The sequence below is a fragment of the Aeromonas hydrophila subsp. hydrophila ATCC 7966 genome (genome assembly GCF_000014805.1).
GTDB lineage: Bacteria > Pseudomonadota > Gammaproteobacteria > Enterobacterales > Aeromonadaceae > Aeromonas > Aeromonas hydrophila.
Genome location: NC_008570.1, coordinates 807,501 through 864,654, shown reverse-complemented (window position 1 = coordinate 864,654; position 57,154 = coordinate 807,501). Strand labels below are relative to the sequence as shown.

The following is a 57,154-nucleotide window of genomic DNA, read 5'->3' as shown; positions in this document are numbered from 1 at the left end:
CTGATCTCGTCCCACGAAATGCTTAAAGATGCCCAGCGCCGCGGCTATGCGGTGCCCGCCTTCAACATCCACAACCTGGAGACCGTCGAGGTGGTGGCCCGCACCGCCGCCAAGCTGCACTCCCCGGTGATCCTGGCGGCCACGCCGGGCACCTACCGCCACGCCGGGGTCGAGTACCTGGTCTCCATCTGCGCCTCGGCAGCCCACCAGTACCGCATTCCGCTGGTACTGCATCTGGACCACCACGAGGACGAGCAGGATATCCACTACAAGGTCGAGGCCGGCATCCACTCCGCCATGATCGACGTCTCCCATCTGCCGTTCGAGGAGAACGTCGCCAAGGTGCAGCGGGTCGTCACCTTCTGCCACCGCATGGGGGCAAGCGTGGAGGCCGAGCTGGGCCAGCTCGGCGGACAGGAGGATGACCTGATAGTGGACGCCGCCAACGCCCATCTGACCGACCCGGACAAGGCGGCCGAGTTCGTGGCGCGCACCGGCATCGACTCCCTCGCCGTGGCCATCGGCACGGCCCACGGCCTCTACAAGGAGGAGCCGCGCCTCGACTTCGATCGCCTTGCCGCCATCCGGGCCAGGGTAGCGGTACCGCTGGTGCTGCACGGTGCCTCCGGCATTCCCGACCGGGACGTGCGCCGCTGCATCGAGCTCGGGGTGTGCAAGGTCAACGTGGCCACCGAGCTGAAGATCGCCTTCTCCGACGCCATGAAGGCCTTCCTCGCCGCCCACCCGGATGCCAGCGATCCGCGCCAGTATCTGGTGCCCGCCATGGCCGCCATGGAGGAGGTGGTCGCCGCCAAGATCCGCATGTGCATGAGCGACGGCAAGCTGTAATCCCCGAGCCGGGCCCGCTGCGGCGAGCCCGCCTCCATCCCGGTATCACAGGCGAGGTTCTGCCGACTCACATCTGACTCACATCAACACATGGAGACAACCATGCACGCACGTACCGCCATGACGCTGCTGCTCATGCTGACCCCCTTCGCCCAGGCAGAGACCCTGTCGCTGGAGGGTGACCAGTACCGTATCAAGGTCGAAACCGATGCCGGCAAGTTCCGGGAGCTGACCTTCACCAATACCGCCAACGGCGATCTCATTCGCTCTGACAACCTGTTCGACATCAAGGGGACGGATGATCGGCTGACCCCCTCCGCCGATTTCAAGGTCACTGCATTCACCAAGAGCGACGACCGGATCGAGATGGCGCTGGAAAATGCCGACTTCGTGGTCAAGAGCGCCATCCGGCTGGGCCGGGACAAGCGCTACGCCAGCATCGACTTTGCCCTCGACACCCTCAAGAACGGCAAAAAGATCAACGGCTTCTCCATGCTTCCCTTCCACTCCCAGGCGCCGTTTGTCTATGGCGCCATCAACAGCTCGCCCATCGTCAGCGACAGCTTCTTCATTACCCCCCAGAATCCGCTGGTCAATACCCGGGCCTACGAGGGTGGCGTCAGCCAGCTGATCCCGCTCAAGCTGCCGCTCGCCCAGGGCAAGCCGCTCAGCTATCGCACCTATGTCGGCACCTTTGGCGAGGGTCAGCTCAGGCGCGACTTCAACCGCTTCCTCAACGAGGCCCGCGATCGCCCCTACGCCCCCTACCTGCATTACAACTCCTGGCTCGACATCGGCTTCTTCAATCCCTACACGGAGGCCGAGGCACTCAAGCGCATCGATCAGTTCGGCGAGGCGCTGATCAGCCGGCGCGGCGTGCCCATGAACGGCTTTCTGTTTGACGACGGCTGGGACGATCGACTGGGCAACTGGGGTTTCAGCAAGGATTTCCCCAACGGCTTCAGCAAGCTCAAGCGTGCGGCCGAACGCTACCATGCCCAGCTCGGGATCTGGCTCTCCCCCTGGGGTGGCTACAACAAGCCAAGGGATGAGCGGGTCTCCCATGCCGCCGAGTTCGGCTATGAGCTGAGCGATGGCAAGTTCGCCCTCTCCGGTCCGGTCTACTACCAGAACTTCCACCAGAAGGTGATGTCGCTCATCAAGGATCAGGGAGTCACCCACTTCAAGTTCGACGGGACCGGCAATGCGGACAAGCTGATCGAGGGGAGTCGCTTCACCAGCGACTTCGATGCCGCCATCCACCTGATCGCAGATGCGCGAGCCGCCAATCCGAAGGTGTTCATCAACCTGACCACCGGCACCACCGCCTCCCCCGCCTGGCTGTTCTTTGCCGATTCCATCTGGCGCGGCGGCGATGACATCAACTTCTACGGACCCGGCTCCAGGGTACAGCAGTGGATCACCTACCGGGATGCCGAGACCTATCGCTCCATCGTCAAGAACGGCCCCCTGTTTCCGCTCAACTCCTTGATGCTGCACGGACTGGTCTATGCCAAACAGGCCAAGCATCTGGATCGGCAGTCACCGCAAGACTTCGCCGATCAGGCCTGGAGCTATTTCGCCACCGGCACCCAGTTGCAGGAGCTCTATCTCACGCCGGAACTGTTGAGCGGCCAGAACTGGGACCTGCTGGCCAAGGCGGCGCTCTGGTCGCAGCAGAACCAGGCCGTGCTGTTCGACAGCCACTGGATCGGCGGCGATCCCACCCTGCTGGCGGTGTATGGCTGGGCGGCCTGGAGTCCGAGCCGCGCCTTCATCACCCTGCGCAATCCCTCCAGCCAGCCGCAGACATTCCTGCTGGAGCCTCAACGCCAGCTGGAGATCCCGGCGGGCGAGGCCACCCGCTTCACGGTGCAGTCGCGCTACGGCAGCAATGCCAGCGTACCGGCCACCCTCGATGCCCCCAGCCTCATCACCCTGGCGCCGCTGGAGCTCATCACCCTGGAGCTGACCCCGGCGGGAGCCAAACCCGCGGCTGCGGAAAAATCCTGACCCAGACCAAGTTTGAGCTGACAAAAAGGGACGCCGTGGCGTCCCTTTTCTCTTCGTACCGCGGGGCTCAGCCCCTGCCGACAGCTCAGATCCCCTGACGGGCTTCCTGCATCAGCAGGCGCATGTCGCTGACCGCCTTGGCCAGGCCGTCGAAGGCGGCGCGGCCGATGATGGCGTGGCCGATATTGAGCTCATAGAGCTCGGGGATGGCGGCGATGGCCTTGACGTTGTGGTAGTGCAGGCCGTGGCCGGCATTGACCTTCAAGCCCTTGCCGGCGGCATAGGAGGCACCGGCGGCAATGCGCTTGAACTCGGCGTTGCGCTCCGCATCCGTGGTGGCATCGGCGTAACGACCGGTGTGGATCTCGATGAAGGGGGCGCCGCTCTCGGCGGCGGCATCGATCTGCAGCGGATCCGCATCGATGAAGAGGGATACCTGAGCGCCGACAGCAGAGAGGCGGGCCACGGCGTCAGTCACCTTGTCCAGCTGGCCGGCCACGTCCAGGCCACCCTCGGTGGTCACCTCGGTGCGCTTCTCCGGCACCAGGCAGACGAAGTGGGGCTGGATGCGGCAGGCGATGCCGATCATCTCTTCGGTCACCGCCATCTCCAGGTTCATTCTGGTCTGGATGGTCTGGCGCAGGATCTCCACGTCGCGGTCGGTGATGTGGCGGCGATCTTCGCGCAGGTGCACAGTGATGCCATCGGCACCGGCCTGCTCGGCCACAAAGGCGGCCTGCACCGGATCCGGGTACTGGGTGCCGCGGGCGTTGCGCAGGGTGGCGATGTGATCGATGTTCACACCCAGATAGATTTCACTCATTGAGGACTCCTTGAAACTCTTCGCTGTTAACTGTGCAACTGCCGCCTTGGCGCCAGCGCCGATATCCATATGTCACGTGTGTGGCAGCTCGTAGGTTCGATTAGCGCAGCGTAATCGGACCTAGGTAACATTCTTGCCGTGTTGGGTAACGCCGCAGGGCGGTTAACCCAAGCTATTACGGCGTTTTAAAAACAGCTCCCGGCTCTTCAACTGGCGCCGCCCCAGATAGGGTTGCAGCGCCAGCCGGCTGAAACGCTTGGCCGCCTGCAGCAGGGGCGGACTGTCGAAGTGCCCCTCGGCAAAGGCCAGCAGGTGCGCGCCGAGAAACAGGGTACGGGGATCCGGCGCCCGCTCGCAAGCGACAAAGCCCAATTCACGCTCGAAGCCGTACAGCAGCTCGGGCTGGATCGGCGACTCGTCGTCGGCGGCATATTCGAAGTCCACCGCGTAGCCGAGCGCCTGCAGCAGCAGGAATTCGAAGCGGCGCAGCGGCAGCTCCGGCGTCTCGCCGTCGGCCAGCGCCATGATGGTGCGGGCATAGGCGTCAAACACTTCCGGGAACGGGGTGTGCGCTTCCAGCAGGTAGTAGACCAGCTCGTTGAGATAGAGGCCGTAGAAGAGGCGATCGCCGCCGAGCCGCAGGGAGTGATCGGGGCACTCCACCTGGGTGAGATTCTTGAGATCGCCCTTGCCGCGCCAGGCGATGGTGAGCAGGGTAAAGGGTTGCAACAGCCCCTTCAGAGGCGAGCGTGGCCCGCGAGAACCGCGAGCCACCAGAGTAAAACGGCCACTATCCTGGGTGAAAACCTCGACCAGCTGGCTGGTCTCCCGATAGGGCCGACTGTGGATGACGAAAGCCGGGGTCAGCAATCAGTCGTCACCGTAGCCGAGACTGCGCAGGGCGCGCTCGTCGTCAGCCCAACCGGATTTGACCTTGACCCACAACTCCAGGTGCACCTTGTTCTGGAACAGTCGCTCCATGTCGAGGCGCGCCTCGGTACCGATGGTCTTGATCTTCTCGCCCTTGTTGCCGATGACCATCTTCTTCTGGCCGTCGCGCTCCACCAGAATAAGGCCATGGATATGGTAGAGGCCGTTCTCTTCCACCTTGAAGCGCTCGATCTCCACCGTCACCGAGTAGGGCAGCTCCTCACCGGTGAAGCGCATCAGCTTCTCGCGGATGATCTCGGAGGCCATGAAGCGGGAAGAGCGGTCGGTCACGTAGTCTTCCGGGAAGAAGTGGACGTTCTCCGGCAGCAGATCCTTGGCCCACTCGCGGATCTTCTCCACGTTGGTGCCCTTCTCGGCACTGATGGGCAGGATGTGGGCGAAGTTCATCTGCTGGCCCAGCCACTCGAGGTGCGGCAGCAGATCCTCTTTCTCCTTGACGTTGTCGATCTTGTTGACCGCCAGCACCACCGGGCACTTGAGGTGGCGCAACTTGCCCAGCACCATCTCGTCGTCCTTGGTCCAGTGAGTCCCGTCGACCATGAACACCACCATGGCCACGTCCCCCAGCGAACTGGTGGCGGCGCGGTTCATCAGGCGGTTGATGGCCCGTTTCTCTTCGATGTGCAGACCCGGTGTATCGACATAGATGGTCTGGTAGTTCTCCTCGGTGTCGATCCCCAGAATCCGGTGACGGGTGGTCTGGGGTTTCTTCGAGGTGATGCTGACCTTCTGGCCAAGCAGCTTGTTGAGCAGGGTGGACTTGCCCACGTTGGGGCGGCCCACGATGGCGACAAAGCCGCAATAAGTGGTATCTGTCATGACAGTTTTTCCAATGCTTGCTGCGCTGCGGCCTGTTCGGCCTTGCGACGGCTGGTGCCGACCCCGACCAGCGGACCATCCAGGCCTTCCACGTCACACTGGACGGTGAACTCCTGGTTGTGGGCTTCGCCCTTGACGTTGGTCACTGTGTAGGTCGGCAGGGATTTGCGGCTTCCCTGCAGAATTTCTTGCAGACGGGTCTTGGGATCCTTCTGCTCTATGCCCGGCTTGATCTCGTCCAGGCGGCTGGCGTACCAGCCCAGCAGCAGCGTCCGTACCGTCTCAAGATTGGTATCCAGATAGACGGCACCGATCACCGCCTCGACCGTGTCGGCCAGAATGGATTCACGGCGAAAACCGCCGCTTTTCAGCTCGCCCGGCCCGAGGATCAGGTGATCCCCGAGGTCGAACTCCCGGCCCAGTTCGGCCAGGGTCTTCTCGCGCACCAGGGTGGCGCGCATGCGGCTGAGATCCCCTTCCGCCGCCTGCGGGAAGCGGTGGAAGAGATCATCGGCAATCACCAGACTCAAAATGGAGTCACCCAAGAATTCCAGTCGTTCGTTGTGACGGGAACCGGCGCTGCGGTGAGTCAGCGCCCGGGTCAGCAGTTCTTGATCCTGAAAGACATGCCCGAGACGGGACTGCAGTCTGTTCATCTTGATATTCATTTACTTGATTCCGCCAATGCGGTTGAAGCGCACCCCTGTCGGTACCCAGCCTGGCAGCAGGGAGCCTTCTTCGCGCTCGAATTCAAAACTTATCCAGATAGCGACCGCCTTGCCGACCAGGTTCTGCTCGGGCACGAAGCCCCAGAAACGACTGTCGGTACTGTTGTCACGGTTGTCACCCATCACGAAGTACTGGCCTTCCGGCACCACCCATTCGTCTGGGTAGGTACCGGGCTGGCGGTAGTAACGGCCGACCATATCGGGCATCAGCGGGTTGCGCAGGGTCTCGTGAGACACCTCGCCCAGCTGCTCGGTATAGCGGTCAAGCGGGATCCCCATCTGGGTAAATTCACCCCTTTGTTCAAACTTGACGTCGAGCTTCTGGAAGCCCGGGCACGTTTTCCCTTCCTGCTCATCGCACTTGGGCCGGATCATCAGCTCCTTGTTGCGATAGATGACCCGATCCCCCGGCATGCCGACCACCCGCTTGATGTAGTCCACCCGGGTATCCAGCGGATACTTGAACACCACCACGTCGCCGCGTTTTGGCTCACCGGTCTCGAGGAACTTGGTGTTGGTCACCGGATCCTTGAGGCCATAGGCAAACTTCTCCACCAGGATGAAGTCGCCCACCAGCAGGGTGGGCATCATGGAGCCCGACGGGATCTGGAACGGTTCAAAGATGAACGAACGCAGGATCAATACCAGCGTGATGACCGGGAATACCCCGGCGGTCTGCTCGATCCAGACCGGCACCGGTGCCACCTTGGCCAGGGTTTTCTCGTCCAGATGGGCGCCGCCGTGGGCACGGGCCACGGCAATCTTGGCGGCCCGCTGCTTGGACCAGATCATCTTGTCCAGACACCAGATAACACCGGTGATCGCGCAGACCACCACCAGGATCAGGGAAAACGTGCTTGCCATCTATTAGTCCTTTCCGACGTGGAGAATTGCGAGGAAAGCTTCCTGCGGCACGTCGACACGGCCCAGAGACTTCATCCGCTTCTTACCTTCTTTCTGCTTGTTCAGCAGCTTCTTCTTCCGGCTCACGTCACCACCGTAACACTTGGCGGTCACGTCCTTGCGCAGCGCCTTGACGGTACTGCGAGCGATGATCTGGTTGCCGATGGCAGCCTGGATGGCGATATCGAACATCTGGCGCGGGATCAGCTCGCGCATCTTCTCCACCACCTGGCGACCGCGATACTGGGCGTTCTCCTTGTGGGTGATGATGGCCAGGGCGTCGACCCGCTCACCGTTGATCATGATGTCCAGACGGACCATGTCGGAGGTCTCGAAGCGCTTGAAGCCGTAGTCCAGCGAGGCGTAGCCGCGGCTGGTGGACTTCAGGCGGTCGAAGAAGTCGAGCACCACTTCCGCCATCGGGATCTCGTAGGTCAGCGCCACCTGCTTGCCGTGGTAGACCATGTTGGTCTGCACGCCGCGCTTCTCGATACAGAGGGTGATCACGTTGCCCATGTACTCCTGCGGCAGCAGGATGTGACACTCGGCGATCGGCTCGCGCATCTCCTTGATGCTGGTGATGACGGGCATCTGGGCCGGGCTGTCGATGTGGATGGTGGTACCGTCGGTCAGCTCGATCTCGTAGACCACGGTCGGCGCCGTGGTGATCAGATCCAGATCGTATTCACGCTCCAGCCGCTCCTGGATGATCTCCATGTGCAGCATGCCGAGGAAGCCGCAGCGGAAGCCGAAGCCCAGCGCAGTGGAGCTCTCCGGTTCGAAGAACAGGGAAGCATCGTTCAGGGAGAGCTTGTCGAGGGCGTCGCGGAACGACTCGTAGTCATCGCTGGAGATGGGGAACAGGCCCGCATACACCTGCGGCTTCACCTTCTTGAAGCCAGCCAGCGCCTTCTCGGCACCGTTCTTGGCCTGGGTCAGGGTATCGCCCACCGGCGCGCCGTGGATGTCCTTGATACCGCAGACAACCCAACCTACCTCGCCGCAACCCAGCCCCATGGTGTCCACCTGCTTGGGCGTGAAGATACCGATACGATCGACACCCCACACCTGACCGGTGCTCATCACCTTGATCTTGTCGTTCTTCTTGAGAGAACCGTTCTTGATCCGCACCAGCGACACGACGCCCAGATAGGAGTCGAACCAGGAGTCGATGATCAGCGCCTGCAGCGGCGCATCCGGATCACCTTCCGGCGCCGGGATCCGGGCCACGATCTCTTCCAGCACCAGGTCAACACCCAGGCCGGTCTTGGCGGAGCAGCGCACCGCATCGACCGCGTCGATGCCGACGATGTCTTCGATCTCTTCGGCAACCCGTTCCGGCTCGGCGGCCGGCAGGTCGATCTTGTTCAGCACTGGCACCACTTCCAGATCCATTTCCATGGCGGTATAGCAGTTGGCCAGAGTCTGTGCCTCAACCCCCTGGCCGGCATCCACCACCAGCAGCGCCCCTTCACAGGCCGCCAACGAGCGGGAGACCTCGTAGGAGAAATCCACGTGGCCAGGGGTGTCGATAAAGTTCAGCTGGTAGGTGTTACCGTCTTGTGCCTGGTAGTTCAGGGTCACACTCTGTGCTTTGATGGTAATGCCGCGCTCGCGCTCCAGGTCCATGGAGTCAAGCACCTGAGCCTGCATCTCGCGGTCGGACAGGCCGCCACAAGTCTGGATCAGACGGTCCGACAGGGTCGATTTACCGTGGTCGATGTGCGCAATAATCGAAAAGTTACGAATGTGTTTCATCGAGCAAGAATCACTCAAAATTAGGTTAGGGCCGGATATGGAGGCAGGATTTTACTGGATAACCCGGTCGACGGCCAATCTTTAGTCGACGAAGCACCAGAAATACAGGCCTAGACAGTGTCAGGAGAGGTGGCGGGTGGGCAGGACCACACCCAGCATGCGGGGACCATAAGCCCCCTGATCGAGCCGGTTGGAAAAGTAACGAACCAGTGAAAATCCGATAAGGCCGCCCAGCAGGCAACTGAGGATGGTGACCCCCTCCCCGGCTGACAGCAAGGGAGCCAGCCAGAGTTGCCCCAGCAGGGCTCCCGCCAGCAGACAGAACAGCGGCAGCACGTAGACCAGCGCAGCCCCCTGCAGAATGCTCGCCTGGGGGATACCGAGCCTCACCTGCTGGCCGACGCTCACCTCGATGGTGAGCGCCACCCGCAGCCGCTGCGCCTGCAACGGAAACGCCTTGGCTACCGTGCCGGTGCCGCAGTTGGACTGTTGATGACAACCGCTGCAGGCGGAGCGCCGTTCGCACTCCACCCAGGCATGTTGTCCATCAATGGCCACTACGGTTGCCAGCTCTTCGCTCATTCCACTCACAAGACGGTTCCACATTAACTAGACAGAGATTGACCCAATCTGAACATGACTGCCCGGATTGGGCAAGCAACAGTGCATCGGCAACTACTGGACGGTCTCGTTGCGAGCCAGCGGTTGCACCGACTCGGCGATGCGTTTCGCGGTGTCTGCCGGCACCTCACCCACCACAGTGATCTCGACCCCCACGTCATTGACATAGCTCACCAGCGAGGTGGCCCCCTGGCGGATCAACTGCTGGCGCACCGCCTGCTTGGGGTCGACCCTGGCAACGTAGACCGAGAGATCCACCAGCCCGTCGGAGAGCATCATGTAATCCACCGGCAGGCTGGTGGTGACCAGCTGATGCCGATCCCGCGAGAGCACCTTGAACCCCTCCGGCAACCAGGTCAGGTGCCAGTTCAGCTGTTGCTGCGGTGCCGGGTAGGCGTCTTCCAGTGCCAGTGCCTGAGGCAGCTTGCTGCCAGCCAGCTTCACCAGCCAGGGCGCCGGGGCAGGCAGCCTGTCCAGATCCACCCCCAGCACCTGTTCAACCAGATTGCCCTCCCGATCCACCATGTCCACCCGCACCAGCAGGTGGCTCTGCTCGTCGATCCAGAGCACGAAGCCGTACTTGTCGGCCTCTTTGGGTACCAGCCGCACGACCTGAGCCACCAACCCGGCCGCCCGGCTGCGGCCGGCCAGCACGGGGTCATAGCTCTCCAGCACCCGTGGCAGCGGCATCCTGACCAGGCTCGCCCACACACCGGGGAAGCGAGCGCCCTTGAGGGTGTAAGGTTCGTGGGTATTTTCGAAGAAGGTGTACTCATCCTGGCGCTGCAGATACTCGATGGTCTTGCCATCGAGATAGCTGAGGTGAGCCACCTCCTTGCCATCGATCACGCCGTGGCTGAAGCGGATGGGTTCGAGGCGCCCCTGCCGGGCCTTGACCATGGACAATTCAAAATTCTGTTGCGAGACGGCACTCTGCATCTGCTGCAACAAGGCCTCGGCCGACTTGTCGTCGGCCGAGGCCTTGGCACTGATCAGCAGGAGAGAGGCCAGCAAAATACGGCTGGACTGGCGCACGTTCTGATCCCTAAATCCGTTATTCCTGAATCTGCTTGTCTTGCAGCAGACGCTGTTGCAACTGGTGGTCACGCAGGAAAGCATTGATGCGCTCGCGCTGCTCCTGCATCTGCTGCTCGCTCAGCCCTTGCTGACGGGCAGTGGCCCGGTTGCCATCCTGCGGGTAGTGCACGCTCACCGGTGAGGCACTGCCACCAACGGGGATAGTGTTGAGTACCGGATTGGTCGGCAGACCATCCTGCCCCTGATATTGCTGCACCCCGAAGATGACGGCGGCAGCGACCGAGGCCGCGATGGCGTATTGCCCTACCTGCTGACCGGCACGGCGCAGAAACGGCACGACCTTGGCGGTACCCGGCTGCGGTGCGGCAGGTTTGCTCTCCACCGGCTTGGGCGCCAGGATGGTGGGTTCATCTTCCAGCGCAGCCATGATGCTGTCGCTCAGATCCAGTTGCAGATTGACCGGCAGGTCCCCCCGCATGGCATCACCAATCAGGTGGTAACGAGACCAGGTGTCTTGCAGAGCCGGATCCGTTCCCAGCTCGTTCAGAACCTCAACATCGCTCAAGTCACCGTCCATCAGGGCCGAGAGTTGCTCTTTAGTTGCCATAAGTTAACCTGTCTTTCCCCAGTTAATTCTCGATCAGAGGTTGCAGCTTTTTATCGATTGCTTCCCTCGCCCGGAAGATACGGGATCTCACCGTACCCACCGGACAATCCATGATTTCGGCAATCTCTTCGTAGCTCAGCCCTTCCAGTTCGCGAAGGGTGATAGCTGTCCTCAAGTCTTCCGGCAAAGCTTCTATGGCAGAAAACACGGTGCGCTTGATCTCGTCGGTCAGCGTCAGGTTTTCCGGGGTAGCCACCTCTTGCAAGGCTTCGCCACCACCATAGTATTCTGCCTCTTCCGCCTCTACGTCACTGCTGGGCGGCCTGCGCCCTTGAGAGGTCAGATAATTTTTGGCCGTGTTCACGGCGATTCGGTACAACCAGGTGTAAAACGCGCTCTCGCCACGGAATGTCGGCAGCGCACGGTAGGCCTTGATGAATGCCTCCTGCGCCACATCCGGTACATCGCCCGGGTTGTTGACATACCTGGCCACCAGGTTGACCACCTTGTGCTGGTATTTTTTTACCAACAGGTTGAATGCATTTTTATCGCCACGCTGGACCCGTTCAACCAGCTGTTCGTCCAGTAGATTCTGGTCGCTCATCAGAGCCGTAAAACCCCCATCAGGTTATCGTTTTTCTTTTCCGGCCCTTCCTAAGCGCACAAGTTCAGACAGGAGGAATCAGGGAAAGTTCGCTTGCATTGAAAAAAATGTGACGCAGGCTGCATCACCACCCTCGCTTGGGCTACCATGGTGCCAGTTCTTAATCCAGGCCAATGATACTTATGAAAGCAAGTGTTGAATACCTTTGCGACGTACTGATCATTGGCAGCGGTGCCGCCGGTTTGTCTCTCGCATTGCGATTGGCAGACCAGGCCAAAGTCCTGGTTCTGAGCAAGGGGCCCATCAGTGAAGGGGCCACTTTCTATGCGCAAGGAGGCATCGCTGCCGTGTTCGACGAGACCGACAGCATCGAATCCCACGTGAGCGACACGCTCAACGCCGGGGCCGGGTTGTGTGACCCGGCCGTGGTGGAGTTCACCGCCCGCAACGCCCGCGAGTCCATCCAGTGGCTGATCCAGCAGGGGGTCCCCTTCGATCAGGAGGAGGACGCCGAGGGCGAATCCCACTATCACCTGACCCGCGAAGGGGGCCACAGCCATCGCCGCATCTTCCACGCGGCGGATGCCACCGGCAAGGCAGTGCAGCTCACCCTGATCGATCAGGTGCGCGCTCACCCCAACATCCAGCTGATGGAGCGCTTCAACGCGGTCGACCTCATCACCACCCGCAAGCTGGGTCTGCCGGGCAACCGGGTGCTGGGCGCCTATGTCTGGAACCGCAACGCCGAGCAGGTCGAGGTGATCCGTGCCCGCTTCGTAGCGCTGGCCACCGGTGGCGCCTCCAAGGTGTACCAGTACACCTCCAACCCGGACGTCAGCTCAGGTGACGGCATCGCCATGGCGTGGCGCGCCGGCTGCCGGGTGGCGAACCTGGAGTTCAACCAGTTCCACCCCACCAGCCTGTTCCACCCCGATGACCCCAACTTCCTGCTGACCGAAGCCCTGCGCGGTGAGGGGGCCTACCTGCGCCGTCCCGACGGCAGCCGCTTCATGCCGGAGTTTGACGAGCGGGCTGAGCTGGCGCCGCGGGACATAGTCGCCCGCGCCATCGACCACGAGATGAAGCGGCTCGGCGCCGATTGTATGTATCTGGACATCAGCCACAAGCCGGCCGACTTCATCATCAAGCACTTCCCGACCATCCATGAGCGCTGCCTCGCGGTCGGCATCGACATCACCAAGGAGGCGATGCCCATCGTCCCTGCCGCCCACTACACCTGCGGCGGCGTGATGATCGACAACAACGGCCAGACCGACATTCCCGGTCTCTACGCCATCGGCGAGGTGACCTACACCGGGCTGCATGGCGCCAACCGGATGGCCTCCAACTCCCTGCTCGAATGCGTGGTCTATGCCCATCAGGCGGGGGCCGACATTCTGGCCAAGCTGCCGATGAGCGTGGAGCCGCCCCGTCTGCCGGTGTGGGACGAGAGCAAGGTGGAAGATTCGGACGAACTGGTGGTGATCCAGCACAACTGGCACGAGCTGCGGCTGATGATGTGGGACTATGTGGGGATAGTGCGTACCAACAAACGCCTGGCCCGGGCCAAGCGCCGCATCGACCTGCTCAAGCAGGAGGTGCAGGAGTACTACGCCCACTTCCGGGTCTCCAACAACCTGCTGGAGCTGCGCAACCTGCTGCAGGTGGCCGAACTCATCGTCAACTGCGCCCTGCAACGCAAGGAGTCCCGCGGCCTGCACTACAACCTGGACTACCCGGACATGCAGCCGGACTCCAAGCCAACCGTGCTGACGCCGGAGCGGGACTAACCCTTTCGTTCAGTAATGAGCCAGAGGGTCACGCGGCCTGCACTGCTGCAACCCGGACTACCCGGACATGCAGCCGGACTCCAAGCCGACCGTGCTGACGCCGGACAAGGATTGATCCTGCCCGCCATGAGCCAGCATTGCTGACGATGGATAGGGATTAATCGATCCGCATCCCCCAGATGACCTCGCTCCGGCGGGGTCATCTGTTTTATGGGGAAGAGAGGCTAGCGGGTCGGCTGGGAGAAGTGGATGGCGCGAGCCAGCGTGCGGTAATGAGCCGGTGCCAGCGCATCGCTGAACAGCCAGAGCCGGATGGCGGGACGCTCCGTCGCCACCAGCTGCAGCCAGAGTACCCCGGGCCAAATGCGGCTGCCTGTCCCCAGCTGGTAACGACGCCCCTGCCAGGTGAGCCACTGCCCGTCCCACTCCAGCACGCCGCTCATCCGGCTGGCGCCAAGCCAGGCGCGCCAAAACCCCAGCACCCAGCAGGGCAGCAGCAGAGCCCACTGCCAGCCGTGGATCAGGGCGGCCAGCGGCCACAGGATCAGCAGAAACAGCGACAACAGCAGCAGGCGCTGCTGTCTGGAGGCGGTGATGGGCATCGACACCCGTACGGGCAGATCAGCGCTGGCGATCGTGGCGGGCCTGATTGCGCTCCAGGATCAGCGGGATCATGGCGGCAAACGCGGGATCTTCCGGCACGCCGTGGCCCATGCTCCAGCGGAACAGCTCCGGATCCTCGCACTCCAGCAGGCGGATGAAGGTTTGCTGCTCCGCCTCGCTCAGACCGTCGAACTCGTGTTCGAAGAAAGGCATAAAGATCACATCCAGCTCGAGCATGCCACGGCGGCAGGCCCACTTCAGGCGGGATTTTTCAATTGGGCTCAACATGGAACTCTCCTTACAAAGACCCGGCGATGGTAACAGCTGGATTTTCCGGCTGACAAACATTCCTTACGTCTTTACCATGCAGGTCACATACTTTCTGTCTCTGGAATGCCATCGTGAGCCTGCCAATCCTTCCCGCCGAGCCAACCCTGTTCCCTCTGACCGATCTGGCCATCACCAGCCTGAGCGGCCAGGATCGCGCCAAATACCTGCAGGGTCAGGTCACCTGTGACGTCAACGCCCTGCAGCCAGGCCAGCACACCCTGGGCGGCCACTGTGATCCCAAGGGCAAGCTGTGGAGCGATTTTCGCCTGCTCTGCCTGAGCGATCGCCTGCTGATGCTGACCAAGCCGTCGGTGCTGGCCCGCCAGCTGCCCGAGCTCAAGAAGTTCGCGATCTTTGCCAAGGTCGAGATCAGCGAAAATCACGGCCAGGCGGTCGGCGTGGCCGGTCAGGGAACCGATGGCTGGATCGCAGGGCAATACGGTCTGCAGGAGAGCGGTCTCATCGAGGGTGGCATGGCGGTGCGGGTCGAGGCCGATCGCTGGCTGCTGGTCAGCGAACAGCCGCTGGCATTGTCTCTGCCCAGCGGCCCCGAGTCGCTCTGGTGGGGACTGGAGATCAAGGCAGGCATCCCCCATCTCGAGGCGGTTCATCAGGGTGAGTACATTCCCCAGATGCTCAACCTGCAGGCGCTCGATGGCATCAGCTTCACCAAGGGCTGCTACATGGGGCAGGAGACGGTGGCCCGCGCCAAGTATCGTGGTGCCAACAACCGCGCCCTGTTCGTGCTGAGCGGCACTGCCACTACGCCGGTTGCCAGCGGCGACACCCTGGAGATCCAGCTCGGTGACAACTGGCGCCGCAGCGGCATGGTGCTCAACGCCTGGCAGCAGGATGGCGAGCTGTGGCTCACCGCCGTGCTGCCCAAAGACACCGAAGCCGACGCCCGCTTCCGGCTCAAGCAGGAGGAGGGCTCAAACCTGAGCCTGCAGCCCCTCCCCTATCAGCTGACCGAGTAAGCGAAGAGCCCTGCTAGCGCGCCCGCGCCAGCAGGGCCTCCTTCAGCCAGCGCCCCGCCTGCCCGAGCGGGCGGGCGCGATGCCACTGCAGCTCCAGTGCCAGCTCCGGCTGGGTAATGAAGTCCGGCTTGAGCACCACCACCTCGCCCCGCGCCAGCGGCCGGTGCAGCAGAAAATCGGGCACCGCCGCCCAGCCCAGCCCCAGCTTGACCAGCTCCAGTACCCCCAGATCCCCCTCGACCCACCACACCTGCGCCGACAGCCGGAAGCGATGACGCTCAGTCCCTTCCCGCCGCCCTGTCACCATCAGCTGGCGCGCCCCCTGCAGATCGCTCTCCCGCAGCGGCGCCTTGTGGGCCAGCGGATGCTCGGGGGAGACCACCAGCGGCATGGGCACGCCCCCCAGCGAGCGGGCGACGATCTCCCGCTGCGGGTGCTCCTTCTGATAGCTGATGCCAAGCTGGGCGCGGCCGCTGGTCAGCATCTCGGTGAGATCCTCCATCAACGGAAACAACAGCTCCAGCTCCACCGTCGGATAGCGGGTGGCGAACCCCTCCAGCACAGAGCCGAGCCAGGGCAGATGGGAGTCATCGTCGATGGCCAGCGTCAGACGCGACTCGACGCCGGTGGCCAGCTCGCCGGCGATGGCCTGCAAGCGCTCGCTCTGGGCCAGCAAAATGCCCGCCTCCTGGCTGATGCGCACACCCGCCTCGGTCAGCACCGGATAGCGGCCGCTGCGATCGAACAGCTCGAGCCCCAGATCTATCTCCAGATTGGCGATGGCGGTGCTGACCACCGACTGCGCCTTGCCCAGCTGGCGCGCCGCCGCCGAAAAGGAGCCCGCCTGTGCGGCGGCCAGCAATACCCTCAGTTGTTCCAGCGATGGATTCATCGTCCTGCTCCTGCAAATGCGGTCATCTATCTATTTTAGCGATGGATACCAACGTGAAACTATCAACAAATAGGGATAGATTGCCAACCAGTCAGTCAACATACCTGTTTAAAGAGAGGAATTTATGCGTACCCGCAACGACCGTATCCGCCATGCCATCGGCTTTGAAGTGATAGGTCTGCTCATCGCCGCCCCCCTGGCCAGCTGGGTCACAGGTATCGAGCTCAGCCACATGGGGCCGCTGGCCATCCTGTTCTCGGTGCTGGCTACCGTCTGGAACTATGTCTACAACATCGGCTTCGACAAGCTGCTGCTCAAGTACCAGGGGCACCCGCACAAGACCTTGTGGCAGCGCGTGGTCCATGCGTTCGGCTTTGAAGGGGGCTTCATGGCGCTGACTCTGCCGGTCATCGCCTGGTGGCTGGATCTCGCCCTGCTGGCGGCACTGGCGCTCAACATCGGCTTCGTGACCTTCTATCTGGTCTACGCCTTCATCTACAACTGGAGCTATGACAAGGTGTACCCGATCCCGGGCCAGTGGCAGCAGAACGCACTGGGTTGAACCACGGCAAAAAACGGCAGGAAAAACGAGGCACCATCATGCAAGGGGCATGATGGTGCTGGGGGAGGACAAGCCCGGCGGGCCTGCCGCGGCGTTCAGGCTTGTGCCTTCAGCTCTTCGGTCGGGGCCTCTGCCTCGGCCGACTCCTGCGTCAGCATGGCCTCGATGTCGCTCTGGTACTGGGTCAGCAGTCGCTGGGCCGCGACCATGTCACCCTTGTGCAGGCGCTCGAACAGATGGTGCTGCACCACGCCGTTGAGATACTCCACCGTGACCGGTTGCTCGAGGGTATCCAGCAACTCCTCTTTTTCCAGCTCGGCATTGATTTCATCGGCACTGGTACGCAGCAGACCGGCCAGTTGCACCAACATACGGCGCTCACCTTCGCGCAACAGGCTCAACATGCGGTTTCTCTGCTGCTCATTCTGTTGGGTCATACATTTCCTTACGTCGAATGGGAACAAGCCCGCTCATTCTGCCTTGTCGCTCTGACAGCGTCTATCTCATGCCCCCCACTTATTTTCATGTCGCAGCCGCAAAGTGCGCCAGATGCTATTTGACCCGTCGCTAGGTATAGTAGCCACTGGTTTACGGGCGCCGAGCCGCCCCGATCGGACGAGATATTTCACCATGACCGACACCATTCTGGTGCTTTGCACCTGCCCGGATGAGGCCAGTGCCGACCTCATCTGCGCACAACTGCTGAACCAGCGGCTGGCGGCCTGCATCAACCAGCTGCCCGGCCTCACCTCCGTCTATCGCTGGCAGGGCCAGATCGAACGGGCCACGGAGATCCAGCTCATCATCAAGTCGCACGCCGCCCTGTTCGAGCCGCTGCGCCAGTGCATTCTTGCTCATCACCCTTATGAGGTGCCGGAGATCCTGGCGCTGCCCACAAGCCAGGGCCACCAGCCCTATCTCGACTGGATAAAACAGGAAACCTCATGACACCGTCTCGCCTGCTCTTTCCCCTGCTGTTGCTCTGTGCTCTGCTGGCCGGCCTGGGCTCACTGCCGGCCCGCGCCAGCAGCACGGATCTGCTGAGTGCCCTCGGCATCGAGGCCAGCGCCCAGCCCAAATTTCTGAAAGTGGACGAGGCGTTCGTCCTCGAGAGCGAACAGCAGGGCAATCGGCTGCTGCTGAACCTGCGCATCGCCGACGACTACTACCTCTATCGCCACAGCTTCAGCTTCAAGGGGGAAAACCTCGCCTTCGAGGAGCCGGTGCTGCCCGTTGGCAGCGAGCATGAAGATGACTTCTTCGGCAAGACCCAGGTCTATTACCGGGAGGTGCAGATCCCCGTCACCCTGACCGAGGCCGGCCAGCAGGCCAGTCTCAAGATCAGTTATCAGGGCTGTACCGACGGCCTCTGCTATCCCCCCACCGACAAGCTGATCAGTATCCAGCCGCTCACCGCCCAGCAGAGCGAGCAGCCTGACCAGCCCACACCGGCCAGCAGCCAGCAGGATCAGCTGGCGGCCGCCCTCGGCAACCAGAGCTTCTGGCTCAGCGTCGCCGCCTTCTTCGCACTCGGGCTCGGCCTCGCCTTCACCCCCTGCGTCTTCCCCATGTATCCCATCCTGACCGGGATCATCGCCGGGGCCGGCCATCGCCTCTCCACCCGTCGCGCCTTCCTGCTCTCCTTCGTCTACGTGCAGGGGATGGCGGTCACCTACACCCTGCTCGGGTTGGTGGTGGCCTCGGCCGGCTTGAAATTCCAGGCAGCCCTCCAGCATCCCTACGTGCTGATCGGCCTCTCGGTGATGTTCGTGCTGCTGGCCCTCTCCATGTTCGGGCTCTATACCCTGCAGCTGCCAAGCAGCCTGCAGACCCGGCTGTCAGGCCTATCCAACCGCCAGCAGGGCGGCTCCGTGCTCGGGGTCGCCATTATGGGGATGATCTCCGGTCTGGTCTGCTCCCCTTGCACCACGGCCCCGCTCTCCGGCGCCCTCATCTACGTGGCCCAGAGCGGCGATCTCTGGCTCGGCGGCGCGGCTCTCTACGCCCTGTCGCTCGGCATGGGGCTGCCGCTGCTGCTGCTCGGTACCTCGGGCGGCAAGCTGCTGCCCAAGGCGGGCGCCTGGATGGACGTGATCAAGCAGCTGTTCGGGTTTGCACTGCTGGCGGTGCCCATCCTGCTGCTCTCGAGGCTCTGGAGCGATCAGATCACCACCCTGGCCTGGCTCGGCTGGGGGCTGCTGTTGTGCGGCTACCTCTATCATCACAACCAGCATCAGGGCCATTCGGTGGGGCGCAGCCTGCGCGGCTTCGTGCTGCTGCTGGCCATGATCAGCGCCGTGGTGGTGGGCAAGGATCTGCTGCTGCCACCCCAGGGCGCCAGCGCAGCCGCTCAGGCCGAGACGCCAGCCTTCATTCGCATCAAGACGCTGAACGATCTCAAGACCCAGCTGGCCGCCGCTCGTGGCAAGCCGGTGCTGCTCGATCTCTATGCCGACTGGTGCGTGGCCTGCAAGGAGTTTGAGCACAAGACCTTCAGCGACCCCGCCGTGCGCGAGCGGTTCGGCCAGATGGTGCTGCTGCAGGCGGACGTCACCGCCAACGACGATGCCGATGTGGTGCTGCTCAACGGCCTCAACGTGCTGGGGCTGCCGACCCTGATCTTCTTCGACCGCGCCGGCAACGAGCTGAGTGGCCAGCGGGTCACCGGCTTTATGGGGCCCGCCGAATTTCTCGGCCAGCTGGAGAAGCTGCGCTGAGGCCGGGTGGCCCGTGCAACCGTGCGGGCCCCCGGTTTGACCGCCATTTTTCCGGCAATCCCTTGTATATGATCGACAGCGTGGCAATATTTGCGCTTTCCCGTCTCGTTCGTCCGGAGTTTTGATGAAAAAGTGGTTCATCCCCCTGCTGGCCCTCTGGCTGTATGGCTGTTACGCAGGTCCAGGTGAAGAGGCAATCCGGACCCAGGTCACCGCCAAGTTGCAGGCAGACACCGACGCCAATCTGTTCGAGATCAGTGACTTCGCCATCCTGGACAAGGAAGAGCGCATGGAGGGGGTCTATCTGGTCAAAGTGAGCTACCAGATCCACTTCAAACAGGGGATGGAACAGCTGCAGGTGCTGCACGACGAGGATCTGGTCTATGACAGGGTCGGTCCCTTCCAGCAGGAGATGGGGCTGATGGAGCTGGAACGCAAATACGGCGAGTTCGAGGCGGGCCAGGTGCTGCCGCAGCAGGCTGAAGTGTGGATGATGAAAACCGAGCAGGGCTGGCGTCTGGCCGAACCCGCCCACTGACACGCAACCGGCCAGAATACCCAGGCTGACTCAGGCCTGGGTATCCACCCTATCCCCCTCGCTAGCCGGCGTGCAGCCCATTCAACACACGGGATGGGCGGACGCTGATTGTTTGACTGCTCCAGCTAAATAGCAGTATCAATCCGGCCAACCACCACGCCGTGGCGCACCAGATCAGCCCCCCTTAGAACAGATCCTTGAAGCGGTACCAGAGCATGCCAAGCGCCAGCAGGGGCGAGCGCAGCGCCGGGCCGCCGGGGAAGGTCATGTGGGGTACGCTGCCAAACAGATCGAAACCCCGGCTCTCCCCCTTGATCGCCTCCGCCACCAGCTTACCCGCCATGTGCGTGGCATTGAGACCATGGCCGGAATAGGCCTGGGCATAGAAGACGTTGGGCTGCTCCGGCAGACGGCCAATCTGGGGCAACCGGTTGGCCCCGATGCCTATCATGCCGCCCCACTGGAATTCGATGGCGGTATCCGCCAGCTCGGGAAACACCCGCAGCAGCTTGGGCAGCATGAAGGCCTTGATGTCGCGAGGATCCCTTCCTGAATAATTGCAGGCACCGCCAAACAGCAGCCGGCCGTCGGCGGAGAGGCGGTAGTAGTCGAGCGCCACGTTCTGATCGCACACCGCCATGTTCTGCGGCAGCAGGCGCTGGCGCAGCCGCTTCTCCAGCACCTCGGTGGCGAGGATGTAGGAGCCCGCCGGCAGCACCTTGCCCCCCAGCTCGGGGTTGAGGTCGTTGAGATAGGCGTTGCAGCCGATCACCAGGTAGTCGGCGCTGACCCGACCGTGGGCGGTGGTGACCTGCAACCGATCGCCATAGTCGATGTGCACCACTCTGGACTGCTCAAACAGGGCCACACCCAGGCTGGCCGCCGCGCGCGCCTCACCCAGCGCCAGGTTGAGGGGATGCAGATGGCCGGAGCCCATGTCGATCAGGCCGCCGATGTAGCGATCCGAGCCCACCACGCTATGGATATCTTCCCGCGACACCAGCTTGAGTTCGTGCTTATAGCCGAGGCTCGCCAGGTGCGCCGCCTCCTCTGCAAACCCGGCCAGATGACGCTGACGGGTAGCGAGATCGCAGTAGCCCCAGCGCAGGTCGCAGTCGATATTGAAGCGCTCGATCCGCTCGCGCACCAACTCGACCGCCTCCAACCCCATCAGGTCGAGCTCGCGCACACCCTCTTCACCAATCCAGCGGGCGAACTGGCTGGTGTCGTGACCGATACCGCGAATCAGCTGACCGCCGTTGCGCCCGGAGGCACCCCAGCCGATGCGGTTGGCCTCCAGCAACACCACCTTGTAACCGGCTTCGGCCAGATTGATGGCGGTGTTGAGACCGGTGAAACCGCCGCCTATGATGCAGACCTCGGCATTCAGTTCGCCACTGAGCTCAGGCCACTGCTGATTGTCGTTGCGGGTGGCCGCGTAATAGGAGGCCACGTGCTCCTGATGGGGGTAGTGCTTTCCTGCCTGCATGCTCAGCATCCTGCCTTGATAGCGTTGCGTTTACTAAAATAAACGGCCTGTCATCGATAATACTCAGCCACCCGCCGCCAATCCAGCCCGCAGGGATCACAGAAATGCAAAAGGTGCCTCGAAAGACACCTTGCTCACGTCCGCTGGCGACCCCGCCATGCTGCAATGAAAAAGGCGCCCCGCAGGGCGCCTTTTCATGCAATCAAACTACCGTAACGAATTACAGTACGTCGATGGCGTTCAGGTCGGAGAAAGCCTTCTCCAGACGCGCGATCATGGTAGTCTGGCCGGCACGCAGCCATACACGCGGATCGTAGAACTTCTTGTTCGGCTTGTCGGCGCCTTCCGGGTTGCCCAGCTGACCTTGCAGGTAGGCTTCGTTCTTCTTGTAGAAGCCCAGAATGCCTTCCCAGGTCGCCCACTGGGTGTCGGTGTCGATGTTCATCTTCACCACGCCGTAGGAGATGGATTCGCGGATCTCTTCCAGAGTGGAACCTGAACCACCGTGGAATACGAAGTCCAGAGACTTGGCAGGGATGCCGAACTTCTCGGAAACGTACTTCTGGGAAGCGTCCAGGATGGACGGGGTCAGCTTGACGTTACCCGGCTTGTAAACACCGTGTACGTTGCCGAAGGAGGCAGCGATGGTGAAGCGCGGGCTGATCTTGGACAGACGCTCGTAGGCGTAGGCCACGTCTTCCGGCTGGGTGTACAGGGCGGATTGGTCCATGTGGCTGTTGTCGACGCCGTCTTCTTCGCCACCGGTGCAACCCAGTTCCAGCTCCAGAGTCATGTTCATCTTGGCCATGCGGGTCAGGTACTCGCAGCAGATGTCGATGTTCTCTTCCAGAGACTCTTCGGACAGATCCAGCATGTGGGAGGAGAACAGCGGCTTGCCGGTTTCGGCAAAGTGCTTCTCGCCCGCGTCCAGCAGACCGTCGATCCACGGCAGCAGCTTCTTGGCGGCGTGGTCGGTGTGCAGGATGACCGGTACACCGTAAGCTTCGGCAACGGCGTGAACGTGCTTGGCACCGGAGATGGCACCGATGATGGCAGCTTGCTGGCCTTCCAGTTTCAGACCCTTACCGGCGGTGAACACGGCACCACCGTTGGAGAACTGAACGATAACCGGTGCTTTCACCTTGGCGGCAGCTTCCAGTACGGCGTTGACGGAGTCGGTACCGACGCAGTTGACGGCCGGCAGAGCGAAGCCGTTCTCTTTCGCGATGGCGAACACTTTCTGAACGTCATCACCAGTGATCACGCCGGGTTTTACGAAGTCGAAAATTTTCTTAGACATGTTTAATCGTCCTGTTCTCGTATGCCGTTAATAAAAAATGGGGGGTTCATCATGAACCGGCACAGCGGGCACATGATAAACGAAACGGGAGGCTTTTGCCCCCCGTCTCGGGTCAATTAGGCTTTGGCGCGCTGTTCCAGAATCGCAACAGCCGGCAGTACCTTGCCTTCCACGAACTCCAGGAAGGCGCCGCCGCCGGTGGAGATGTAGGAGACCTTGTCGGCGATGCCGAACTTGTCGATGGCAGCCAGGGTGTCACCACCACCAGCGATGGAGAAGGCCGGAGAAGCAGCAATGGCTTCGGCGATCACCTTGGTACCTTCAGCGAACTGGTCGAACTCGAACACGCCGACCGGGCCGTTCCACAGAATGGTCTTGGCGTTCATGATGATGTCGGCCAGGGCCTTGGCAGAGTCAGGGCCGATGTCGAAGATCATGTCGCCGTCGGTCACGTCAGCGACGGACTTGATGGTGGCCGGGGTGGATTCGGAGAACTCGGCACCGACAACTACATCGGTGGTCACCGGGATGTTGGTTTCGGCAGCCAGCTTCTTGGCGGTGTCGATCAGGTCGTGCTCGCACAGGGACTTGCCGACGTTGTGACCGGCAGCAGCGATGAAGGTGTTGGCGATGCCACCACCGACCACCAGCTGGTCAGCGATCTTGGAGAGGGATTCCAGTACGGTCAGCTTGGTGGAGACCTTGGAGCCGCCAACGATGGCAACCATCGGGCGCTCGGGCTTCAGCATGGCTTTGCCCAGGGCTTCCAGTTCACCCGCCAGCAGCGGACCGGCACAGGCGACCGGTGCGAACTGAGCCACACCGTAGGTGGAGCCTTCGGCGCGGTGAGCAGTACCGAACGCATCCATTACAAAGACGTCACACAGGGCGGCGTATTTTTTGGCCAGCTCTTCGGTGTTCTTCTTCTCGCCTTTGTTGAAGCGGCAGTTTTCCAGCACAACCAGCTCACCGGCGGCGACTTCTACGCCATCCAGGTAGTCTTTGGCCAGACGAACCGGGCAGGACAGTGCGTCTTTCAGATAGTTGACAACCGGAGCCAGGGAGAATTCTTCGTTGTATTCACCCTCGGTCGGACGACCCAGGTGGGAGGTGATCATCAGCTTGGCGCCCTTTTCCAGAGCCAGCTTGATGGTCGGCAGAGTCGCCACGATACGTGCATCGGAGGTGACCTTGCCGTCTTTTACCGGCACGTTCAGGTCAGCACGGATCAGAACGCGTTTGCCCGCCAGATCCAGGTCAGTCATCTTGATAACAGACATATTCAGTCCTCTATATTTTCAGGTAATGTTAAAAACAGTAACCTTGCGCCCGGTGCAAGCTTTCAGCCTGCGGCCATCATGGCCCGGGTGGTATCCAGCATGCGGTTGGCGAAGCCCCATTCGTTATCACACCACATCAACATCTTGACGAGGTTGGCATCGCTGACCCGGGTCTGGGTACCATCAATGATGCAGGAGTGAGCATCATGATTAAAGTCTACGGAGACCAGTGGCTCTTCCGTGTAATCCAGAATACCGCTTAATGTACCTCTGGATGCCCGTTGCAGGGCTTGATTTACGTCAGTAACCGTCACTTTTTTACGAACAGTAATACTGAGATCCATTGCCGTTACATTGATGGTCGGTACCCGTACCGCGATCGCCTCGAACTTGCCGGCGAAGTGGGGGAGGATCCGCTCCAACCCCTTGGCCAGCTTGGTATCCACCGGGATGATGGACTGGCTGGCAGCGCGGGTTCGACGCAAGTCGCTGTGGTAGGCATCGATGACTTGCTGATCATGCATGGCCGAATGAATTGTCGTAATAGTACCACAATTTATCTCGAATTCTCGATGCAATGTTTCGATGACGGGGACCACGCAGTTGGTGGTGCAGGAGGCGTTGGAGACGATCCGCTCGCGCCCCGTCAGCACCTGATGGTTGACCCCGTAGACGATGGTGGCGTCCACGTCCGCCTCGGCCGGATGGGAGAACAACACCTTGCCCGCCCCCGCCGCCAGATGCAGCTCGGCATCGGCCCGCGAGCCGAACACCCCGGTGCAGTCCAGCACCACGTCCACCCCCAGCGCTCGCCACGGCAAGCGCGACGGATCCCGCTCGGCGAACAGGGAGATGAGATCCTCCCCCACCAGCATGCTGTTGCCGGCCAGCTGCACCGGATGGTGGAAGCGACCATGACTGGTGTCGAAGCGGGTCAGGTGCACCATGGCCTCGGGGGCGGCCAGCTCGTTGATGGCCACTATCTTGATGTTCTTGTCGCGGCCGCTCTCGTAGAGGGCCCGCAGCACGTTGCGGCCGATCCGCCCGTACCCGTTGATGGCAATCTTGATCATGAAAACTCTGGGTCCTTAGCTGGGACAAAGGGACAAGCGGATGGCTGACTCACGACAGCAGGGCATCCTGAAATTCACCGCGGGCCAGCAGTGCCGCCCCGAATACCCCGGCGCTGTCCCCCAGGGCTGGAGCAATAATGGGGGTGGCGAAGCGGGGATTAAAGAGGAAGGGCAAAATAGTCTCCCGTCCCACACTGTACAGGCTCTGCACGTTGCCGACCCCGCCACCGATGACGATCACATCCGGATCCAGGATGTTGACCACGTTGGCCAGCGCCTGGCCAAACAGCAGATGCAGCCGGTCGATGGTGAGCTTGGCCAGGTGGTCGTGAGCCGTCGCCGCCGCTATCTTGGCCAGCGAGAGGTGACGCTTGGCCTTGGCCTCATACCAGGCCTCCAGCGCCGGGCCGCTGATGAAGGTCTCGACGCAGCCGCGCTTGCCGCAGTAGCACTCGGGGCCGTCGGGTGAGAGCACGTTGTGGCCCCACTCGCCGGCGATGCCGTGGTGGCCGTTGAGGATGCGGCCGTTGATGACGATGCCGGAGCCCACTCCGGTGCCCATGATGATGCCGAATACCACCTTGGCATCAGGGTGGTGCTGACGCACCGCCCCCAGATGGGTTTCCGCCAGCGCGAAGCAGTTGGCATCGTTGGCGATCAGCACCGGCACGCCGAGCCGGCGTTCCAGATCTTCCTTGAACGGCTTGCCGTTGAGTTCTGTGGTGTTGCAGTTCTTCATCAGGCCGGTTTGCGGATCCCGCGCCCCCGGCGTCCCCATGCCGATGAGGGTCGGCCGCTGACCGATCTTGTCGGCACACTCTGCCACCAGTTTGGCGATCTGGCCGATCATGTGGTCATAACCGCCGGCACGCTCGGTGGGAATGCGATGGCGCAGCAGCACCTCGTCCCCTTCCAGTACCACGCATTCGCACTTGGTACCGCCAAGATCGATCCCCCAATCCAACAACCTGTTGCTCATCCTGCCTCCAGCCATGACTGTGGGGCGTCAGGCCCGGACGCACCTTGCCGTGCCCGCCCGCAGTCGACCGCCCGCTACCGGGTTGCAGTGTAACCCGAGCGGCGGTCAGGATGCAGCCCCCGCCGCAGACAGCAAAACGGGGCCCCCAGGCCCCGTTGTTCACTGTGCTGTCGGCGGCGCTCAGCGGCCGTGGTACTGGGCAGACAGCTCGTGTACTGCGTTGACGAACACGCCGGCATGCTCCGGGTTCACATCCTGATGGATGCCGTGACCCAGGTTGAAGACGTGGCCGTTGCCGTGACCGAAACCGGCCAGGATGGAGGCGACCTCTTCACGGATGCGAGCTGGGTTGGCGTAGAGCATGGAGGGATCCATGTTGCCCTGCAGCGCCACCTTGTCGCCGACCCGACGCTTGGCGTCGGCGATGTCGGTGGTCCAGTCCAGACCCAGCGCATCGCAACCGGTAGCGGCGATCTGCTCCAGCCACTGACCACCATTCTTGGTGAACAGGGTGACCGGCACGCGGCGACCGTCGTGCTCGCGAATGAGGCCGTCGACGATCTTGTGCATGTATTGCAGGGAGAAGTCGCGGTAGTCGCGCGGGGTGAGCACGCCGCCCCAGGTGTCGAACACCATGACCGCCTGGGCACCCGCCTTGATCTGGGCGTTCAGATAGGCAATCACGCTGTCGGCCAGCTTGTCGAGCAGCAGGTGCAGGGTCTGCGGCTCTGCATACATCATCTGCTTGATCTTGGTGAACGCCTTGGAGCTGCCCCCCTCCACCATGTAGGTGGCCAGGGTCCAGGGGCTGCCGGAGAAGCCGATGAGCGGCACTTCGCCCTTGAGCTCACGGCGGATGGTGCGCACCGCATTCATCACGTAGCCGAGTTCATCTTCCGGATCCGGCACCGGCAGCGCCTGCACGTCGGCCATGGAGGTGATCGGACGCTCGAAGCGCGGGCCTTCGCCCTGCTCGAAGTAGAGACCCAGCCCCATGGCATCGGGCACGGTGAGGATGTCTGAGAAGAGGATGGCGGCATCGAGTGGATAGCGGCGCAGCGGCTGCAAGGTGACTTCACAAGCCAGCTCGGCGTTGCGGCACAGGGACATGAAATCCCCCGCCTGGGCGCGCGTGGCCTTGTATTCCGGCAGATAGCGGCCAGCCTGGCGCATCATCCATACCGGGGTCATGTCCACTTCCTGGCGCAGCAGGGCACGCAGGTAACGATCGTTCTTCAGCTCTTTCATCCCAGTTCCTGAGTCATATCCAGCATAAAATGGCGGATATGATACCACTTTGTGCGCGGCGGGGGGCGGCTCAAACGCCTGCCGCCGCCGTTGGAGTGCAAAGATGTGAAGGGGCGCAAACAAGCGCCCCTCTTTGCATCCCTCAGGCTTGGTCGTCGAGGCAGAGCGTGATGAGCCGCCGCGCTATGGTGCCGTGAGGCGGCAACCGTGGCAGCCCGTCGGCCTCGAAGAAATCGGCGGCCACCAGCTCTTCGTCCTGCACCCGGATCTCGCCACTCTCATAATCGGCGGTGAAGCCCATCATCAGGCTGTGAGGAAACGGCCAGGGCTGGCTCGCCACGTAACGCACGTTGCGCACCCGGATGCCGCTCTCCTCGAACACCTCCCGCGCCACGCACTGCTCGAGGTTCTCCCCCGCCTCCACGAAGCCGGCCAGCACGGTATACATGGGATCCTCGGCCTGATAGTGACGGCGGTGGGCCGCCAGCAAGATGGCGGGCCCCTTGCGCACCGCCACGATAATGCAGGGGGAGATGCGCGGATAGACGACGTGGCCATGGCGGCACCCTTGCGCCCACTCCCCCGCCTTCGGGCTCATGGGGGCGCCGCACTCGCCGCAGAAGCGGTGGGTCCGGCGAAAGGTGGCGAGTTGCCAGGCGCGGCCGGCCAGCTGAAAACCCGTTTCATCCCCGGCCACCATCAGCTGGCGCAAGGGGGTCAGGGCCTCGGTGTCAACCTCCCCCCCCAGATCCAGCAGCAGGCAGGGCAGCCCGTCCCACTCGTCAAAGCGCTCAAAGGAAGCATGCTGCAAGTGGCTGGGCAGACAGGCACGGGGGCCTTGTGGAATGCGCCCCTGGTCATCCAGCAGGACGAGGTGATCGCCCCCCAGCACGAACCAGCGGGCCTGTTCGGTTAATGACATAGATGCAGCACTCTTTGTTGTGACGTCGGTCGGGATGCGCGCCCGGGACTGGGCGGCGGTGACGGATGAAAGCGACAACCGGCCACCATATTAAGACGCGGCAAGCCGGGTGGCGACCCCAAGATGGCGGCTTTTCAATGCTCATGAGAACGCCCATGAAAAAGGCCGCCCGCAGGCGGCCTGATGTTGGTCACGGTCGATCAGGCGTCGCCCATCGCCAGCAGGGAGGCGTTGCCGCCCACCGCCGTGGTGTTGATGGTGCGGGTCTTCTCGGTAATGAAACGGCTCAGGTAATGGGGGCCGCCCGCCTTGGGACCGGTGCCGGAGAGGCCCTGCCCGCCGAACGGCTGCACCCCGACCATGGCGCCGATCTGGTTGCGGTTGATGTAGACGTTGCCCACATTGATGCGGCTCGCCAGCTCCTCGGCATGGGATTCGTTGCGGCTGTGGATCCCCAGCGTCAGGCCGTAACCGGTGCCGTTGATGTCGCTGATCACCTTGTCCAGATCCCGGGCGGCGTAGCGCACCACGTGCAGGATGGGGCCGAACTGCTCGCGGGTCAGCTCGCGGATGGAGCCGATCTCCAGCGCGGTCGGCTGCACGAAGTGGCCCCCCAGGGTCACGGCCGGCATCGGTGCCTGGGCGATCAGGCGGGCACGCGGGATCATGTGCACCAGGTGCGCATCCAGCCCGGCCTTGGCCTCGGCGTCGATGACCGGGCCGACGTCGGTGTTGTGCTCGGCCGGGTTGCCCACTTTGAGCTCCTGCAGGGCACCGGTCAGGATCTCCAGCACCCGCGGCGCGATCTCTTCCTGCAGGTAGAGCACCCGCAGGGCGGAGCAGCGCTGGCCGGCGCTCTGGAAAGCGGCGCTCACCACATCGCGCACCACCTGCTCCGGCAGGGCGGTGGAGTCGACGATCATGGCATTCTGGCCGCCGGTCTCGGCGATGAGCGGCAGGATGGCGCCATCGCGCTGGGCCAGAGTCATGTTGATGAGCTTGGCGGTCTCGGTGGAGCCGGTGAAGCAGACGCCGCCGATGCGGGCATCTGCCGTCAGCTTGGCGCCCACGGTGGCGCCGTCACCCGGCAGCAGTTGCAGCACGTCGCCGGGAATGCCGGCCTGATGAGCCAGGGTCACCGCCAGGTGAGCGATGAGACCGGTCTGCTCGGCCGGCTTGGCGATGACGGTGTTGCCGGTGGCCAGCGCTGCGGCGACTTGTCCCAGGAAAATCGCCAGCGGGAAGTTCCACGGGCTGATGCAGACGAACACGCCACGCCCCTGCAGGAACAGCTCGTTCATCTCGCCGGTGTAGCCGGGCAGCAGGGTCGCCTGCCCCATCAGGCCACGGGCCTGCACCGCGTAGTAGCGGCAGAAGTCCACCGCCTCGCGCACCTCGTCGATGCCGTCCTGCAGCAGCTTGCCCGCCTCACGGGTACAGAGGGAGATGAACTGCTCGCGGTTCGCTTCCAGCAGATCCGCCAGTTTCTCAAGGGCGGCGGCACGCTCACTCACCGGAGTCTCGCGCCAGCGCGGGAAGGCGGCATGGGCCGAGGCCAGCGCCTGCTCCACTGCCTGCTCGTCGGCCCAGTGGATCTTGCCGACAGTCAGGCTCACATCCTGCGGGCTCAGCACCACACGGGCCTCATTGCGCTTGAGGGTCTCGCCATCGACGATGGGACCCGCCAACCACTGCTTGCTCTCCACCTCCTTCAGCTTGGCGAAGAAGGGGCGCTGGATGGAGAGGATGTTCATGTTGACTCCGCTGGAGTTCTTGCGGTCGCTGAACAGGTTCACCGGCTGCGGAATGCGATCGTTGGCCAGGCTGGAGTAACGCTTGAGGGTGCGCAGCGGGTGCTCGGCCAGGGAGTCGACCGGGGTGTTGGGATCCACCAGCTTGTGGACGAAGGAGGTGTTGGCCCCGTTCTCCAGCAGACGGCGCACCAGGTAGGGCAGCAGATCCTTGTGGGCACCCACAGGCGCATAGATGCGGCAGTGCAGGCCGGGATATTCGCTGAGCACGGCGTTGTGCAGCTCCTCCCCCATGCCGTGCAGGCGCTGGAACTCGAACTGGCGATCGCCAGCCATCTCCAGAATGCTGACCACGGTGTTGGCGTTGTGGGTGGCAAACTGGGGCGAGATAAAGCCGCGGGTCGGCTCGCTCAGCAGGTAGCGGGCGCAGGCGAGGTAGGAGATGTCGGTGCCCGCCTTGCGGGTAAACAGCGGGTAGCCGGGCAGGCCGGCCTGCTGGGCATATTTGAGCTCGCTGTCCCAGTAGGCGCCCTTCACCAGCCGCACCGGGATCAGGTCCCCCTGCTCGCGAGCCAGCGCGGTGAGCCAGCAGAGCACCGGCAGGGCGCGCTTGGAGTAGGCCTGCACCACCATGCCGAGCTTGCCCCAGCCGCGGTTGGCGTCGGAGCGATAGAGCTGCTCGAACAGATCGAGGGAGAGCTCGAGGCGGTCCATCTCTTCGGCATCGATGCTGATAGCCACGTCCTTGTCGCGGGCGAGGCGCACCAGTCCCACCAGCCGCTCGCACATTTCGCCGAGCACCCGCTCGCGGTTGGCCACGTCATAGCGCGGATGCAGCGCCGACAGCTTGATGGAGATGGAAGGGGCCGGGCCGCCGTCGCTGATGCGCTCGTTGCCCACCGCCTCGATGGCGCGCTGGTAGTCACCGAAATACTTGTCGGCATCGGCCAGGGTCAGGGCGGACTCCCCCAGCATGTCGTAGGTGTGGGTGTAACCCTTCTCGCGGGACTTGCGGCTCGCCTTGAGGGCTTCTTTCATGTCGCGCCCCAGCACGAACTGCTTGCCCATGATCTTCATGGCGGCGTACATGGCGGAGCGCACCACCGGCTCCCCCAGCTTGTTGACCATGCGGCCCAGCAGGTTGGCCGGGTTGCCGTCCAGCTTCTTGTCCAGCTTGATGATCTTGCCGGTCAGCATCAGCCCCCAGGTGGAGGCGTTCACCAGGGTGGAGTCGCTTTTGCGAAAATGGGACGACCAGTTGGCGCCGGAGAGCTTGTCCTTGATCAGGGCATCGGCGGTCTCGGCATCGGGAATGCGCAGCAGCGCCTCCGCCAGGCACATCAGGATGATCCCCTCCTGGGTATCCAGGCTGTACTCTTGCAAGAAGGCGTCGATGCCGTCGCCGGAGCCGCTCTCCTTGCGCACCTTGGTCACCAGGGTGCGGGCACGCTGGGTCACCCGTTCCAGCGAGGCGCCATCCCCCGGCAGCATGGCCGACAGCTCGGCCAGATAGGCATTTTCATCCACCACGTAGTTCTGGGTGATGGCTTCGCGCAGGGCGGCCAGATCGGAGGGAACATAGTCAGCGGCAAGCACTTGGGTAGCTTTGAACATATGGGGTCTTCCTGTACGCCCTAGGGCTGATATCGACGAAGGCGGCCGTGCCGCCGAAACGCCGATAATGTATACAATATCGACCCATAGATGAAATGAAATTGTTGCCTGTTATTAACAAAGATCGCTGATTGGCTCATATGACGCACGATATCGGCGCCATATGCTAACTAGGTAAAATTCATCGCCTTATTTTGTATACAATTTTTCTCCAGACAAAAAAGAAGGGTCGCCATGGCGACCCTTCACTCTGCTTCCGACAGCCGTTGTCAGTTCATCCAGCGATCGCCGCGGCTGCGACGACGGGGCAGCATAGGCAACAGGATGCCGAGCAGGATGCCGCCACCCACCATGGCACCACCGCGGATGAACCAGTCCATCTGCATGTCGTGCTCCTGGTTGTCGTAGCTCTGGGTCAGGGCGTCGTTCTGCTCTTTGAGATTGCCCATCTCCTCGCTCTGGCTGGCCAGCTGAGCCTTCAGGCTGGCGATCTCCTTGCTCTGCTCGGCGATCTTGCCATCCTTCTCGGTGAAGCGTTTCTCGTTGTCACCGTTGAGGTTCAGCAGGCGGGCCTTGGCCTCTTCCAGCTCTTTTTGCACCTGGGGCAGCCGTTCGCGCAGGCTGATCTCGCCCTGCAGCTCGCTGCTCTTGATCCAGCCTTCACGGCCACGACCATCCACCACCTGGGTGAAACCGGCTTCGTTGTTCACTGCCTTGACGTCCAGCGGCTCACCCGCCTTGACGCTGCCAAGGATCCGGTACTGGGTACCCGGACCATTGTGAATAAAGGTAAAGATGTTGTCTGAAACATAACGGGTATCGGCCAGTGCCTGTTGGGCACACAAGCAGATCAGGATCCCGAGAAGGGCGCGCATGGTCGATCGGTTCTCTTCGTTTGGTTAGGTGACTGGCGAATGTTAAGCCGCCTGCGGGTCAAAGGACAAGCAAAGAAAAGTGGCGCCCCCCGAGCTGAGAGCTGGCTCGCAACTTGTTTGCGCCGCGACGCGACCATTCCGGACGCCGCTGCCTATTTCTGTTTCAGTGCCTTCACCTCGTCCCGCAGGGCACGCAGCTCCTGCAACAACAGATCCTGCTGCGCACTCTGGTGATGGCGCCACTTCTCCAGCTCGCCATCCCCCCGCCCCGGCTGCAGAAACAGGCTGGCCATGAAACCGCTGATGGCGCCAAACAGACCGACCCCGAACAGGATCAGCAGGCTGGCGACGAAGCGCCCTTGTTCCGTCTTGGGCACCAGGTCGCCGTATCCCACGGTTGACAGGGTCACCAGCGTCCACCAGAACGCATCGTAGGGGGTCTGGATCTGGCTGCCGGGCTGGCCCGATTCGATCAGATACATGACCCCGGAACCGACCCCCAGCAGCAGGAAGAACAGGAACAGAATGCCGGAGAGGGTGGTCTCGTTGCGCTCGCGACGGAACATGGCCCAGAGATCCGGGTGCTCCTTGAACAGCTGATAGACCCGCCACAGCTGCAGCAGACGGGCCCAGCGCAGTTGTTCCACCATCGGCAGGCTGCCCGGCAGATAGAACCAGTTGGCCTTGAAGAAGGCCATCCGGTCGGAGGCTCGGGCCCAGCCATAGGCGAAATGGGCGAGGAAGAAGTAGCAGATCAGGCTGTCAACGTCATAGAACAGCTGCAGGGTCTGGGGGGTGAGCTGGGCATGCCCCCACCAGCGGGCCGTGACCAGCAAAACCGAGATCACCGACAGAAACGCCATCAGCAGATCCATGGCGCGCAGATGAGTTAAGTGATGTCGCATACATTTTCCCACTTTAGGCACGGTGCGAATTAATAAAAAGGAAGATAATGCCGATAGTCCTGAGGACAAAGGAAAACCGGTCATTAAAAGGAGAAATATTATGCAGTTAAACCCGCTGGAGAGGCGAATGAGCAATATCCGGCTGGTACCCAAAGTGGTACTGCTCATGGTGTTCAGTACTGTGCTGCTGCTGGTCAAGCTCTGGTTCGACGCCAGCAATCTGGAAACCACCCTGCTCAACGAAGGCATCGCGCCCGACAAGGCGGACACTATCGCCAACAGCCTGCTCTGGACCGGGTTGATGGAGACCGCCATCATGGGGCTGCTGTTCGTGGTGCTGCTGCTGACCGGCTCGCGCCTGATGGTCAAGCAGGTGCACTATCTGGTGGGCCTGCTGGAGCGCTTCGCCCGCAAGGATCTGAGCCACCGGGTGCTGCTCAAGTCCCGTGACGAGTTCGGTGACATCGCCAAGGCGGTGGCCCACTCCCAGGAGAACCTCAAGGAGGTGTTCGGCACCCAGCGCGTCGCCTGCAAGGAGCTCAACGACATCGCCTCCCAGGTCACCCTTTGCATGGAGGAGGCCAACGAGGCCATCAGCGAGGAGTTCACCCAGATTGAGCAACTGGCCAGCGCCATGAGCCAGATGGTGGGTGCCATTCGCGAGGTAGCCGCCCATGCGGAGCAGGCCTCCCACGCCACCGCCGAGACCAGCCTGCTGGCCGAGGAGGGCAGCCGCTGCGTGGCCGCCACCGTCAACACCATAGATACCCTCTCCGGCAACATTCAGCGCTCCTCCACCGTGGTCAATCAGGTGGAACAGGGGGTCGAGCAGATTGGCTCCGTCGTGGATACCATTCGCGGCATCTCGGAGCAGACCAACCTGCTGGCGCTGAACGCCGCCATCGAAGCCGCCCGCGCCGGCGAGGCCGGCCGTGGTTTCGCGGTGGTCGCCTCCGAGGTGCGCGAACTGGCCAACCGGGCCCAGGCCGCCACCGTCGAGATCCAGAAGATGATCGAGCAGCTGCAGAGCAACGCCCGCCAGGCCGCCGAACTGATGGCCCAGAGCGTGCAGCAGGCCGACAAGGGGGTGGAGCAAGTGACCCAGGCCGGCGACCAGCTCGCCACCATAGTGCAGCGGGTACAGGGGGTGGCCGACATGAACCGCCAGATCGCCGCCGCCTCCGAGCAGCAGAGCTCGGTGGCCGAGGAGATGAGCGGCAACCTGGAGCAGGTCAAGCAGGTGGTGGAAGGCTCCGTCGTGGTGCTGCGGGAGCTGCAGGAGGCCTCCGAACTGGTGGAGCGCCACAGCCAGACCCTGGATACTCATATCCAGGCCTTCAAGCTGGCCTGACGGGCGCCATCTCACCGACAGGAAGAGATGGCTCAGCACAGCCAGCCCCTGGACAGCACTCATCATTCAGGTTTTCAAACTGGCCTGACACAGGGCCGCTGTTGTTGAACGTCGCAATCTGGTTAGACTGGAAGGCCCCCACGAGGGGCCTTTCTTTTTTCATCGCGGCAAGGAGCCAGGATGCAGACTACAGAACTTGCGCTTGAAATCAGCGCCGACAAGGGACGGCTCGACGTGCCGCTCATTCACCGTTTTCTCTCTGAGGAGGCCTACTGGTGTCGCGGCATTCCCCTTGCCACCCTGCAGCGGGCCATCAACCATTCGCTCTGCTTTGGCGGCTACCTCGGCGCTCAGCAAGTCGCCTTCGCCCGGGTCATCACAGACAAGGCCACCTTCGGCTATCTGGCCGACGTGTTTGTCCTGCCTGAGCATCGCGGCCAGGGCTACAGCAAGGCGCTGGTGGCGGCCATGCTCGACCATCCCGAGTTGCAGGGATTGCGTCGCCTCTCCCTCGCCACCTCGGATGCCCACGGCCTCTACGCCGGTTTCGGCTTCGTGCCGCCCGCCAGCCCCGGCAGTCTGATGGAGATCTACCACCCCGATATCTACCAGCGCACCTGAACCACCGGCTGCCGATAATTCCCGCCGGATCATGCTTCTCGCCCCCCGCGCTGTGACGCGGGGGCCCGACAGTGCTAGATTGGCAGCCAGCTTTTTATCCGGCAGTTTCGTTAATCACAAGGACGGCAACCGTGGCCCAGCACTCCCCCTCTCTCTCCGCCTTCTCCCCCCTGCTGCAGGAGCTGGCCCAGCGCCATTGGCAACGGCTGATTGAACTGGCCCCCGACTACGGCACGCTGCCCGAGCCGGTGCGCCAGACCCTGTTGACCCTGCTCGGCCTCTCCGATTTTGTCGCCGACTCCCTCTTCAAACAACCTGAGTTGCTGACCGAGCTGCTCGCCTCCGGGGAGCTGGAGCGCTCCGAGCGCTGGCCCGCCTACCAGCACGATCTGACCGCCCTGCTGGCCGAGGTGGATGACGAGGAGGCGCTCAAGCGCATCCTGCGCCAGTTCCGTCGCAGCCGCATGCTGGTGATCGCCTGGCGCGAGCTGCTGGGCCATGCGGCGGTGGAAGAGAGCTTTGTCCATCTCACCAGACTGGCGGATGCCCTCATCTGCGCGGCCCGCGACTGGCTCTACGCCAAGCAGTGCGGCGAGCTGGGCACCCCGATGGATGGCAACGGCAACCCGCAGCCGCTGCTGATCCTCGGCATGGGCAAGCTGGGGGGCGGCGAGCTCAACTTCTCCTCGGACATCGACCTTATCTTCACCTTCCCCGAGAACGGCTACACGGTCGGCGGGCGGCGCGAGCTCGCCAACCAGCAATTCTTCATCAAGCTGGGCCAGCGCATCATCAACGCCCTGCACCAGAGCACGGTCGACGGCCAGGTGTTTCGGGTCGACATGCGGCTGCGCCCCTTTGGCGACGCGGGGCCGCTCGCCATCTCGTTTGCCGCCATGGAGGATTACTACCAGCACCACGGCCGCAACTGGGAGCGCTACGCCATGGTCAAGGCGCGGGTGCTGGGGCCCCAGTGCGAACATGCAGTGGAGCTGGCCGAGATGCTGCGCCCCTTCGTGTTTCGCCGCTATATCGACTTCGGCGTCATCGACGGCCTGCGCCAGATGAAGGCGATGATCGCCGCCGAGGTGCGCCGCAAGGGGCTGGAGGGCAACATCAAGCTGGGGGCCGGCGGCATTCGCGAGGTGGAGTTCATCGCCCAGGCGCTGCAGCTGATTCGTGGCGGGCGCGAGCCGGCACTGCGGGTGCGCCATCTGCCGGAGGCGCTGGCCGCCATCGCCCGGTGCGGCGCCCTCGAATCCACCCATTGCGACCGCCTGCTGACGGCCTATCGCTTCCTGCGCCGGGTCGAGAACATATTGCAGGAGATCGGCGATCAGCAGACCCAGACCCTGCCCACCGAGGAGCGGGATCGCCAGCGGCTCGTCGCCGCCCTCGGCTTTACGGACTGGGGCGCCTTCATGGCTCATCTGGATGAGGAGATGGCTGCCGTCCATCAGGAGTTCGCCGCCGTGGTGGGGGAAGAGAAAGAGGCCCCCGCCCATCTGGAGCAGCTCTGGCTCGATCTGTGGCGCACCGAGCTCGACGCCGCCGAGCTGGAGCAACTGCTGACCGCACAGGGGGTGGCCGAGCCCGCCTCGCTCTGCGCCGCCCTGCTGCGTTTCAAGGAGGAGTACAAACGCCGTCAGGTCGGCCCGCAGGGGCGCATCGCGCTGGACTGGCTGATGCCGGAACTGCTGCGACTGGTGGTCGCCAGCGAGCAACCCGCCCGCCTGTTCGAACGGGTGTGCGAGCTGCTGACCCGCATCTTCACCCGCAGCGCCTATCTGCAGCTGCTGGCGGAGAACCCGGGCGCCCTGCGCCAGCTGGTGCGGCTGTGTGACGCCAGTCATCTGGTGAGCGAGCAGTTGGCCCGCTACCCCATCCTGCTGGACGAGTTGCTCGATCCCCAGCACCTCTATCACCCCACCCCGCTCGATCAGTACAAGCCCCAGCTGCGCCAGTTCCTGCTGCGCATCCCCGAAGAGGACGTGGAGCAGCAGATGGAGGCGCTGCGCCAGTTCAAGCAGGTGCAGCTGTTGCGCATCGTGGCGGCCGACATCGCTGGCGCCCTGCCGCTGATGAAGGTGAGCGACCACCTCACCTGGCTGGCGGAGGCGATCACCGAAGAGGTGGTCAATCAGGCCTGGGCCCAGATGAGCGAGCGCTACGGGGTGCCACCCGAGGTGGCGGTGAGCGGCCGGCGCGGCTTTGCGGTGGTGGCCTATGGCAAGCTCGGCGGCATCGAGCTCGGCTACGGCTCGGATCTCGACCTGGTGTTCCTGCACGGCGGCGACCCCAACAGCTATACCGACGGGCGCAAACCCATCGACAGCCGCCAGTTCTACCTGCGCCTCGCCCAGCGGATCCTGCACCTGTTCAGCACCCGCACCCCGTCCGGCATCCTCTACGAGATCGACATGCGGCTGCGCCCCTCCGGCGACTCAGGCCTGCTGGTCTCGTCGCTGGCGGCCTACGAGCAGTACCAGCAAAACGAGGCCTGGACCTGGGAGCATCAGGCCCTGGTGCGGGCCCGCCCCATCTATGGCGATGATGCCGTGATCGCCGAGTTTGCCCGCATCCGCCGCGCCGTGCTGGCCAAGGAGCGCGAGCTGCCGACCCTGGCCCGCGAGGTGCGCGAGATGCGCCACAAGATGCGGGATCACCTGCTCAAAGCGGGCGCCGGCGAGTTCGACCTCAAGCAGTCCCCCGGCGGCATGGTGGACATCGAGTTCATCGCTCAATACCTGGTGCTGGCCCATGCCTGCGGCGAACCCGAGGCGCTCACTCGCTGGTCCGATAACGTGCGCATCTTCGATGAGTGCGTGCTGGCGGGGGTGCTGACCCTGGAGCAGGCGGAGGGGCTCAAGCATGCCTATCTGGAGATCCGCAACCTCGGCCATCGCCTCAACCTCTCCGAGGTCTCCCGCAAGGTGGGCGACGACAGGCTGCTGCCGGAGCGCGGCCATGTGCTGGCAGTCTGGCAACAGCTGCTGGGGGAATAAACCGAAGGGGCGCCGAGGCGCCCCTTGTTGTATTCACTCTCGGGTCGGGGTCAGCGCCCGCCGGCCACGTCGATGAAGGTGCCGGTAACGTAGGAAGCCTCGTCAGACAGCAGCCAGGCGATGGCGGCGGCCACCTCGGCCGGCTGACCACCCCGTTGCAGCGGGATCTGCCCCTTCACCCGGTCGACCCGACCGGGCTCGCCGCCGTCGGCGTGCATGTCGGTGTAGATGAAACCCGGACGCACCCCGTTGACCCGGATCCCCTGGGCCGCCACCTCCAGCGACAACCCCCTGGTCAGCACGTCGACAGCCCCCTTGGCGGCGGCATAGTCCACGTACTCCCCCGCCGAGCCCAACCGGGCGGCGGCCGAGGAGACATTGACGATGGCGCCCCCCGCCGTCATCCGGCGCACCGCCTCGCGGCAGCAGAGAAAGCAGCTGGTGACATTGGTGGTCAGGGTCTGGTTGATGCGCTCGGCGCTCATCTCCAGCACCCGCATCTGCGGCTGCAGCCTGCCGGCGTTGTTGACCAGATGAGTGACGGGGCCAAGCCGCGCGTCCATCTCCTCGAACAGACGCACCACCTCGGCCTCCACCCCGACATCGGCCTGCACCGCGATGCAGCGGACCGGATGGGAGGCCAGGATCTCGGCCACCAGCGCCTCGGCACTGCCCTTGTCATGGCGATAGTTGAGGCACAGATGATAGCCCTGCCCCGCCAGATGGCGGGCGGTAGCAGCGCCAATGCCTCTGCCGCCGCCGGTGATCAGCACCCGTTTGTTCATGGACCCTCCTGGTCGTGTGGCGCATGGTGGCACTGCGAGATGGATGGCAGCCGTGTCAGCCAGGGCCGTGATCCATCACAGTCTCCACCAGCACCTTGTTGAAGCGCCGGTACCCCTGCTCATCGAGCGGGGCCGGATAGCTCAGCACCCGCAGCGCATGGCCTTGATGATCCGGCTGATAGGGCGGGTGCACGTGATCATGCTCGTTCAGGCAAAAACCCAGTGACTGATAGAAGCGCAGCCGGCGAAGGGCTATCTCGTCCTCTGGCGGGTCTATCTCCAGGATGACCGGGCGTCCCGCCGTCTCGCAGAAGGCGGCAAGCAGGCGTGAGCCGTGGTTCTGGCCGCGCAGGGCCGGGTTGATGGCCAGGTGTTCGATGTAGATCTGCTCGCCGCAGTCCCACCAGAAGATAAAGCCGAGCAGCTGCTCGCCCTGATAAAAGAGCTGACAGTGAAAGCGGGAGTCTGCCATCTTGCGCTCTTGATGCTGCGGCTGGCGCTGTTCGTAGCGGGGAAAGCTGCTGCCGTAGATCTGCCAGACCAGCGGCCAGTCCGGATGGGATGTCTCTCTTGCGATTTCACTTCGACTCATTCATCTGCTCCTTGGTAAAACCACAGTGATACCATCTTTGTCCGGCCCAAACACCCCTCTCTTTCGCTACCGACGCCGGCAGCATCCCGCTTAAACACCTTGCCAGGCAGCGACCCACAATGCACAGAGCCCGCACGGGGCGGGCTCTGCATGGCGATAACGCGAAAGGCAGGGGCTATTTGAACAAGCCCTTGAGCAGCTGATCGGCCACCCCTTTCACCCCTTCGCTGTCGGCCTTGTCACCCAGCAGCTTCTTGAGACCGCGCTCGGCCTCCTTGCGAGCCTTCTCCTCGAGCAGCTTGTTGTTGCTGAGCAAGGCCTTCACGTCGAGCCGGTAGCTCGGCGCCTGCCAGTGGCCGCCGATGCGCACCGGTATGGTGATGTCCTTGAGCTCGTCCACGCTCTTGCCCCCCTGCCCCTTGCTGCTCTCCACCACCGAGGTGAGGAACAGGAAGTCGAGGGTCTCCGGCACCAGGGCGGTCTGGCCCTGCCCCTGCACCCGCAGGGCGGGGGCAAACAGCTGGATGTCGTCGCTCCTGGCAACCCCGTCGGCAATCCGGAAGCTGGCGGTAAGCGCGCTGAAATCGGTCTTGCGCACCTCCTTCACCTGATCCGCCCCCTTGCCGGTCAGGGTGGCCCGTGCCTCGCGGATCATCTCCGCCAGGTTGATGCCGTGCAGGGCACCGTCGCTCAGTCTGAGGCTCACCTTGCCCTGCATCCGGCTGCGCAGCGCCTGCTCGGAAAGTCCTGAGCCCTGCGCCTCCACCTCCAGATCCCCCTTGCCTTCCAGCAGGTCGGTCTGGGCCAGGGTCTGCAGCAGCGGCCGCACATCGACCCCTTGCACCCGCTTGTGCACCTGATAGCGGGCCGGCTGCTGACGGGCATCGAGCACGCCGCTGGCGGTCACCTGACCGCCGGCCACCCCGGCGCTGAACTGCTTGAGGGTGAGCTGGCCACCGGCCAGGGCCAGCTGCAGATCGACGGCGCTCAGATCCAGCCCCTTCAATCGCAGGCTGCCCAGTTGCAGCCGGCCCGCCAGGTCCACCGATTTGAGGGCGGTCAGGTCGGGCTCTTGCATTGAGAGCGCCTTGGCGGCGGGCGCAGCGGTCTGCGCCTTTGTTCCGGCCGGCGCGGCAGCGCCCGAGGTAGCGGCCACAGGGGCAGTCTTGGCCGGCTGACCGAGCCAACTGTCCAGGTCAAGCTTCTCCCCCTTCAGGTCGAACGCCACCCTGGGCACGGCACCCAGCTGCACGCTGCCGTTGCCGCTCAGCAGGGCATCATCCACTCCCATCACCAGGTTGCTGAGGGTGACGGCCTGTTTGCCCAGCTCGGCGCGGGCAAAGCCCGCCAGCTTCACCTGCATCTGCGGGCGCGGCAGGGCATCGCCACTCAACTTGGCGGCCAGCACGGCATCCGACATCTCCAGCAGTTGCCGGTTCTCATCGAGCCGCGCCTTGAGGGTTCCTTCCAGCGTACCGGCCAGGGTCGGCTTGTCCGCCGCCCCCTGTGCCCCCTGCAGACTGAGGGTGAGGCTGCTCCACTGTCCCAGCGCCAGCCGGTCGGCCTTGAGAGAGAAGGCATCCAGCCGCTGGGTCGGTTCGCTCAGGCTCCCCGCCAGCGCGACATCTTTCAGCTCGCTGCGGCTGGCATCGGGCGCCAGCTTGAGCTGGGCCGCCCCCTTTAGATCAAACGCCAGCTCACCCTGGGCCCCCTTGGCGGCCAGGGTCACCGGTACCCATTGATCGACCGCCAGCTGGCCCAGGTTCAGGTCCAGCTGTTCGAGGCGGGAGACGGTGCCGTTGCGATCGTCCTGCAGCAGGGCGCTGGCCTGTTGCAGCTCCACCCCTTGCAGGCTGATCTGCCAGGGCTGCTTGTCACTGGCGGGCGGGGACGTCGTTGCGGCTGGCTCGGAGGTCGTCGCCTCCCCCTTGGGCTCGGCGGAGGCCTTGAGCAGATCGCTCAGGTTGGAGCTGCCGTCAGCCTTGGTCTGGATAAACAGATGGGCGCCGCTCAGGGTCACCTTGCCGATCTCAAGCTTGTGGGAGAGCAGCGGCAGCAGGCCCACCGAGGCCTCCCCGCGCGTGAAGCGCACCAGGTCGGGCTCGGCAAAGCCGGCGGGGTTGCGCAGCGCCACCTGCTCAAGGGAGAGGCCGAGGCTTGGCCAGAAACGCCAGCCGATATCCCCTTGTATCACCAGCTCGCGGCCGGTGCTCTTGCGCACCTGTTCCACCAGCTGGGGCTTGAACTGATTGGGATCGATGAGGGACACCAGGGCGGCGATGGCCACCACGGCCGCCAGCGCCAGTCCCAGCAGGATGTAGATGATCTTCTTCACGATGGACTCCTTGAATGCGGATCTTGTGGCTGACTATACCACCGGGGGGATGACAGATGGGGCCCGTCTGCCAAAACGGGCCAGCGGCGAGACAGGGATGGTCGCAGCCAGTGCTGCCAGCGCAGGCCCTCCAACGCGCGGCAATGAAAAGGGCCCCGCAGGGCCCTGATGATAGTGGATGGCTGGCGCCCGTCTCACCCGGATCAAGGCTGACGCGGCAACTGCTGATAACCCATCTCGTACAGGGTGAAGGCATAGATGTCCGCACTCTGCTCGATCAGTTTCGCCACCGGCGTGCCCGCCCCGTGCCCGGCATTGGTCTCGATGCGGATGAGCTGGGGATGGGGGCCGCCATTGTCGGCCTGCAGAGTGGCGGCAAACTTGAAGGAGTGGGCCGGCACCACCCGATCGTCGTGATCCGCCGTGGTCACCATAGTCGAGGGGTAGCTGACCCCGGGTCGGACGTTGTGCAGCGGCGAGTAGCCCTTCAGGTAGTCGAACATCGCCTCGCTGTCGGCGCTGGTGCCATAGTCATAGGCCCAGCCAGCCCCGGCGGTGAAGGTGTGGTAGCGCAGCATGTCGAGCACCCCCACCGCCGGCAGGGCAACCCGCATCAGATCCGGCCGCTGGGTCATCACAGCCCCCACCAGCAGACCGCCGTTGGAGCCACCGCGGATCGCCAGCCGCTCGGTGCGGGTGTAGCCCTCGGCCTTGAGATACTCGGCCGCCGCGATGAAGTCGTCGAACACGTTCTGCTTGTTCATCCTGGTGCCCGCCAGGTGCCAGGCCTGGCCGTACTCGCCGCCCCCGCGCAAGTTGGCCACCGCATAGACGCCCCCCAGATCCAGCCAGTTGGCCACCGACACGCTGAAGCTCGGGGTCAGGCTCACGTCGAAACCGCCGTAGCCGTAGAGGATGGTCGGGTTGCTGCCATCGAGTTTGAGGCCCTTGCGGTAGCTGATGATGAGCGGCACCCGGGTGCCGTCCTTGCTCTGGTAGAAGCGCTGCTCGGAGACGTAATCCTCCGGCTTGAACGGCGCCGCTGAGGCGCGATAGAGGCTGATGGCGCCGCTTTTTGGCTCGAACCGGTAAAGCGTGGGCGGCTGGGCATAGTTCTCGAAACCGAAGTAGAGGGCGGGATCATCGTGCTTGCCGTTGAAGCCGCTGACGCTGCCAAGGCCGGGCAGCGCCACCTCGCGCACCCGCTTGCCCTCATAGTCGAACTGCTCGACCCGGGCGGTGGCATCCACCATGTACTCGGCGAACAGATAGCCGCTGCCGCTGTGCACCGTCAGCACCTGCTGACGCTCGGGGATGAGATCCCGCCAGCGGGCCGGTCCCGGGTTGGCGGCATCCACCGTAACCAGCCGGCGGTTGGGGGCGTCCCGGTTGGTCAGCAGGTAAAGGGTGCTGCCCTGGTTGTCCACCAGGCTCACGTCCGCGTCCAGATCCCCCTGCACCGTCAGCAGCGGCGCGTTCTCCTGGCTCAGATCCTTCACATAGAGGCGGTTGCCGGAGGTGGAGTTCGCCGCCGAGATGAGCAGGAAGCGATCATCTTCGGTGACGGTCGCCCCCACGTAGCGGTGGTGCTGGGCCGGGATGGCGCCGAACACCAGCCGGTCATCCTCCTGCGCCGTGCCGAGCCGGTGGAAATAGACCTTGTGCTGATCGGTCTTGGCCGACAGCTCGCTGCCATCTGGCTTGTCGTAGCTCGAGTAGAAGAAGCCCTCGTTGCCGAGCCAGCTGATGCCGCTGAACTTCACGTCCTTGAGGGGCGCCTCCAGCGGCTGCTTGCTCTGTACGTCCATCAGGTGGATCTCGCGCCAGTCGCTGCCGGCCAGCGACAAGGAGTAGGCCAGGATGCGGCCATCGCGGGAGAAGCTCAGCTGATCCAGCGCCGTGGTGCCGTCGGGGCTGAGGGTATTGGGATCGAGGAACACCTCGGCCGGCTTGCCCTCCAACTGGCGCCACAGCACGTTCTGGTTCTGCAGGCCGTCGTTCTTGAAGAAGTAGTGGTAGCGCCCTTCGCGAAACGGCGCCCCCTCCTTGGCGTAGTTCCAGGAAGAGGCGAGCTTCTCCTTGATGGCGGCGCGATACGGGATCTGTGCCAGGTAGTCCCGGGTCACGGCGTTCTGGGCCTTGACCCAGGCCTCGGTCTCGGGGCTGCGATCATCTTCCAGCCAGCGATAGGGGTCGGCCACGGCCTGGCCGAAGTAGTGATCCACCTGCTCACCCTGGCGGGTGACGGGGTAGTGAAGGCGCGCTTTCCCTGACATGGCATCCTCTTTGGTTGACTGGCCACTGCACGCACACAGCAGTGACAGGGCCAGCAGGCTGACAATGGCTCGCATCGATGCGGCTCCCTGCGATTTCGGGTGAAGCGGGCAGGTTAGCAAAGAGTGCCGGACGGCCCAACCCCCCAGCGGGTGAACACGCGACATGAGCGGGAAGCCGCCACAACCCTGACCAATCGGAGTCATATGAATTTTTTCGCTTAGGTTTGCCAGTTTATTTTGTTTGTTATCCGGCACTTGGGTCACAGGATGGAATAAGCGACTGACCATCTCGACTCATTCAGGATAAAGCATGCCGTACAGCTACCTATCACATCTGCGTTGCAGCAAGACCGGCGAGATTGTGGATGCCGATCAGCCCCAGCAGCTGAGCCCGGTCGGCGCCCCCTTGCTGGCCAGCTACGACCTCGAGGCCCTGAAGCAGGCCTGGCATCCGGCCGCCCTGCTGGGGCGCCCCGCCAGCCTGTGGCGCTACCACGAGCTGCTGCCGGTGCGCGACCCCGCCCAGGTGGTCACCCTGGGGGAAGGCTTCACCCCGCTGTTGCCGCTGCCGCGCCTCGGCAAACAGGTTGGCATTCCGGATCTCTGGATGAAGGATGAGAGCCTCACCCCCACCGGCTCCTTCAAGGCCCGCGGCGCCGCGGTCGGCGTCTCCCGCGCCCGCGAACTCGGCCTCACCCACTTCGCCATGCCCACCAACGGCAACGCCGGCGCGGCCTGGGCACTCTACGGCGCCCGCGCCGGCTTGCGCAGCACCATAGTCCAGCCGCAAGCGGCCCCCGCCATCACAAGACTGGAGAGCGCCCTGGCCGGTGCCCGCCTCTATCTGGTGGACGGCCTCATCAGCGACGCCGGTCGCCAGGTGGCCGAGGCGGTGGCGCAGCAGGGGTTGTTTGATGCCTCCACCCTCAAGGAGCCCTATCGCATCGAGGGCAAGAAAACCATGGGGTTTGAAATCGCCGAGCAGCTTGGCTGGACCCTGCCGGACGTGATCCTCTACCCCACCGGCGGCGGGGTCGGCCTCATCGGCATCTACAAGGCGCTGCGGGAGTTGCAGGAGCTAGGCTGGGTGCAGGGGCCGCTGCCGCGACTGGTGGCGGTGCAGGCGAGCGGCTGCGCCCCCATCGTCCAGGCCTGGCAGCAGGGGGAGCGCGAATCGCGCTTCTGGCCCGACTCCCAGACCCTGGCGTTCGGCATCAACGTACCCAAGGCGCTGGGGGATTTTCTGGTGCTGGATGCCCTCTATCGCACCGAGGGCTGCGCCATCGCGGTGGAAGACGGCGCCATCCAGCGCGAGCTGCGTCAACTCGCCTCCCAGGAGGGCTGCTTCGTCTGCCCGGAAGGGGCGGCCGCCTTCGCAGCCGCCCGCCAGCTGCGGGAAGCGGGCTGGATCCAGGGGGGCGAGCGGGTGGTGGTGCTCAACACTGGCGCCGGCATCAAGTACCCGGACGCCATCACGGTCGTGCCCCAGCGGCTGCGCCGCGACGGGAGGATCCCGGCATGAGCTTCGACTGGTCCTTTGTTCTCACCACCCTGCCGGCGTTCGGCCAATCGGTCTGGGTCACCTTGCAGCTCGGCGCCATCGTGATCCTCACCTCGCTCGCCGTGGCGCTGCTCAATGTGACGCTGCAAAGCCTGCACAGGCCCTGGCTGAACGGGGTGATCCGCGCCTATGTGGAGCTGGCCCGCAACACGCCGCTGCTGATCCAGCTGTTCTTTCTCTACTTCGGGCTGCCGGCGCTCGGCCTGTCGCTGTCGGGCTTTGCCACGGCGGTGATCGCCATGACCTTCCTCGGCGGCGGCTACCTGACCGAGGCGCTGCGGGCGGGCATTCAGGCGGTCCCCCCCAGCCAGCTGGAGGCGGGGCGAGCCATCGGCCTCTCCCGCTGGCAACTGCTGCGCCACGTCCAGCTGCCCCAGGCCTGGCTTGCCAGCCTGCCGGCGCTGTTTGCCAACTTCATCTTTCTGCTCAAAGAGACCACGGTGGCCTCGGCGGTGGCGGTGCCAGAGCTGCTCTACACCACCAAGAACTACATCGCCCTCTACTACAAGACCTACGAGATGCTGGCGGTGCTGACCTTGATGTGCGTGCTGATCTTTCTGCCGCTGTCCCTTGCCCTGCGCGTCGTTGAAAGGAGGCTGCAACATGGTCAGTTCGGTCATTGAGCAACTGATGCAGGCATCGAACGTCCTGCTACCGCCGTCACTCGCCACCAATGCAGAGGAAAGGAGGGACCGCTATGTCCAGTCCGGTCACTGAGCAGCTGACGCAGGCGCTGCCGCTGCTGGCGGTGGGCGCGGGTCAGACCCTCGCCATCTCGCTGCTCGCCATCCTGTTCGCCACCTTGGGTGGGGTCGGTTACGGCGTGCTGGCCCAGCAGGGGGGAAGGCTGACGCGGGGAGTGCTCCGGGTCTATCTGGAGCTGTTTCGGGTGGTGCCCGTGCTGGTGTGGCTCTACCTCTTCTTCTTCGGCTTGCCGATCTTCTTCGGCCTCGATATTCCGGCCTTCTGGTGCGCCGTGCTGGTGCTGGCCCTGTGGGGCGCCAGCGAGGTGGGGGAGGTGGTGCGCGGCGGCCTGGGATCCCTGGCTCGTGGTCAACAGGAGGCCGGCCTGGCGCTCGGGCTCTCCCGCTGGCAGCTCTATCGCCACGTGCTGCTGCCCCAGGCGCTGCAACGGCTGACGCCGCCGACCATCAACATCTACACCCGCATCATCAAGACCAGCTCGCTGGCGGTGCTGATCGGGGTGGTGGAGGTGATCAAGGTGGGCCAGCAGATCATCGAGCGCACCTATGGCTCGCTGCTTATCTACGGCCTGCTGTTCCTGTTTTTCTTTCTGGTCTGCTATCCGCTCTCGCTCGCCTCGCGTCGGCTGGAGCAACAATGGGGTAATGCGGTATGACACCTCTGCTTGAGCTCAATGCTGTCAGCAAACAATTCGGCCAAAACCGGGTACTGGATGAGGTCAGCCTCACGGTGAACGCCGGGGAAGTGATCGTCATCCTGGGGCCGAGCGGCTGCGGCAAGAGCACCTTGTTGCGCACCCTCAACGGGCTCGAACCGATTCAGGGGGGCGAGATCGGCTTCGATGGGCAGAGGCTGGATGCCAGCACCGACTGGCAGCGGCTGCGCCAGCGCATCGGCATGGTGTTCCAGAGCTATCACCTCTTCCCCAACCTGACGGTGCTGGAGAACGTGCTGCTCGGCCCCCTTCAGGTACAAAAACGAGAGCGGCAGGAGGCCCTGCTGCAGGCAGAACAACTGCTGACCCGCATCGGCCTGTGGGAGCGGCGCCATGACTATCCACGCCAGCTCTCCGGTGGCCAGCAGCAGCGCATCGCCATCGTGCGGGCCCTGTGCATGAACCCGCAGGTGATGCTGTTTGACGAGGTGACCGCTGCGCTGGATCCCGAGATGGTGCAGGAGGTGTTGGAGGTGATCCGGGATCTCGCCGGCAGCGGCATGACCCTGCTCATCGTCACCCACGAGCTGGCGTTCGCCCAGGCGGTGGCGGATCGCATCGTCTTCATGGACGGCGGCCACATCCTGAAGCAGGCCGCGCCCCATCAATTTTTCGAGAACCCGCGCAGCCAGCGTGCCCGCCAGTTCCTCGCCAAGTTTTCTTATACAAATGTCATCAAACGAAAGGAGTCAGCATGAAAAAAATCACCTCGGTTCTGTTCAGTGCCTTGTTGGGACTGGGTCTCGCCAGCGGCGCCGCCCATGCGGCGGACGGTTCCCTCGACAAGATCAAGGCGCGCGACAAGCTCATCGTCGGCGTCTTCACCGACAAGCCCCCGTTTGGCTATGTGGACGAGAAGGGCAACTACGTCGGCTTTGACACCGACCTCGGTCGCCGTTTCGCCAAGGATCTGCTGGGGGACGAGAACAAGGTCGAGTTCGTGGCGGTAGAGCCCGCCAGTCGCATCCCCTTCCTGCAGAGCGACAAGGTGGATCTCATCCTCGCCAACATGACGGTGACCCCGGAGCGGCGGCAGGTGGTGGACTTCACCAACCCGAACCTGCGAGTGGCGGTACAGGTGCTGGTGCCACAAGGGAGCCCGGCCAAGCAACTGGATGATCTGGCCAGCAAGACCCTGATCGTCACCACCGGCACCACGGCCGACATCTGGCTGACCCGTAACCACCCGGACTGGAAGGTGCTCAAGTTCGAGAAGAACACCGAATCCCTGCAGGCGCTGGCCCAGGGTCGTGGCGACGCCTATGCCCAGGACAACCTGGTGCTCTTCAGCTGGGCCAAGGAGAACCCGGGCTATCGGGTGCTGCCCGAGAAGCTGGGCTCGGAAGACCCCATCGCGCCGGCGGTGAAGAAGGGCAATATCGAGCTGCGGGACTGGGTCAACGACCGTCTCGCCAAGCTGGGGGAAGAGAAGTACCTGCTGAAACTCTACGACCAGTATGTGCGCGACAAACTGAGCGCCGATACCGATCCCAACGATGTGATAGTGGAAGGAGGCAAGTGGCAGGGCTGAGCCTGCCAGAAGTGCTGAGAGTGTGATGTGTGTGAAATCTTGGTTCCGTTGGTCCGCAAACCGCAAGGTTTGACCTTTCAGGCGTTCCCCTCGGGTGGCGCCTTTTTTTCGCATGAGAAAAAGAACCGGGCCAGGGGCCCGGTTGAAAACCCGCGCAGAGCAGGCTGTGTCACGTCGATGACACGGTTCAGGCTGCCGGACTGGCACAGAGTGCCGTCCGGCCAACTCGCCAGGCCACCGAGGCGGGATGAGCCCTCGGCAACGCCGGCGAATGGGGTGGCGCCGCGGGCGCCGAAGAGAGTGCCTACTCCCGCTCCAGTGCGTGGATGGGGTCCATCCGCGCCGCCCGCCGCGCCGGGAAGAAACCGAACAGCACGCCGATGAGGCTCGAGCAGAAGAAGGCCATCAGCACGGCGTCCAGGGAGTAGCTCAGGGTGAACTGGCTGCTGAAGTGCTCGAACAAGACGCCGATCAGCAGGGAGAGCAGCACCCCGGCCGCCCCGCCCAGCAGGCAGACCAGCACCGCCTCGATCAAGAACTGCTGCAGTATGTCGCCGGTTCTGGCCCCCACCGCCATCCGCACGCCGATCTCGCGGGTGCGCTCGCTCACCGACACCAGCATGATGTTCATCACTCCGATGCCGCCCACCACCAGGGAGATGAGCGCAATCATGGCGATCAGCAGGGTCAGGGTGGCATTGGTGCTGGTGATCGCCTGGCGGATGCTGTCGGTGTTGAGCACGAAGAAATCCTGAGCGCCGTGCCGTTCACGCAGCAAGCGGCTGATGCCATCCTCGGCGGCGGCCAGCGCCACCTCGTCCTGCACCCGCACGCTGATGCTGCGCAGGTGACTCTGGCCCAGCATCCGCGTCATGGCCGTGGTGTGGGGGATCCAGACATTGAGGTTCTCGTCGCTGCCAAAGCCGCTCTGATTGCGGGCCACCACCCCGATCACCCGGCACGGCAGGCTCCCCAGCAGGATCACCTGACCGAGCGGCGACTCCCCCGCACCGAACAGGCGCGCCAGGCTGTTCTCGTCGATCACCACCTCCTGCGCCAGAGCGGTCACGCTGGCGGCATCGAACAGCATGCCCTGCAGCAATCGATAGCCGCGCACCTGGAAGAACTGCTCCCCCACCCCGTTCACCGAGCCCAGCACCGCCTGGCTGCCCCGACGCAGGGTGACGCTAGTGGCCAGACTGGGGGTCACGCTGTGCACATAACCGAGCCCGGCGAGGGCCTCGGCATCCTCCACCCTGAGGGTCTGGACCGCCTCGGCCCGCCGATCACCGAAACCGCTGCCGGGGAAGATCTCCAGGGTGCTGGTGCCCATGGCATTGATGTTGGCCAGCACCTGCTGCTGGGAGCCGCGCCCCAGCGCCACCACCGACACCACGGCGGCGATGCCGATGATGATGCCGAGCATGGTGAGGAAGGTGCGCATCCGCTGGGCCCGCATGGCCAGCAGCGCCATCTTGAAGGCGGCGCCGAGCCGCCCGGCCAGACCGCCGCGTCCCCCTGTGTCGGCACGGGAAGTGGTTGGCGCAGGGGACGGCGGTGTCGGCTCGCGACGACGGTCGGCTACCACCGCCCCGTCTTTGAGCTCGATGATCCGCTCGGCCTGTTCGGCGATCGCCATGTCGTGGGTCACCAGCACCAGCGTGTGGCCCTGTCGATGCAGCGCGCCCAGGATGCCGAGCACCTCGGCACCGCTCTGGCTGTCGAGGGCGCCGGTCGGTTCGTCCGCCAGGATCACCTGGCCGCCGTTGATGAGGGCGCGGGCAATGCTGACCCGCTGCTGCTGGCCGCCGGAGAGCTGGCTCGGCTTGTAGTCGAGCCGGCTGCCGAGCCCGAGCCGTTGCAGCAGCCTCTCGGCCCTCGCCTTGCGCGCATCGCCAGCCAAGCCGGCATAGAGGGCGGGCAGCGCCACGTTGTCGCGGGCACTGAGATCCCCCAGCAGGTGGTAGCGCTGAAAGATGAAGCCGAAGTGCTCGCGGCGCAGGGTCGCCAGCGCATCGGCCGTCAGCCGGCTCGTCTCCCGTCCGGCCACCCGATAGCTACCCTCGCTCGGCTGATCCAGGCAGCCCAGAATATTGAGCAGGGTCGATTTGCCGGAGCCGGAGGCGCCGACGATGGCCACCATCTCGCCTCGCGCTATGGTCAGGTCGATCCCCTTGAGCACCTCGACGCGCCGCTCCCCGTCACCAAAATGGCGGCGGATCCCGCTCAGTTGCAGCAGTGGTTCCCTCATGGTCACATCCCCATCGGCGGGCCCATCCGCCCGCTCTGCTGGCTCTTGGCCGTCAGCTGACTGACCACCACGGCCTCCCCGGCGGCCAACCCCGCCAGGATCTGGGCATCCACCTTGTTGTTGAGGCCCACCTTCACCTGCCGCCATTGTGGGCGGCCGGCCTCATCCACCACCTGCACCCGCCCCTCGCTCAGGGCGATGGCCGGGATCACCAGGGCGTTGCGCTCGGTAGCCAGCACTATGTGCACCTGGGCCGTCATGCCGATGCGCAGGGCACCGCTCGGATTCGCCACCTCAAACAGACCGTGGTAGTAGACGGCCGTGCTGGTCGAACTGCTGCTGGTCGCGTCGTCGTTGATGGTGTCGGGGGCGGGCTCGATGGCGTGCAGACGGGCCTGGTAACGCTGCTCCGGCGCCCCCAGCACGGTGAAATAGCTGGGCAGACCGGCCTTCACCTTGATCACGTCCGCCTCCGAGATCTGCGCCTCCACCGTCATGGTGTCGAGCCGCGCCACCTTGACCATGGTCGGGGTACTCTGCACCGCGTTGACCGTCTGCCCCTGCTCCACCGGGATCGCCACTATGGTGCCCGCCATGGGGGAGACGATGCGGGTGTAACCCAGATTCACTTTGGCGGTGTCGACCGCGATGCGGGCCTGCACCGCCTGCGCCGTCAGCGCCTGGATGTCGGCGCGAGTGGCCGTCAGGGTCGCCTCCGCGCTGTCGTAGTCGGCCTGACTGCCCAATCCCCGGGCCAGCACCTTGCGCTGGCGCTCGAAGGCCAGCTGGTTGTTGCGCAGAGTTGCCCGGCGCGAGGCCAGCTGGGCCTGCACGTTGTCGAGGGCGGCCTCGGCATCCTTGAGGGCGTTCTGCTGGGTGAGATCGTCGATCTCGACCAGCAGATCGCCCTGCTTCACCTCGTCCCCCAGCGCCACGTGCAGCGCCTTGATCTGCCCCGACACCTGCGCCCCCACGCTCACCAGCTTCTGGGCCTGCAGGGTGCCGTCGGCCAGCACGCTCTGCTCCAGATCCCGCCGCTCGACCGGGGCCGTGATGAAAGAGGCGGTTGGTGCGACAGTGGAAGGCAGCAGCAGCCAGCCGGCACCGACCAGCACCAGGGCGGGCAGCAGCAGGCGAACAACGAGGAGACGGGCACGGGCCATCGCGGATATCCTTGGCTGAAACAGAGGGTGAAACAGACCCGGGCAATCTACTCCAATATCCGGTTAAGCCTCTTGCAGGGCAGTGTAAGGATTGCGTAAAAGCAGCTGTCAGGCGGAGACGGACACGGGAAAATGGCGCCAACCCGAGACGGAGAAGAGCGATGAAGATCCTGCTGGTGGACGATGATCTGGAGCTTGGCACCATGCTGAGCGAATACCTGAGCGGCGAAGGCTTTGCCACCACTCACGTGCTGACCGGCAAGAGCGGCGTGCAGCACGCCCTCTCCGGCAACTATGCCGCCGTGGTGCTCGACATCATGCTGCCCGATCTGAATGGCAGCGAGGTGCTGCGCCAGATCCGCCGCGACAGCCGGATCCCCGTCATCATGCTCACCGCCAAGGGAGACAACATCGATCGGGTGATCGGGCTGGAGATGGGAGCCGATGACTATGTGCCCAAGCCCTGCTACCCGCGGGAACTGGTGGCCAGGCTGAGAGCCGTGCTGCGCCGGGTCGAACCTGCCCCCGCCAATCCAGGCAAAGTGCAGGGTCTGCGCCTTGGCGAACTGGTGCTCTCCCCCGCCAGCCGTCAGTGTCACTGGCAGGCGCAGCCGCTGGAGTTGACCGCCACCGAGTTCAACCTGCTGGAACTGCTGCTGCGATCCCCAGAGCGGGTGGTCAGCAAGGATGAGCTCTCCCTGCACGGGCTCGGCCGCCCGCGCGAGCCCTATGATCGCAGCGTCGACGTGCACATCTGCAATATCCGCCAGAAGCTGCAAGCTCTGGCGGGGGAAGCCGTCGGCATCGAGACGGTGCGCAGCATAGGATACCGGCTGGCATGATCCTCAAGGGGCGCCTGTTCTGGAAGATCCTGTTCGGCTTCTGGTTCACCATCATCATGATGAGCCAGCTGCTGTGGGTGGCGTTCAGCCTCTATCGCCACGAAGGGCCGCCAGAGCAGCGGATGGCCAACCAGCTGGCCGAGCGTCAGCTGGCAGCCGCCGCCAGCCTGTTGCAGCAGCAGGGACCGGCTGCGGTTGCGGCCCTGCAGGCCAGCTGGCCGGCCCGGGAGCGAAGGCTGCTGCAGCTTGAACCGGTCGCAGCAGAGCCATCTACAACACAGGGCGGCCGCATCCTGCTGGGAGCCGATGGCCGGCACTACCGGCTCGACTACGACAGTGCCGGCCTGCAGCAGTTGCTGGCACCGCCCCAGCCCCGCCGCAACTGGCTCAACATGCCACCCCCCATGTGGTGGATCGGCGGACTCGGCGGCCTCTTCTTCAGCGCCCTGCTCGCCTGGCACCTGACCCGCCCCATGAACCGCTTCCGGCAGGGATTCGAACGCCTCGCCCAGGGGGATCTGGCAGTGCGCCTCTACCCCGCCATGCGGCGGCGCCACGACGAGATCAGCGATGCGGCCCGCGACTTCGATGCCATGGCCGAGCGGTTGCAACTGCTGGTGGAGAGCCGCGAACAGCTGCTGCACGACGTCTCCCACGAGCTGCGCTCCCCCCTTGCCAGGTTGCAGCTGGCCATCGGCCTGGCCCAGCAGGATCCGGCCAGGATCGAGGGATCCCTCGAGCGGATCCAGCTCGAGACCCAGCGCATGGACAAGATGATCGGCGAACTGCTGACCCTCACCCGCGCCGGCCATGGCGAGCGGGACGGCGAGGAGTATTACGATCTGCAGGGGCTGGTCGACGCCGTGGTGAGCGATGCCCGCTACGAGGCGCAGCACATGGGGGTCGAGATAAAAACTTGGGTGGATGAAACCCGGGAATACACGGTCTGTGGGCAGGCGGAGCTGATCCGCCGGGCCCTCGACAACGTGCTGCGCAATGCCTTGCGCTTCTCGCAAGCGGGCCAGATCATTCGCCTGACCCTGATGCGGCAGGGCGACGAGTTCATCGTAGAGGTGGCGGATCAGGGGATGGGGGTGGATGAGAGCAAGCTCTCCAGCATCTTCGATCCCTTCGTGCGAATAGGCTCCCCCGCGGCAGGCAAGGGTTATGGGCTGGGCCTCGCCATCACCCGCAAGGCGATCCAGGCCCAGGGCGGGCGGGTCGAGGCCAGAAACGGCGAAGAGGGTGGCCTGATCGTCACCCTCCACTTGCTAGGCTAGCGGCTCCCCCCGTCATCACTGCTATCGGTTAGCCCCGCAGCCACTGCAATTGACTGATGGCGGCGCCGGTAGAGCGGAAAGCAAACTCGGCAGGGGCAAGGCCAGCCAGCTTGCGCCACTCGCAGGCAGCCACATCGTCGGCCGCTACCACAGCAGGCTTGTCTGCCAACTCCAGCAGAAAGACGGTGTCGCAGGTGTGATAGGTCACCTCGTCATAGGGATAGACGTTGGCATAGGAGCCCAGGTAGCGCGGCGTCTCCCCCGTCATATCCAGCCCCAGCTCCTCTTTGAGCTCCCTTACCAAGGCTTCCTCCAGCGATTCGCCGGGATCGACGAAGCCGCCCGGCAGATCCAGCAAGCCCCGGCCGGGATCCCGAGCCCGCACCGCGACCAGCAGCTCGTCCTGCCAGCACAGCGCCACCATCACGGCCGACGCCACATTCTGGAAATAGTGAAAACCACAGCCACAGGCAAACTCTTTCTCGCTGCGCTGTTGCAGCGATCCGGAACCACAATGCGGACAAAACATAGGGTGACTCCCATCTGACACCAAAGGTGCATTGTATGCCGAACCCCATCCCTGATGGAAAGCCTTGAGGCGCAACCCCCATGACGTGATAAATCCGCAGGGTATAAAAGAGGGAAAGGGCAATTCAGGAGAAGTGAAACGAAAAAAAGCCCAGTCGCTAGACTGGGCTTCTTGAGTAGTGGCGGAGCGGACGGGGAGACGGACAGAGTCCGGCTCAAGCACAAGGGACAACTGACAGGGACTCAGTTGCCAGTGGCAAGTCGCAGCCCTGTCTGTTGTCCTTTGTTTCCTTATTTCATTCGCCAAAACCAGATAGCAAAAAGGCCTTCCCATCTGGGAAGGCCTTTCAAATTAGTGGCGGAGCGGACGGGACTCGAACCCGCGACCCCCGGCGTGACAGGCCGGTATTCTAACCGACTGAACTACCGCTCCGCTGTCTGGTTAGCTTTTTGCTAAATTGTCTGCCGCTTCAATGAGGTGTCATCCTCGCAGCCAGTAATGTGATTCTTCACATCACCGTTTAATTGGGTGCCTGGCAGTGTCCTACTCTCGCATGGCGAATGCCACACTACCATCGGCGCTACCGCGTTTCACTTCTGAGTTCGGCAAGGGATCAGGTGGTTCCACGGCGCTATGGCCGCCAGGCAAATTCTTCAATCTTAGAAAGCTGACGTGAATAACGAACTGCCTGTTGGCGTCGCTATCACTGAATTAGTAGTTCGTTCATTCGCTACAAGGCCCAGAACACTTCTTGGGTGTTGTATGGTTAAGCCTCACGGGTAATTAGTATGGGTTAGCTCAACACGTCGCCGCGCTTACACACCCCACCTATCAACGTTGTGGTCTCCAACGGCCCTTTAGGACCCTCAAGGGGTCAGGGATGACTCATCTCAGGGCTCGCTTCCCGCTTAGATGCTTTCAGCGGTTATCGATTCCGAACTTAGCTACCGGGCAGTGCCACTGGCGTGACAACCCGAACACCAGAGGTTCGTTCACTCCGGTCCTCTCGTACTAGGAGCAACTCCCTTCAATCATCCAACGCCCACGGCAGATAGGGACCGAACTGTCTCACGACGTTCTGAACCCAGCTCGCGTACCACTTTAAATGGCGAACAGCCATACCCTTGGGACCGACTTCAGCCCCAGGATGTGATGAGCCGACATCGAGGTGCCAAACACCGCCGTCGATATGAACTCTTGGGCGGTATCAGCCTGTTATCCCCGGAGTACCTTTTATCCGTTGAGCGATGGCCCTTCCATTCAGAACCACCGGATCACTATGACCTACTTTCGTACCTGCTCGACCTGTCCGTCTCGCAGTTAAGCTGGCTTATGCCATTGCACTAACCTCCTGATGTCCGACCAGGATTAGCCAACCTTCGTGCTCCTCCGTTACTCTTTGGGAGGAGACCGCCCCAGTCAAACTACCCACCAGGCACTGTCCGCGACCCCGATTCAGGGGCCTGCGTTAGAACATCAAACATACAAGGGTGGTATTTCAAGGACGGCTCCAGCGCAACTGGCGTCACGCCTTCAAAGCCTCCCACCTATCCTACACATGTAGGTTCAATGTTCAGTGCCAAGCTGTAGTAAAGGTTCACGGGGTCTTTCCGTCTAGCCGCGGGTACACCGCATCTTCACGGCGAATTCGATTTCACTGAGTCTCGGGTGGAGACAGCATGGCCATGGTTACACCATTCGTGCAGGTCGGAACTTACCCGACAAGGAATTTCGCTACCTTAGGACCGTTATAGTTACGGCCGCCGTTTACCGGGGCTTCGATCAAGAGCTTCGCTTGCGCTAACCCCATCAATTAACCTTCCGGCACCGGGCAGGTGTCACACCCTATACGTCCACTTTCGTGTTTGCAGAGTGCTGTGTTTTTGATAAACAGTCCCAGCCATCTGGTCACTGCGACTCCCAACTGCTCCATCCGCAAGGGACTTCACTGTCAAGAGCGAACCTTCTCCCGAAGTTACGGTTCTATTTTGCCTAGTTCCTTCACCCGAGTTCTCTCAAGCGCCTTGGTATTCTCTACCCGACCACCTGTGTC

50 protein-coding genes, 1 tRNA gene and 2 rRNA genes (3 of these 53 cut by a window edge) are annotated in these 57,154 nt (G+C 63.4%); 19 read left to right on the top strand and 34 right to left on the bottom strand.

The genetic code is table 11. From position 1 onward, the window contains the following. Window positions 1–4 carry the final stretch of an N-acetylglucosamine-6-phosphate deacetylase gene (gene nagA / locus AHA_RS04065; protein WP_011704755.1) on the top strand. It extends 1,196 nt beyond the left edge of the window, so the window shows 4 of its 1,200 coding nt (coding positions 1,197–1,200); its start codon lies off the left edge, out of view; the stop codon is at window positions 2–4. Continuing rightward, window positions 1–849: the 3' portion of a tagatose bisphosphate family class II aldolase gene (locus AHA_RS04060; protein WP_011704754.1), read on the top strand. It extends 6 nt beyond the left edge of the window; only the last 849 of its 855 coding nucleotides appear in the window; its start codon lies beyond the left edge, outside the window; it ends in the stop codon at window positions 847–849. The genes nagA and AHA_RS04060 overlap by 10 nt, the downstream gene beginning before the upstream one ends. Window positions 850–951: 102 nt before the next feature. Further along, window positions 952–2,862, top strand: a complete 1,911-nt coding sequence (gene ast / locus AHA_RS04055; RefSeq protein WP_011704753.1) for a thermostable cytotonic enterotoxin Ast — start codon at window positions 952–954, stop codon at window positions 2,860–2,862. Window positions 2,863–2,947: 85 nt separating this feature from the next. On the opposite strand, the gene pdxJ is transcribed toward ast, so the two are convergent. The 10 genes from pdxJ to rpoE form a co-directional block, all read right to left on the bottom strand. Then, window positions 2,948–3,685 carry a pyridoxine 5'-phosphate synthase gene (gene pdxJ / locus AHA_RS04050; RefSeq protein WP_011704752.1) on the bottom strand — a complete coding sequence of 246 codons (738 nt, stop codon included), beginning with the start codon at window positions 3,683–3,685 and terminating at the stop codon, window positions 2,948–2,950. 162 nt (window positions 3,686–3,847) lie between these two features. After that, window positions 3,848–4,555, bottom strand: coding sequence for a DNA repair protein RecO (gene recO, locus AHA_RS04045; protein ID WP_011704751.1), 708 nt, complete (start codon window positions 4,553–4,555; stop codon window positions 3,848–3,850). Further along, the gene (gene era, locus AHA_RS04040) at window positions 4,556–5,455 is read right to left on the bottom strand and encodes a GTPase Era (protein WP_011704750.1); all 900 of its coding nucleotides are present in this window, start codon (window positions 5,453–5,455) and stop codon (window positions 4,556–4,558) included. After that, window positions 5,452–6,123 (bottom strand): ribonuclease III, encoded by a 672-nt coding sequence (gene rnc / locus AHA_RS04035; protein ID WP_011704749.1) that lies wholly within the window; start codon window positions 6,121–6,123, stop codon window positions 5,452–5,454. The genes era and rnc overlap by 4 nt, the downstream gene beginning before the upstream one ends. Next, window positions 6,124–7,047: a signal peptidase I gene (gene lepB / locus AHA_RS04030; protein ID WP_011704748.1), complete on the bottom strand. Its 924-nt coding sequence runs from the start codon at window positions 7,045–7,047 to the stop codon at window positions 6,124–6,126. 3 nt (window positions 7,048–7,050) lie between these two features. Beyond that, on the bottom strand, window positions 7,051–8,844 hold the full coding sequence (lepA, locus tag AHA_RS04025) for a translation elongation factor 4 (RefSeq protein WP_011704747.1): 1,794 nt from the start codon (window positions 8,842–8,844) through the stop codon (window positions 7,051–7,053). Between the two features lie 120 nt (window positions 8,845–8,964). Next, window positions 8,965–9,426: a SoxR reducing system RseC family protein gene (locus AHA_RS04020; protein WP_011704746.1), complete on the bottom strand. Its 462-nt coding sequence runs from the start codon at window positions 9,424–9,426 to the stop codon at window positions 8,965–8,967. Window positions 9,427–9,519: 93 nt separating this feature from the next. After that, the gene (locus AHA_RS04015; RefSeq protein ID WP_016349517.1) at window positions 9,520–10,500 is read right to left on the bottom strand and encodes a MucB/RseB C-terminal domain-containing protein; all 981 of its coding nucleotides are present in this window, start codon (window positions 10,498–10,500) and stop codon (window positions 9,520–9,522) included. Window positions 10,501–10,519: 19 nt separating this feature from the next. Beyond that, window positions 10,520–11,110 (bottom strand): RseA family anti-sigma factor, encoded by a 591-nt coding sequence (locus AHA_RS04010; protein WP_011704744.1) that lies wholly within the window; start codon window positions 11,108–11,110, stop codon window positions 10,520–10,522. A gap of 22 nt (window positions 11,111–11,132) precedes the next feature. Beyond that, the gene (gene rpoE, locus AHA_RS04005) at window positions 11,133–11,714 is read right to left on the bottom strand and encodes an RNA polymerase sigma factor RpoE (protein WP_005309371.1); all 582 of its coding nucleotides are present in this window, start codon (window positions 11,712–11,714) and stop codon (window positions 11,133–11,135) included. A 182-nt stretch (window positions 11,715–11,896) separates the two neighbouring features. Here rpoE and nadB point away from each other — a divergent pair, with 182 nt between their 5' ends. Continuing rightward, window positions 11,897–13,504: an L-aspartate oxidase gene (gene nadB / locus AHA_RS04000; RefSeq protein ID WP_011704743.1), complete on the top strand. Its 1,608-nt coding sequence runs from the start codon at window positions 11,897–11,899 to the stop codon at window positions 13,502–13,504. A gap of 224 nt (window positions 13,505–13,728) precedes the next feature. Here the strand turns inward: nadB and AHA_RS03995 are convergent, their stop codons facing one another. Together AHA_RS03995 and AHA_RS03990 are read right to left on the bottom strand one after the other, a co-directional pair. Further along, window positions 13,729–14,106 carry a protein YgfX gene (locus AHA_RS03995; RefSeq protein WP_011704742.1) on the bottom strand — a complete coding sequence of 126 codons (378 nt, stop codon included), beginning with the start codon at window positions 14,104–14,106 and terminating at the stop codon, window positions 13,729–13,731. 19 nt (window positions 14,107–14,125) lie between these two features. Further along, window positions 14,126–14,395, bottom strand: coding sequence for an FAD assembly factor SdhE (locus AHA_RS03990; RefSeq protein WP_011704741.1), 270 nt, complete (start codon window positions 14,393–14,395; stop codon window positions 14,126–14,128). A 113-nt stretch (window positions 14,396–14,508) separates the two neighbouring features. Between AHA_RS03990 and ygfZ the strand changes: the two genes are divergently transcribed. Further along, window positions 14,509–15,414 carry a tRNA-modifying protein YgfZ gene (gene ygfZ / locus AHA_RS03985; protein ID WP_011704740.1) on the top strand — a complete coding sequence of 302 codons (906 nt, stop codon included), beginning with the start codon at window positions 14,509–14,511 and terminating at the stop codon, window positions 15,412–15,414. Window positions 15,415–15,427: 13 nt separating this feature from the next. Here ygfZ and AHA_RS03980 read toward each other — a convergent pair whose 3' ends face one another. Then, window positions 15,428–16,306, bottom strand: a complete 879-nt coding sequence (locus AHA_RS03980) for a LysR family transcriptional regulator (protein WP_011704739.1) — start codon at window positions 16,304–16,306, stop codon at window positions 15,428–15,430. A gap of 124 nt (window positions 16,307–16,430) precedes the next feature. Here AHA_RS03980 and AHA_RS03975 point away from each other — a divergent pair, with 124 nt between their 5' ends. Then, window positions 16,431–16,868 (top strand): PACE efflux transporter, encoded by a 438-nt coding sequence (locus tag AHA_RS03975; protein WP_011704738.1) that lies wholly within the window; start codon window positions 16,431–16,433, stop codon window positions 16,866–16,868. Window positions 16,869–16,963: 95 nt separating this feature from the next. Here the strand turns inward: AHA_RS03975 and AHA_RS03970 are convergent, their stop codons facing one another. Beyond that, the gene (locus tag AHA_RS03970) at window positions 16,964–17,305 is read right to left on the bottom strand and encodes a hypothetical protein (RefSeq protein WP_016349513.1); all 342 of its coding nucleotides are present in this window, start codon (window positions 17,303–17,305) and stop codon (window positions 16,964–16,966) included. A gap of 193 nt (window positions 17,306–17,498) precedes the next feature. On the opposite strand from AHA_RS03970, the gene cutA reads away from it, so the two are divergent. The 3 genes from cutA (at window position 17,499) to AHA_RS03955 (ending at window position 20,123) form a co-directional block, all read left to right on the top strand. Beyond that, entirely contained in the window at window positions 17,499–17,816 is a 318-nt protein-coding gene (gene cutA / locus AHA_RS03965; protein WP_039214661.1) for a divalent-cation tolerance protein CutA, read from the top strand. Further along, on the top strand, window positions 17,813–19,585 hold the full coding sequence (locus AHA_RS03960) for a protein-disulfide reductase DsbD (RefSeq protein ID WP_011704735.1): 1,773 nt from the start codon (window positions 17,813–17,815) through the stop codon (window positions 19,583–19,585). The genes cutA and AHA_RS03960 overlap by 4 nt, the downstream gene beginning before the upstream one ends. Window positions 19,586–19,709: 124 nt before the next feature. Then, window positions 19,710–20,123 carry a hypothetical protein gene (locus AHA_RS03955; RefSeq protein ID WP_011704734.1) on the top strand — a complete coding sequence of 138 codons (414 nt, stop codon included), beginning with the start codon at window positions 19,710–19,712 and terminating at the stop codon, window positions 20,121–20,123. Between the two features lie 184 nt (window positions 20,124–20,307). Here AHA_RS03955 and AHA_RS03950 read toward each other — a convergent pair whose 3' ends face one another. The 10 genes from AHA_RS03950 to AHA_RS03905 form a co-directional block, all read right to left on the bottom strand. Continuing rightward, a complete protein-coding gene (locus tag AHA_RS03950; RefSeq protein ID WP_011704733.1) occupies window positions 20,308–21,612 on the bottom strand; it encodes an NAD(P)/FAD-dependent oxidoreductase in 1,305 nt (434 codons plus the stop codon). A gap of 220 nt (window positions 21,613–21,832) precedes the next feature. Next, the gene (gene fbaA, locus AHA_RS03945; RefSeq protein ID WP_011704732.1) at window positions 21,833–22,912 is read right to left on the bottom strand and encodes a class II fructose-bisphosphate aldolase; all 1,080 of its coding nucleotides are present in this window, start codon (window positions 22,910–22,912) and stop codon (window positions 21,833–21,835) included. A gap of 116 nt (window positions 22,913–23,028) precedes the next feature. Next, window positions 23,029–24,192, bottom strand: coding sequence for a phosphoglycerate kinase (locus AHA_RS03940; RefSeq protein WP_011704731.1), 1,164 nt, complete (start codon window positions 24,190–24,192; stop codon window positions 23,029–23,031). Between the two features lie 62 nt (window positions 24,193–24,254). Next, the gene (gene epd / locus AHA_RS03935; RefSeq protein WP_010635047.1) at window positions 24,255–25,265 is read right to left on the bottom strand and encodes an erythrose-4-phosphate dehydrogenase; all 1,011 of its coding nucleotides are present in this window, start codon (window positions 25,263–25,265) and stop codon (window positions 24,255–24,257) included. Window positions 25,266–25,314: 49 nt separating this feature from the next. Continuing rightward, window positions 25,315–26,244: an ROK family protein gene (locus AHA_RS03930; protein WP_011704730.1), complete on the bottom strand. Its 930-nt coding sequence runs from the start codon at window positions 26,242–26,244 to the stop codon at window positions 25,315–25,317. A 180-nt stretch (window positions 26,245–26,424) separates the two neighbouring features. Next, on the bottom strand, window positions 26,425–27,492 hold the full coding sequence (hemE, locus tag AHA_RS03925; protein ID WP_115586403.1) for a uroporphyrinogen decarboxylase: 1,068 nt from the start codon (window positions 27,490–27,492) through the stop codon (window positions 26,425–26,427). A gap of 142 nt (window positions 27,493–27,634) precedes the next feature. Continuing rightward, complete coding sequence (nudC, locus tag AHA_RS03920) at window positions 27,635–28,414, bottom strand: NAD(+) diphosphatase (RefSeq protein ID WP_011704728.1); 780 nt, start codon at window positions 28,412–28,414, stop codon at window positions 27,635–27,637. A 200-nt stretch (window positions 28,415–28,614) separates the two neighbouring features. Continuing rightward, window positions 28,615–31,779, bottom strand: a complete 3,165-nt coding sequence (gene putA / locus AHA_RS03915) for a bifunctional proline dehydrogenase/L-glutamate gamma-semialdehyde dehydrogenase PutA (protein WP_011704727.1) — start codon at window positions 31,777–31,779, stop codon at window positions 28,615–28,617. A 269-nt stretch (window positions 31,780–32,048) separates the two neighbouring features. Further along, window positions 32,049–32,654 carry a TIGR04211 family SH3 domain-containing protein gene (locus AHA_RS03910; RefSeq protein WP_011704726.1) on the bottom strand — a complete coding sequence of 202 codons (606 nt, stop codon included), beginning with the start codon at window positions 32,652–32,654 and terminating at the stop codon, window positions 32,049–32,051. A gap of 152 nt (window positions 32,655–32,806) precedes the next feature. Beyond that, a complete protein-coding gene (locus tag AHA_RS03905; RefSeq protein WP_011704725.1) occupies window positions 32,807–33,628 on the bottom strand; it encodes a potassium channel family protein in 822 nt (273 codons plus the stop codon). 31 nt (window positions 33,629–33,659) lie between these two features. Here AHA_RS03905 and AHA_RS03900 point away from each other — a divergent pair, with 31 nt between their 5' ends. The 3 genes from AHA_RS03900 to glnE all read left to right on the top strand — a co-directional run bounded on the left by AHA_RS03900 (window position 33,660) and on the right by glnE (window position 38,536). After that, complete coding sequence (locus tag AHA_RS03900) at window positions 33,660–34,910, top strand: methyl-accepting chemotaxis protein (RefSeq protein WP_011704724.1); 1,251 nt, start codon at window positions 33,660–33,662, stop codon at window positions 34,908–34,910. A gap of 180 nt (window positions 34,911–35,090) precedes the next feature. Further along, the gene (locus tag AHA_RS03895; RefSeq protein WP_011704723.1) at window positions 35,091–35,531 is read left to right on the top strand and encodes a GNAT family N-acetyltransferase; all 441 of its coding nucleotides are present in this window, start codon (window positions 35,091–35,093) and stop codon (window positions 35,529–35,531) included. Between the two features lie 131 nt (window positions 35,532–35,662). Beyond that, window positions 35,663–38,536, top strand: coding sequence for a bifunctional [glutamate--ammonia ligase]-adenylyl-L-tyrosine phosphorylase/[glutamate--ammonia-ligase] adenylyltransferase (glnE, locus tag AHA_RS03890; RefSeq protein WP_164927548.1), 2,874 nt, complete (start codon window positions 35,663–35,665; stop codon window positions 38,534–38,536). 50 nt (window positions 38,537–38,586) lie between these two features. Here glnE and AHA_RS03885 read toward each other — a convergent pair whose 3' ends face one another. The 4 genes from AHA_RS03885 to AHA_RS03870 form a co-directional block, all read right to left on the bottom strand. Continuing rightward, complete coding sequence (locus tag AHA_RS03885) at window positions 38,587–39,321, bottom strand: SDR family oxidoreductase (RefSeq protein WP_011704721.1); 735 nt, start codon at window positions 39,319–39,321, stop codon at window positions 38,587–38,589. Between the two features lie 55 nt (window positions 39,322–39,376). Then, window positions 39,377–39,913 (bottom strand): GNAT family N-acetyltransferase, encoded by a 537-nt coding sequence (locus AHA_RS03880; RefSeq protein ID WP_011704720.1) that lies wholly within the window; start codon window positions 39,911–39,913, stop codon window positions 39,377–39,379. A 175-nt stretch (window positions 39,914–40,088) separates the two neighbouring features. Further along, entirely contained in the window at window positions 40,089–42,248 is a 2,160-nt protein-coding gene (locus tag AHA_RS03875; RefSeq protein ID WP_011704719.1) for an AsmA family protein, read from the bottom strand. A gap of 203 nt (window positions 42,249–42,451) precedes the next feature. Beyond that, entirely contained in the window at window positions 42,452–44,599 is a 2,148-nt protein-coding gene (locus AHA_RS03870) for a prolyl oligopeptidase family serine peptidase (protein WP_011704718.1), read from the bottom strand. A gap of 235 nt (window positions 44,600–44,834) precedes the next feature. On the opposite strand from AHA_RS03870, the gene AHA_RS03865 reads away from it, so the two are divergent. From AHA_RS03865 to AHA_RS03845, 5 genes are all read left to right on the top strand, one after another. Next, window positions 44,835–46,046, top strand: coding sequence for a threonine synthase (locus AHA_RS03865; protein ID WP_011704717.1), 1,212 nt, complete (start codon window positions 44,835–44,837; stop codon window positions 46,044–46,046). Further along, on the top strand, window positions 46,043–46,708 hold the full coding sequence (locus AHA_RS03860; protein WP_011704716.1) for an amino acid ABC transporter permease: 666 nt from the start codon (window positions 46,043–46,045) through the stop codon (window positions 46,706–46,708). The genes AHA_RS03865 and AHA_RS03860 overlap by 4 nt, the downstream gene beginning before the upstream one ends. A 74-nt stretch (window positions 46,709–46,782) precedes the next feature. Next, a complete protein-coding gene (locus tag AHA_RS03855) occupies window positions 46,783–47,445 on the top strand; it encodes an amino acid ABC transporter permease (protein ID WP_011704715.1) in 663 nt (220 codons plus the stop codon). After that, the gene (locus AHA_RS03850; RefSeq protein WP_011704714.1) at window positions 47,442–48,203 is read left to right on the top strand and encodes an amino acid ABC transporter ATP-binding protein; all 762 of its coding nucleotides are present in this window, start codon (window positions 47,442–47,444) and stop codon (window positions 48,201–48,203) included. Before AHA_RS03855 ends, AHA_RS03850 begins: the two co-directional genes overlap by 4 nt. Continuing rightward, a complete protein-coding gene (locus AHA_RS03845) occupies window positions 48,200–49,036 on the top strand; it encodes a transporter substrate-binding domain-containing protein (RefSeq protein WP_011704713.1) in 837 nt (278 codons plus the stop codon). Before AHA_RS03850 ends, AHA_RS03845 begins: the two co-directional genes overlap by 4 nt. 304 nt (window positions 49,037–49,340) lie before the next feature. Here AHA_RS03845 and AHA_RS03840 read toward each other — a convergent pair whose 3' ends face one another. Continuing rightward, on the bottom strand, window positions 49,341–51,287 hold the full coding sequence (locus AHA_RS03840; protein WP_011704712.1) for a MacB family efflux pump subunit: 1,947 nt from the start codon (window positions 51,285–51,287) through the stop codon (window positions 49,341–49,343). Between the two features lie 2 nt (window positions 51,288–51,289). Next, window positions 51,290–52,450, bottom strand: a complete 1,161-nt coding sequence (locus AHA_RS03835; RefSeq protein ID WP_011704711.1) for an efflux RND transporter periplasmic adaptor subunit — start codon at window positions 52,448–52,450, stop codon at window positions 51,290–51,292. 161 nt (window positions 52,451–52,611) lie between these two features. Between AHA_RS03835 and AHA_RS03830 the strand changes: the two genes are divergently transcribed. Both AHA_RS03830 and AHA_RS03825 read left to right on the top strand, forming a co-directional pair. After that, a complete protein-coding gene (locus AHA_RS03830) occupies window positions 52,612–53,292 on the top strand; it encodes a response regulator transcription factor (RefSeq protein ID WP_011704710.1) in 681 nt (226 codons plus the stop codon). Next, entirely contained in the window at window positions 53,289–54,572 is a 1,284-nt protein-coding gene (locus tag AHA_RS03825) for a HAMP domain-containing sensor histidine kinase (RefSeq protein WP_164927547.1), read from the top strand. Before AHA_RS03830 ends, AHA_RS03825 begins: the two co-directional genes overlap by 4 nt. Before the next feature lie 28 nt (window positions 54,573–54,600). Here the strand turns inward: AHA_RS03825 and AHA_RS03820 are convergent, their stop codons facing one another. The 4 genes from AHA_RS03820 to AHA_RS03805 form a co-directional block, all read right to left on the bottom strand. Further along, window positions 54,601–55,101: an NUDIX hydrolase gene (locus AHA_RS03820; RefSeq protein WP_164927546.1), complete on the bottom strand. Its 501-nt coding sequence runs from the start codon at window positions 55,099–55,101 to the stop codon at window positions 54,601–54,603. A 355-nt stretch (window positions 55,102–55,456) separates the two neighbouring features. Continuing rightward, a tRNA-Asp gene (locus AHA_RS03815) sits at window positions 55,457–55,533 on the bottom strand. 98 nt (window positions 55,534–55,631) lie between these two features. Further along, window positions 55,632–55,746, bottom strand: a 5S ribosomal RNA gene (gene rrf / locus AHA_RS03810). Between the two features lie 117 nt (window positions 55,747–55,863). Then, window positions 55,864–57,154 (bottom strand): 23S ribosomal RNA (locus AHA_RS03805) (it continues 1,598 nt past the right edge of the window).

Bases quoted from the DNA above. Each gene is read 5' to 3' on its own strand.
- ast (WP_011704753.1), top strand. From the start codon at position 952: ATGCACGCACGTACCGCCATGACGCTGCTGCTCATGCTGACCCCCTTC.
- pdxJ (WP_011704752.1), bottom strand. From the start codon at position 3,685: ATGAGTGAAATCTATCTGGGTGTGAACATCGATCACATCGCCACCCTG.
- era (WP_011704750.1), bottom strand. From the start codon at position 5,455: ATGACAGATACCACTTATTGCGGCTTTGTCGCCATCGTGGGCCGCCCC.
- rnc (WP_011704749.1), bottom strand. From the start codon at position 6,123: ATGAATATCAAGATGAACAGACTGCAGTCCCGTCTCGGGCATGTCTTT.
- lepB (WP_011704748.1), bottom strand. From the start codon at position 7,047: ATGGCAAGCACGTTTTCCCTGATCCTGGTGGTGGTCTGCGCGATCACC.
- lepA (WP_011704747.1), bottom strand. From the start codon at position 8,844: ATGAAACACATTCGTAACTTTTCGATTATTGCGCACATCGACCACGGT.
- AHA_RS04020 (WP_011704746.1), bottom strand. From the start codon at position 9,426: ATGAGCGAAGAGCTGGCAACCGTAGTGGCCATTGATGGACAACATGCC.
- AHA_RS04010 (WP_011704744.1), bottom strand. From the start codon at position 11,110: ATGGCAACTAAAGAGCAACTCTCGGCCCTGATGGACGGTGACTTGAGC.
- rpoE (WP_005309371.1), bottom strand. From the start codon at position 11,714: ATGAGCGACCAGAATCTACTGGACGAACAGCTGGTTGAACGGGTCCAG.
- nadB (WP_011704743.1), top strand. From the start codon at position 11,897: ATGAAAGCAAGTGTTGAATACCTTTGCGACGTACTGATCATTGGCAGC.
- AHA_RS03995 (WP_011704742.1), bottom strand. From the start codon at position 14,106: ATGCCCATCACCGCCTCCAGACAGCAGCGCCTGCTGCTGTTGTCGCTG.
- AHA_RS03990 (WP_011704741.1), bottom strand. From the start codon at position 14,395: ATGTTGAGCCCAATTGAAAAATCCCGCCTGAAGTGGGCCTGCCGCCGT.
- AHA_RS03980 (WP_011704739.1), bottom strand. From the start codon at position 16,306: ATGAATCCATCGCTGGAACAACTGAGGGTATTGCTGGCCGCCGCACAG.
- AHA_RS03975 (WP_011704738.1), top strand. From the start codon at position 16,431: ATGCGTACCCGCAACGACCGTATCCGCCATGCCATCGGCTTTGAAGTG.
- AHA_RS03970 (WP_016349513.1), bottom strand. From the start codon at position 17,305: ATGACCCAACAGAATGAGCAGCAGAGAAACCGCATGTTGAGCCTGTTG.
- cutA (WP_039214661.1), top strand. From the start codon at position 17,499: ATGACCGACACCATTCTGGTGCTTTGCACCTGCCCGGATGAGGCCAGT.
- AHA_RS03960 (WP_011704735.1), top strand. From the start codon at position 17,813: ATGACACCGTCTCGCCTGCTCTTTCCCCTGCTGTTGCTCTGTGCTCTG.
- AHA_RS03955 (WP_011704734.1), top strand. From the start codon at position 19,710: ATGAAAAAGTGGTTCATCCCCCTGCTGGCCCTCTGGCTGTATGGCTGT.
- AHA_RS03950 (WP_011704733.1), bottom strand. From the start codon at position 21,612: ATGCAGGCAGGAAAGCACTACCCCCATCAGGAGCACGTGGCCTCCTAT.
- fbaA (WP_011704732.1), bottom strand. From the start codon at position 22,912: ATGTCTAAGAAAATTTTCGACTTCGTAAAACCCGGCGTGATCACTGGT.
- AHA_RS03940 (WP_011704731.1), bottom strand. From the start codon at position 24,192: ATGTCTGTTATCAAGATGACTGACCTGGATCTGGCGGGCAAACGCGTT.
- epd (WP_010635047.1), bottom strand. From the start codon at position 25,265: ATGATCAAGATTGCCATCAACGGGTACGGGCGGATCGGCCGCAACGTG.
- AHA_RS03930 (WP_011704730.1), bottom strand. From the start codon at position 26,244: ATGAGCAACAGGTTGTTGGATTGGGGGATCGATCTTGGCGGTACCAAG.
- hemE (WP_115586403.1), bottom strand. From the start codon at position 27,492: ATGAAAGAGCTGAAGAACGATCGTTACCTGCGTGCCCTGCTGCGCCAG.
- nudC (WP_011704728.1), bottom strand. From the start codon at position 28,414: ATGTCATTAACCGAACAGGCCCGCTGGTTCGTGCTGGGGGGCGATCAC.
- putA (WP_011704727.1), bottom strand. From the start codon at position 31,779: ATGTTCAAAGCTACCCAAGTGCTTGCCGCTGACTATGTTCCCTCCGAT.
- AHA_RS03910 (WP_011704726.1), bottom strand. From the start codon at position 32,654: ATGCGCGCCCTTCTCGGGATCCTGATCTGCTTGTGTGCCCAACAGGCA.
- AHA_RS03900 (WP_011704724.1), top strand. From the start codon at position 33,660: ATGCAGTTAAACCCGCTGGAGAGGCGAATGAGCAATATCCGGCTGGTA.
- AHA_RS03895 (WP_011704723.1), top strand. From the start codon at position 35,091: ATGCAGACTACAGAACTTGCGCTTGAAATCAGCGCCGACAAGGGACGG.
- AHA_RS03885 (WP_011704721.1), bottom strand. From the start codon at position 39,321: ATGAACAAACGGGTGCTGATCACCGGCGGCGGCAGAGGCATTGGCGCT.
- AHA_RS03880 (WP_011704720.1), bottom strand. From the start codon at position 39,913: ATGAGTCGAAGTGAAATCGCAAGAGAGACATCCCATCCGGACTGGCCG.
- AHA_RS03870 (WP_011704718.1), bottom strand. From the start codon at position 44,599: ATGCGAGCCATTGTCAGCCTGCTGGCCCTGTCACTGCTGTGTGCGTGC.
- AHA_RS03865 (WP_011704717.1), top strand. From the start codon at position 44,835: ATGCCGTACAGCTACCTATCACATCTGCGTTGCAGCAAGACCGGCGAG.
- AHA_RS03860 (WP_011704716.1), top strand. From the start codon at position 46,043: ATGAGCTTCGACTGGTCCTTTGTTCTCACCACCCTGCCGGCGTTCGGC.
- AHA_RS03855 (WP_011704715.1), top strand. From the start codon at position 46,783: ATGTCCAGTCCGGTCACTGAGCAGCTGACGCAGGCGCTGCCGCTGCTG.
- AHA_RS03850 (WP_011704714.1), top strand. From the start codon at position 47,442: ATGACACCTCTGCTTGAGCTCAATGCTGTCAGCAAACAATTCGGCCAA.
- AHA_RS03845 (WP_011704713.1), top strand. From the start codon at position 48,200: ATGAAAAAAATCACCTCGGTTCTGTTCAGTGCCTTGTTGGGACTGGGT.
- AHA_RS03840 (WP_011704712.1), bottom strand. From the start codon at position 51,287: ATGAGGGAACCACTGCTGCAACTGAGCGGGATCCGCCGCCATTTTGGT.
- AHA_RS03835 (WP_011704711.1), bottom strand. From the start codon at position 52,450: ATGGCCCGTGCCCGTCTCCTCGTTGTTCGCCTGCTGCTGCCCGCCCTG.
- AHA_RS03830 (WP_011704710.1), top strand. From the start codon at position 52,612: ATGAAGATCCTGCTGGTGGACGATGATCTGGAGCTTGGCACCATGCTG.
- AHA_RS03825 (WP_164927547.1), top strand. From the start codon at position 53,289: ATGATCCTCAAGGGGCGCCTGTTCTGGAAGATCCTGTTCGGCTTCTGG.
- AHA_RS03820 (WP_164927546.1), bottom strand. From the start codon at position 55,101: ATGTTTTGTCCGCATTGTGGTTCCGGATCGCTGCAACAGCGCAGCGAG.